Consider the following 40680-nt stretch of genomic DNA (forward strand, 5'->3'; position numbering starts at 1 on the left):
GGCTTCATCACCAATACCCCCAGCGGCGGCAGGTTCAGCGCCAGCGACAATGGCTGGCCATGGCTGGCGACCTCATCGGCCACCACCGCCCCGAGATTGCCCACGTTCGACCCGGCATACAGCTCGGCGTCGCTGTTGAGCAGTTCCACCCAGTGCTCGCCAAACGGCACGCCGATGCGGTAGCCCTCCCGCGGCACCGGGGTGAAGTTGGCCACCACCAGCAGCGGCTCGCCCTGGCTGCTCCAGCGCAACCAGGCATACACGCTGTTGTGCGCATCGTCGCCGATCAGCCACTGGAAACCCTGGGGCTGGCAGTCCTGTTCGTGCAGCGCGGGCAGTTCGCGGTACAGGCGGTTGAGGTCGGCGACCAGCTTCTGCACGCCCTGGTGCTCGGAGTACTGCAGCAGGTACCAGTCCAGCTGCTGGTCGTGGTTCCACTCGCGCCACTGGCCGAACTCACACCCCATGAACAGCAGCTTCTTGCCCGGATGGGTCCACATGAACGCCAGGTAGGCGCGCAGGTTGGCGAACTTCTGCCAGCGATCGCCGGGCATCTTGTCGATAAGCGAATGCTTGCCGTGCACCACTTCGTCGTGGGAAATGGGCAGGATGAAATGCTCGGAATAGGCGTAGATCAGCCCGAAGCTCATCTCATTGTGATGATAAGTGCGGTGGATCGGGTCGTTCTGGATGTAGTGCAAGGTGTCGTGCATCCAGCCCATGTTCCACTTGTAGGCGAAGCCCAGGCCGCCCTGCTGCACCGGCTGGCTGACGCCGGGCCAGGCGGTGGATTCCTCGGCGATGATCAGCGCGCCCGGCGCTTCATGGGCGGCAACGCTGTTGAGGTGGCGGATGAAGTCGATGGCTTCGAGGTTCTCGCGCCCGCCGTGGCGGTTGGGCACCCATTCACCAGCCTTGCGCGAATAGTCGCGGTAGAGCATCGAGGCCACCGCGTCCACGCGCAGGCCATCGATGTGGAAGTGCTTGAGCCAGTGCAGCGCCGAGGCCAGCATGAATCCGCGCACCTCGTTGCGCCCGAGGTTGTAGATCAGCGTGTTCCAGTCCTGGTGAAAGCCTTCCAGCGGGTTCTCGTATTCGTACAGGGCAGTGCCGTCGAAACGCGCCAGGCCATGCTCGTCGGTGGGGAAATGCGCCGGCACCCAGTCCAGCAGCACGCCGATGCCGCCCTGGTGGCAGGCATCGACGAAGAAGGCGAAGTCCTCGGCGCTGCCATAGCGTGAGGTCGGCGCGAACAGCGACAGCGGCTGGTAGCCCCACGAGCCGCCGAAGGGGTGCTCCATGATCGGCATCAGCTCGATATGGGTGAAACCCAGCTCCTGCACATATGGCACCAGGCGCTCGGCCAGTTCGCGCCAGTTGTAGTAACGGGCGACTTCGCCGGCATCGTCCAGCTCGCAGCGCCAAGAACCGACGTGCAGCTCGTAGATCGACAGCGGCGCGCTGTAGGCGTGGCGCTGGGCCCTGTGTTCCAGCCACTGGCCATCGCGCCATTCATGGGCCAGGGCGCCGGCCACCTTGGAAGCGGTGCTCGGCGGCAGTTCGGTGGCGCGGGCCAGGGGGTCGGCCTTGAGGGGCAGCACGCCATCCTGGCCGAGCACTTCGAACTTGTAGGTCTCGCCCACGCCAAGGCGCGGCACGAACAGCTCCCACACCCCGGCGCCATGGCGCAGGCGCATGGGGTGGCGACGGCCATCCCAGTTGTTGAATTCGCCCACCACCGACACCCGCCGGGCATTCGGCGCCCATACCGAAAAGCACACGCCGGCGACCCCATCCACCTCGGTCGGCTGGGCGCCGAAACGCCCGGACAGGTCGCGGTGGTTGCCCTCGGCAAACAGGTACATGTCCATCTCGCCCAACTGCGGGCCGAAGCTGTAGGGGTCCTCGGTGACCTGCTCGCCACCGGCCCAGCCGATCTGCAGCAGGTAGGGGACCGCCTGGTCCAGGTGCGCGGTGTACAGACCGGGCACGCCGCCCTGGCGCATCTCGACGAGTACCCTGCCGTCGTCGCGGGCCAGCACGCGCACGCTCAGGGCACTGGGCAGGAAGGCCCGGATGAACTGGCCGCCCGCACCATCGGGGTGCGGGCCGAGTACGGCGAACGGGTCGGCGTGCTCGGCGCGGGCCAGGGCATCGAGGTCCCGTTGCCGAAGGCCGCCGTTGTCACGCGTGGTTGCATTCATCTCTCTGTCCCTTTCCAAGTGTTCAAGAAATGTTTCACCGCCTCATCGGCTTGTGGCTTGTAGGAGCGGGCTTGCCCCGCGATGGCGGCTATGGCCCTATCGCGGGGCAAGCCCGCTCCCACGAAGCCTGATTTCACGAAGACCGTTACAACAACCTCGCAAACCTTCAGCCCTCCCCCCAGGTGCTGATCAGCCCATGCAAACCATGCAAAGGCACGGCCAGCCAACTTGGCCGGTTCTCGGCTTCATAGGTAATTTCGTAGGCGGCCTTCTCCAGGCAGAACAGCTCCAGCGCGGCGCGCTCGCCCTCGGCCTGCTGCCAGGCGTGGGGCATGGCGGCGGTGGCCAACCCGTAGGCTTCGACGAAGGCATGGCGCGACTGGTGCAGGTACTGCCGGGCGACCCGCTGCCGGGCCTGGCGCGCCGCCTCGGAGAGGTCTACCGCCGAGGCGCTGCGCAGGATCATCGCAGCAGCATAGTCGAAGGATCGCAGCACACCGCTGACATCCTTGTACGGGCTGTGTTTGGCCCTGCGTTCATCCAGCGGTCGCGCCGGCTCGCCCTCGAAATCGATCAGGTAGGCGTCGCCCTGCACCACCAGCACCTGGCCCAGGTGCAGGTCGCCGTGCACCCGCATCAGCAGCCCGCCCTGGGCCTGGTGTGCGAGATTGTCGACATGCTGCTGCAGGCCTTCGCGCTGTTGCTGCAGGTCGTCGACCAGGGCCTGGCTGTCACTGTCCAGGGTGTCACGGTGCTGGGCGAGCAAGTCGAGGGCATGGCTCAGTTCGGCACTGATCTGGCGGCTCCAACGCTCGCTGTCGCGGGCGTCGCTCGGGCGTGAGCGGAACGCTTCGTCGTCGCTCGGCGCGGCCAGCAACAGGTGCATCTCGCCCAGGCGCTGGCCAAGCAAGGCGGCAAAGCCGGTCAGCTCGGCCAGGGCATCGGTGTGCGCCTCCTGCTCGACGCTGGTGGGCTCCATCTGGTCGCGGATCGCCCGTTCCAGGGTGTTCTGCGTCCAGTCCCAGGCATCGCCCTGATTGCTCAGGTAGCCCTGGGCGATCATCAGCAGATGCGGCTGCTCGCTGTCGTCCTCGCGGCTGACCCAGGCCAGCAGCGGCGAGATGTTGGCAAAGCCAGCGGCGGTCAGGTAGGCGCTCATCTCTAGCTCCGGGTGGATGCCCGGATTGACCCGGCGGATCAACTTGAGCACCAGGCTGCCGCCGACCACCACCGAGCTGTTGGACTGCTCGGCGCTCAGGTAGCGCACCTCGCTGTGCTCATCGAGCTGCAACGCAGCCAACTGTTCGGTGCGGTGGAAGCGCAACTCGCCCAAGCCCTCGCCACAGGCCAGCCGCAGGCCGTCCTGGCAGCCCTGGAGCACGGCGCGAATAAAGGGCTCGAGCACGAAAGCATCGGTGATCAACCCCACCTGACGGCCACGGCGCACCCGCGACAGCGCCAGCTGCTGGGGCAGCGCGGCATTGATCTGCTCCTCCGGCAACAATCCGAAGGGCAGCTGGTAGTGGGTGACCACGCCCTCGCTGTACACCTCCAGCTCGCCAAGCAGCACCGGCAACGCCGGGGTGGCCATGCGCACACCGTAGCGCAGGCGGACCTCGTCGATCGGCCCTTCCTTGCCGGCGAACCAGCGGCGCTTGGGCAGGTACTGCGGCAGGATCGCTGCCTGCAACGTCTCGCGGGCCGGTGATTCGAGCAGCTCCTCCATGCGCTTGCGCAACACCAGGGTGGTCAGCTCGGGCAGGCCCTCGCTGGGCTGGATATGCCAGCTGGGCATGCGGTCGTGGCTGGCCAGCAGGAACCAGTAGAAGCCGTAAGGTGGCAACGTCAGCAGGAACGGCAGCTGGCCGATGGGCGGGAAGGCGCTGCCGCCGAGCATCTCCACCGGCACCTTGTCAGCGTACTGCGACAATTCCAGCTCGGCGGCCTGGGCGGCCCGCGAGACGTTGGCCACGCACAGCACGATCTCGACATTGCCCTCGGCATCGGTGTACTCGCGGATATAGGCCAGCACCCGCCGGTTGCTCGGCGTGAGCATCTTCAGGCTGCCGCGGCCGAAAGCCTTCTGCTGCTTGCGCACCGCCAGCAGCCGGCGGTTCCAGTTGAGCAGCGAATGCGGGTCGTGGGCCTGGGCCTCGACGTTGATCGTCTGGTAGCCGTACAGCGGATCCATGATCGGCGGCAGCACCAGACGCTGCGGGTCGGCCCGCGAGAAGCCGCCGTTGCGATCCGGCGACCATTGCATGGGGGTGCGCACGCCATCGCGGTCACCCAGGTAGATGTTGTCGCCCATGCCCAGTTCGTCACCGTAGTACAGCGTCGGCGTGCCGGGCATCGACAGCAGCAGGCTGGTGAGCAGCTCGATACGCCGCCGGTCGCGTTGCAGCAACGGCGCCAGGCGCCGGCGAATCCCCAGGTTGATGCGGGCGCGGCGGTCCTCGGCGTAGTAGTTCCACAGATAGTCGCGCTCGCGGTCGGTGACCATCTCCAGGGTCAGCTCATCGTGGTTGCGCAGGAAGATCGCCCACTGGCAGTTGGCCGGGATCTCCGGGGTCTGGCGCAGGATGTCGGTGATCGGGAAGCGGTCTTCCATGGCCAGGGCCATGTACATGCGCGGCATCAACGGGAAGTGGAAGGCCATGTGGCATTCGTCGCCGTCGCCCTCGCCGAAGTACGGGCGGGTGTCCTCGGGCCACTGGTTGGCCTCGGCCAGGAGCATGCGGTCGGGGTAGTTGGCGTCGATTTCGGCGCGGATCGCCTTGAGCACCACATGGGTCTCGGGGAGGTTCTCGTTGTTGGTGCCGTCGCGCTCGATCAGGTAGGGGATGGCGTCCAGGCGCAGGCCGTCGACGCCGATGTCGAGCCAGAAGCGCATCACCCCGATCACTGCCTTGAGCACCTGCGGGTTGTCGAAGTTGAGGTCCGGCTGGTGCGAGTAGAAGCGGTGCCAGAAGTACTGGCCTGCCACCGGGTCCCAGGTCCAGTTGGACTTCTCGGTGTCGAGGAAGATGATGCGCGTGCCGTCGTACTTCTGGTCATCGTCCGACCACACGTAGAAGTCCCGGGCCTTGCTGCCGCGCTTGGCATGCCGGGCGCGCTGGAACCAGGGGTGCTGGTCGGAGGTGTGGTTGATGACCAGCTCGGTGATCACCCGCAGGCCGCGCTTGTGCGCCTCGGCAATGAAGCGCCTGGCGTCGGCCATGCTGCCGTAGTCCGGGTGCACGGCCTTGTACTCGGCAATGTCGTAGCCATCGTCGCGCCGTGGCGAGGGGTAGAACGGCAGCAGCCAGAGGGTGTTGACGCCAAGTTCCGCGATGTAGTCGAGCTTGCCGATCAGGCCTGCGAAATCGCCGATGCCGTCGTTGTTCGCATCGAAGAACGATTTCACGTGCAGTTGGTAGATCACCGCGTCCTTGTACCACAGCGGATCGTCGATGAAGGCTGCCGGGCGGGAACGCTTGGCCATTGGGGACTCCTTTGTGTCCGAGGGTTCAGCTTGAAGCCCATCGCGGGCTAGCGCGATTTCTCGATGCGCCAGATACCGAACGGCTGATGCCAAGGTTCGATGCGCATCCACTGGGTCTTGCCATGCCAGGTCCAGCGCTGGCCATTCATCAGGTCTTCCCCTTGGGTGTCGGCGCTGTCGTCCAGCCCCAGCTCCCACAGTGGCAACTCGAAGCTGGCCTCCTGGGCGTTGTGCGGGTCGAGGCTGATGGCCACGAGGATGAAGTTGTCGCGCTCGGGGGTGCGCTTGGCGAAGTAGAGAATGTTGTCGTTCCAGCAGTTGAGGAACACCACCCCAAGGTGGGTCTGCAGGGCGCGGTTGTGCCGGCGGATGCGGTTGAGCTGGGCGATCTCGGCGACGATGTTGCCAGGCTGGGTGAAGTCCCGGGGGCGGATCTCGTATTTCTCCGAGTCCAGGTACTCCTCCTTGCCCGGCAGCGGCGTGCCCTCGCACAGTTCGAAGCCCGAGTACATGCCCCACAATCCCGAACCCGTGGTCGCCAGCGCCGCACGGATCAGAAAGCCCGCCCTTCCGGAGGTCTGCAGGAAGAAGGGGTTGATGTCCGGGGTGTTGACGAAGAAATTGGGTCGGTAGCACTGGCTCCACGGCGGCTGGTTGAGCTCCTCGAAGTAGTCGCGCAGCTCCTGCTTGGTATTGCGCCAGGTGAAGTACGTGTAGCTCTGCGCGTAGCCGACCTTGCCCAGGCGCGCCATCATCGCCGGGCGGGTGAACGCTTCGGCGAGGAAGATCACCTCGGGGTGCTGGCTGCGCACATTGCCGATCAGCCATTGCCAGAACGGCAGCGGCTTGGTGTGCGGGTTGTCGACGCGGAAGGTCTTCACCCCCTCCTCGACCCAGCCGACCAGCACGTCGCGCAGCGCCAGCCACAGGCTCGGCACCGCCTCGGGGGCGTAGAAGTCGACGTTGACGATGTCCTGGTATTTCTTCGGCGGGTTTTCCGCGTAGCGGATACTGCCGTCGGGGCGCCAGCTGAACCAGCCGGGGTGCTCCTGCAGCCAGGGGTGGTCCTGGGAGCACTGGATGGCGAAGTCCAGGGCGATCTCCAGGCCATGCTCGGCGGCGGCGGCGACCAGTCGGCGGAAGTCCTCACGGCTGCCCAGCTGCGGGTGGATGGCATCGTGCCCGCCCTCGGGGCTGCCGATGGCATAAGGGCTGCCGGGGTCGCCGGGCTCGGCCTGCAAGGCGTTGTTGCGGCCTTTGCGGTGCTTCATGCCGATGGGGTGGATCGGCGGGAAGTACAGCACGTCGAAGCCCATGTCGCGGATCATCGGCAGGCGCTGGTGCACGTCATCGAAGGTGCCGTGGCGTTCGGGGTCGTCGGTCACCGAGCGCGGGAACAGCTCATACCAGCTGGCAAACTGGGCCGCCTCGCGGTCCACGTCCAGCGGGAATTCGCGGCTGCGGGTGAGGTAGCTGCGGTGCTCGGCCTCCCCCATCAAACGGGCGGCCTCAGGGTGCAGCAACGTCTTCACCTGTTCTTCCACCGGCAATCCCGGCAAGCGCTGCTGCAGCTGCGCCAGTTGCTCGCGCAGCAGCCCGTCGCTGCGTTCGATGCCCTTGCCCAGCAGCAAGCGGCCCTCCTCCAGCTCCAGCTTCACCTCCACGCCGGCGGCGTACTTCTTCTCCAGGTCGTGGCAATAGGTGGCCCAGGGGTCGATCCAGGCCTCGATGCTGAACAGATGCAGGCCCAGCTCGGCAGGCGTGAATTCGGCCAGCCACAGGTCGTTGCCCGGCGAATGCATGGCCACGCAGTGCCAGCGCCGGCTGTGGGCCTGGCGCCAGTGCAGGGTCACGGCCAGGCGGTCATGACCGTCGGTGTAGACCTTGGCGCCCACTTCGACCTTGTGACCGCGCACGGCCTTGGCGGCGAAGGTGCCGCCGTCGAGCACCGGGCTTGCGTCCTCGATCACGATGCGCGGCGCCAGCAGGGCCTGGGACAGGCTGATGGCCTGGTCCGGGTGATCACCTGCCATCGGCACGCTTTCGAACGGCTCGTTACCAGACATCGACCTTGCTCCCCTGGGCTGGTGGCGGTAAGGGTTCAGAGCCGTGCGCAAGCGCGAGGGTTCAAAAAAAATGAGCGCAGGGCGCAGGCTTGGGTCAAAGCCTGCGACACCTCTTCATTCATCCCGCGAGGCCAGGCCCATGAACATTCCCATTCCACCGGAGACACCCGACCCGAACATCGACGACCCGACCTTGCCGCCGCCGGTGCCCGAGGAGGACCCGGACGAGCTGCCGATCAAGCCGACCGTGCCGCCGACCGTGGGCGACCCGCCGAGCCAGGAGCCGCCGGTGAAAGCTTGAGGATAGACAAGGCTGCGCAAATCTGACCGCCTTGGCCGGCCTCGTCGCGGGGCCGGCATTCACAGCACAAACCTGGCTCAACCGCACCTGGCATTTCTACCAGTAGCACCTGCCCGCAAAGCCACGTACAGAGAAGCCTCACTCTCTGACGATCCTTCCGGCATGCACTCACGCCTCTACATCGCCTTCCACCTGCAATGGATCCTCGCAAGCTTCCTGGAGCAGAGCCTGCACCAGATCCGCCCCGACATCTCCCTGGACGAACTGGGCGCCGACAGCTTCGACCTGATGGAGCTGCAGGCGATCATGGAGGAAACCTTCGGCATCTTCATCGCCGAGCCCCTGCGTACCTACACCACCTTCGCCGAACTGGTCGAGCTGGTCTACACGACCATGGCTAACCCCCCAGCTCCTCCACACTGATCTCGCGCATGCGAAACTTCTGCACCTTCCCCGTCACCGTCATCGGAAACTCTTCGACGAAGCGGAAATGCCGCGGTGTCTTGAAATGCGCCAATCGCGCCTTGCACCACTGCTGCAATTCCTCGGCCGTGGCATGGTGCCCAGGGTGCAGGCGAATCCACGCCACCACCTCCTCGCCGTACTTGCTGCACGGAATCCCCACCACCTGCGCCTCGGCCACGGCCGGGTGGGTATGGAAGAACTCCTCCAGCTCGCGCGGATAGATGTTCTCGCCGCCGCGAATGATCATGTCCTTGTTGCGCCCGACAATGCGCACATAACCCTCGTCGTCCATCACCGCCAGGTCGCCGCTGTGCATCCAGCCGGCCGGGTCGATGGCGTCATGGGTGGCCTGCAGGTTGTCCCAGTAACCAAGCATCACGCTGTAACCACGAGTGCACAGCTCGCCGATCTCACCCTGGGCAACGATGCGCCCGTCGGCGTCCACCAGCTTGGTCTCCAGGTGCGGCTGGGTACGGCCCACGGTGGTCACGCGCAGCTCAAGGCCATCGTCGGGACCGGTCTGCAGCGACACCGGGCTGGTCTCGGTCATGCCGTAGGCGATCTGCACCTCGGCCATGTGCAACTGGTCGATCACCTTGCGCATTACCTCGATCGGGCAGGTGGCACCGGCCATGATGCCGCTGCGCAGGGTGGACAGGTCCAGTTGCGTGCGTGCGGGGTGGTCGAGCATGGCGATGAACATGGTCGGCACCCCATATAGGATGCTGGCGCGCTCCTCGGCCACGGCGCGCAGGGTGAACTCCGGGTCGAAGGCATCGTTGGGGTAGATCATGGTGCTGCCGTGGGTGATGCAGCCGAGGTTGGCCATGACCATGCCGAAGCAGTGGTACAGCGGCACCGGGATCACCATGCGGTCGCGCTCGCTCAGGCCCAGGCTCTGGCCGACCATGTAGCCGTTGTTGAGAATGTTGTAGTGGCTCAGGGTCGCGCCCTTGGGCGCGCCGGTGGTGCCGGAGGTGTACTGGATGTTCACCGGCTGGTCGAACTGCAGGCCCTGTTGCCGCGCCTGGTAGGACTCAACCTCGACCGCCCCTGCCCGCCCGGCCAGCGCGGCCCAGGGCAGGAAACCCGAGGGCGGCTCGGCGGCCAGGCTGATCACGCCACGCAGGTCGGGCAGGCGTTCGCTGGCCAGTTCGCCCAATGCGTGGGTCGCCAGCTCCGGCACCAGCGCCTGCACCATCGCGTGGTAGTCGGAAGTCTTGAAGGCATCGGCGCACACCAGCCAGCGGCAGCCGGACTGGCGCAGCACGTACTCCAGCTCGCCCACCCGGTAGGCCGGGTTGATGTTGACCAGGATCGCGCCGACCTTGGCCGTGGCCAGTTGCAGGATGCACCACTGGGCGCAGTTGGGCGCCCAGATGCCAACCCGCTCGCCCACCTCCACCCCCAGCGCCATCAAGGCCTGGGCCTGCACATCGACCTCGGCGGCGAGCTCGCGCCAGCTGTAGCGCAGCCCCTGGTGGCGCACCACCAGCGCCTCGCGCTCGCCGTGGCGGGCGACGGTGGCATCGAAGGCCTGGCCGATGGTCAGGGTCAGCAAGGGGTGGTCTTGACGGCCGCGGGTATAGCTTGGTTGAGGCATGGTGATCCCTTCTTGTGGTTGTTCTGGGCATGACTGAAGCAGGCGGCGAATACTCTGGCGCAGATTTACGTTTACGTAAAGGTGATGATCCGATTGACAGCCCCGGAAGGCAGGTTTACGTTAACGTCAACCACGCATCACGACGACCGGACGGGAGCGCGGTTGTGGGAGCGGGCTTGCCCCGCGATGAGGCCGGACCAGGCAACACAGCTGGCCGTTCTGACGGGCATCGCGGGGCAAGCCCGCTCCCACAACCCCGTTTCCGCAAGGTCGCCGTGGTACCCAAATTTCAAGAACAAGAAGGTGCCCACATGCATTACCCCAGCCTGAACTTCGCCCTGGGCGAGACCATCGACATGCTCCGCGACCAGGTGCGCACCTTCGTCGCCGCCGAGCTGGCGCCGCGCGCCGCGCAGATCGACCACGACAACCTGTTCCCCGCCGACATGTGGCGCAAATTCGGCGACATGGGCCTGCTGGGCATCACCGTGCCCGAAGAATACGGCGGCGCCGGCCTGGGCTACCTGGCCCACGTGGTGTCGATGGAAGAGATCAGCCGGGGCTCGGCGTCAGTGGCCCTGTCCTACGGCGCCCACTCCAACCTGTGCGTCAACCAGATCAACCGCAACGGCAGCCACGAGCAGAAGCTCAAGTACCTGCCCAAGCTGATCAGCGGCGAGCACATCGGCGCCCTGGCCATGAGCGAGCCCAACGCCGGCTCCGACGTGGTGTCGATGAAACTGCGCGCCGAAAAACGCGGCGACCGCTACGTGCTCAACGGCAGCAAGACCTGGATCACCAACGGCCCCGACGCCAACACCTACGTGATCTACGCCAAGACCGACCTGGACAAGGGCCCCCACGGCATCACCGCGTTCATCGTCGAGCGCGACTGGAAAGGCTTCAGCCGCAGCAACAAGTTCGACAAGCTCGGCATGCGCGGCTCCAACACCTGCGAGCTATTCTTCGACGGCGTCGAAGTGCCGGAAGAAAACATCCTCGGCCAGCTCAACGGCGGCGTGCGCGTGCTGATGAGCGGCCTGGACTACGAGCGCGTGGTGCTGTCCGGCGGCCCGACCGGCATCATGCAGAGCTGCATGGACCTGGTGGTGCCGTACATCCACGACCGCAAGCAGTTCGGCCAGAGCATCGGCGAGTTCCAGCTGATCCAGGGCAAGATCGCCGACATGTACACCCAGCTCAACGCCAGCCGCGCCTACCTGTACGCCGTGGCCCAGGCCTGCGACCGCGCCGAGACCACCCGCAAGGACGCCGCCGGGGTCATCCTCTACACCGCCGAACGCGCCACGCAGATGGCCCTGGAAGCGATCCAGATCCTCGGCGGCAACGGCTACATCAATGAATTCCCGGCTGGCCGCCTGTTGCGCGACGCCAAGCTGTACGAGATTGGCGCCGGCACCAGCGAAATCCGCCGGATGCTGATCGGCCGCGAACTGTTCAACGAAACCCGCTGAGCACAAGGAACGGGCGCACATGGCTACCCTGCATACCCAGATCAACCCGCGCTCGGCGGAGTTCGCCGCCAACAGCGCGGCCATGCTCGAACAGGTCCAGGCCCTGCGCGGCCTGCTCGCCCAGGTCAGTCAGGGCGGCGGGCCGAAGGCCCAGGAGCGGCATACCTCGCGGGGCAAGCTGCTGCCGCGCGAGCGCATCGACCGCCTGCTCGACCCGGGCTCGGCGTTCCTCGAGATCGGCCAGCTGGCCGCCCATGAGGTGTACGGCGAAGACGTGCCGGCTGCGGGCGTGATCGCCGGCATCGGCCGCGTCGAAGGCGTGGAGTGCATGATCGTGGCCAACGACGCCACGGTCAAAGGCGGCTCCTACTACCCGCTGACGGTGAAGAAGCACCTGCGCGCCCAGACCATCGCCCTGCAGAACCGCCTGCCATGCATCTACCTGGTGGACTCCGGCGGCGCCAACCTGCCACGCCAGGACGAGGTGTTCCCTGACCGCGAGCACTTCGGGCGGATCTTCTTCAACCAGGCCAACATGAGCGCCCTGGGGATACCGCAGATCGCCGTGGTGATGGGCTCGTGCACCGCCGGTGGCGCCTACGTGCCAGCCATGGCCGACGAAGCGATCATGGTGCGCCAGCAGGCGACCATCTTCCTCGCAGGCCCCCCTTTGGTAAAAGCCGCGACCGGCGAGGTAGTCAGTGCCGAGGACCTCGGCGGCGCCGACGTGCACTGCCGCACCAGCGGCGTGGCCGACCACTATGCCGACAACGACGAGCACGCCCTGGCCATCGCCCGGCGCAGCGTCGCCAATCTCAACTGGCACAAGCAGGGCAAGCTGCAATGCCAGGCACCGATCGCGCCGCTGTACAACGCCGAAGAGCTGTACGGCGTGGTCCCGGCCGACGCCAAGCAGCCGTTCGATGTGCGCGAGGTGATTGCGCGGCTGGTCGATGGTTCGGTGTTCGATGAATTCAAGGCGCTGTTCGGCACCACCCTGGTGTGCGGCTTCGCTCACCTGCACGGCTACCCGGTGGCGATCCTGGCCAACAACGGCATCCTCTTCGCCGAGGCCGCGCAAAAAGGCGCGCACTTCATCGAACTGGCCTGCCAGCGCGGCATCCCGCTGCTGTTCCTGCAGAACATCACCGGTTTCATGGTCGGAAAAAAATACGAGGAAGGCGGCATCGCCAAGCACGGCGCCAAGCTGGTGACGGCAGTGGCCTGCGCCCAGGTACCGAAGTTCACGGTGATCATCGGCGGCAGCTTCGGCGCCGGCAACTACGGCATGTGCGGCCGCGCCTACGACCCGCGCTTCCTGTGGATGTGGCCCAACGCCCGCATCGGCGTGATGGGCGCCGAACAGGCGGCCGGCGTGCTGGCCCAGGTCAAGCGCGAGCAGAGCGAGCGCAGCGGCGAGGTGTTCAGCGCCGATGACGAGAAGAAGCTCAAGCAGCCGATCCTCGACCAGTATGAGCGCCAGGGCCACCCCTACTACTCAAGCGCCCGGCTGTGGGACGACGGTGTCATCGACCCGGCGCAGACCCGCGACGTGCTCGGCCTGGCGCTGTCCGCCGCGCTGAACGCCCCGATCGAACAGAGCCGCTTCGGCATATTCCGGATGTGACCCATGAGCGAATTCGCCACCCTTGAACTGGTCAAGGACCCTCGCGGTTTCGCCACCCTGTGGCTGAGCCGGGAAGACAAGAACAACGCCTTCAACGCGCAGATGATCCGCGAACTGATCGTCGCCCTCGACCAGCTGGGCGAGGATAGCGGCCTGCGCTTCGTGGTGCTGCGCGGCCGTGGCCGGCACTTCAGCGCCGGCGCCGACCTGGCGTGGATGCAGCAGTCGGCGCAACTGGACTTCAACACCAACCTGGACGACGCCCATGAGCTGGGCGAGCTGATGTACGCCCTGCACCGGCTCAAGGCGCCGACCCTGGCCGTGGTGCAAGGCGCGGCCTTCGGCGGCGCGCTGGGGCTGATCAGTTGCTGCGACATGGCCATCGGCGCCGAGGACGCCCAACTGTGCCTGTCGGAGGTGCGCATCGGCCTGGCTCCGGCGGTGATCAGCCCGTTCGTGGTCAAGGCCATCGGCGAGCGCGCCGCGCGCCGCTACGCCCTCACCGCCGAGCGCTTCAGCGGCGTGCGCGCCCGCGACCTGGGCCTGCTGGCCGAGGTGTACCCGGCCGCCGAACTGGACGCCCAGGTCGAGGCCTGGGTCGACAACCTGCTGCAGAACAGCCCGCAGGCGCTGCGCGCCACCAAGGACCTACTGCGCGAAGTGGATGACGGTGAGCTGAGCCCGGCCCTGCGCCGCTACTGCGAGAACACCATCGCCCGCATCCGCGTCAGCGCCGAAGGCCAGGAGGGCCTGCGCGCCTTCCTGGAAAAACGCCGCCCTGCCTGGCAAGACAACAAGGAACCGCGCCCATGAGCCGACCCACGCTGACCACCCTGCTGGTCGCCAACCGCGGCGAAATCGCCTGCCGGGTGATGCGCACCGCCAAGGCCATGGGCCTGACCACCGTGGCCGTGCACAGCGCCACCGACCGCGACGCGCGGCACAGCCGCGAGGCCGACATCCGTGTCGACCTCGGTGGCAGCAAGGCCGCCGACAGCTACCTGGTGATCGACAAGCTGCTCGCCGCCGCCAAGGCCAGCGGCGCCCAAGCCATCCACCCAGGCTATGGCTTCCTCTCGGAGAACGCCGGTTTTGCCCGCGCCATCGAACAGGCCGGGCTGATCTTCCTTGGCCCACCGGCCAGCGCCATCGATGCGATGGGCAGCAAGTCGGCGGCCAAGGCGCTGATGGAGGCCGCCGGCGTGCCGCTGGTGCCGGGCTACCACGGCGAGGCCCAAGACCTGGAGACCTTCCGCGCCGCCGCCGAGCGCATCGGCTACCCGGTGCTGCTCAAGGCCAGCGCCGGGGGCGGCGGCAAGGGCATGAAGGTGGTCGAGGAGGAAAGCCAGCTGGCCGACGCCCTGGCCTCGGCGCAACGTGAAGCGCAGTCGTCGTTCGGCGATGCGCGGATGCTGGTCGAGAAGTACGTGCTCAAGCCGCGCCATGTGGAGATCCAGGTGTTCGCCGACCAGCACGGCCACTGCCTGTACCTCAACGAGCGCGACTGCTCAATCCAGCGCCGCCACCAGAAGGTGGTCGAGGAAGCCCCGGCACCGGGCCTCTCCCCCGAGCTGCGCAAGGCCATGGGCGAGGCCGCGGTGCGCGCCGCCCAGGCCATCGGCTACGTGGGGGCCGGCACTGTCGAGTTCCTGCTCGATGCCCGTGGCGAGTTCTTCTTCATGGAAATGAACACCCGCCTGCAGGTGGAGCATCCGGTCACAGAGGCCATCACCGGGCTCGACCTGGTGGCCTGGCAGATCCGCGTGGCCTGCGGCGAGCCGCTGCCTTTGACTCAAGAGCAGGTGCCGCTGATCGGCCACGCCATCGAGGTACGGCTATACGCGGAGGATCCGGCCAACGAATTCCTCCCGGCCACCGGCACCCTGGCGCTGTACCGCGAGTCGGCGCCGGGCGAAGGCCGCCGGGTGGACAGCGGCGTCAGCGAGGGCGATGTGGTATCGCCGTTCTACGACCCGATGCTGGGCAAGCTGATCGCCTGGGGCCAGGACCGCGAACAGGCGCGCCTGCGACTGCTGGCGATGCTCGATGAGTTCGCCATTGGCGGGCTGAAAACCAACATTGCCTTCCTGCGCCGCATCCTGGCACACCCAGCGTTTGCCGAGGCGGAGCTGGACACCGGGTTCATTCCGCGTCATCAGGATGTGCTGCTACCCCCACCACAAGCGCTGCCGGCGCAATTCTGGGAGGCCGCCGCCGAAGCCTGGCTGCAAAGTGAGCCGGCGCAACTGCGCCAGGACGACCCCGCCTCGCCCTGGACCTTGCGCGATGGCCTGCGCCTGGGGCTGCCGGCACGCAGCAGCCTGCACCTGCAATGCGACGGACATGAGCAGGCAGTGGCTTTGGAGCGTAGTGCGCCTTCGACTTATCGCCTGGAGGGGGAGCAGCTGTGTCATGACCAGGATGGTCTGCGCCATCGCCACCTGGCGGTGCGTCGGGGTGGCACGCTGTACCTGCAGTGGCAGGGTGAGCTGCATGCCGTCAGCGTTCATGACCCGATCGCTGCGGCCGAGGCCAGCCACAGCCACCAGGGCGGGCTGGGTGCGCCGATGAACGGCAGTATCGTGCGGGTGCTGGTGGAGCCGGGGCAGGCTGTGGAGGCCGGTACTGCGCTGGTGGTGCTTGAGGCGATGAAGATGGAGCACAGCATCCGGGCGCCCCATGATGGGACGGTGAAGGCGCTGTTCTGTCAGGAGGGGGATATGGTCAGCGAGGGGACAGTGTTGGTGGAGTTGGAGGAGGCGTAACGGCGGCAATGTGTTCGTCGAAAGGGTTGTTTCGCCTCTGAGATCGAGCGCCGCCCACGCGGCGCATCGCTGGCAAGCCAGCTCCCACATCTGTTTCGGGCCAATCAATCCTGTAAGGTTATCACTGTCCGCCTTGGCGCTTGTCTTGAGACAGGTGGGGCGCCAGTGGCGCCCAAGCTGAAACCGCGTCGTACCCACAAGGCGTACAGCCGCCGCGGCGCAGACATAACTGGCCCGAAACAGATGTGGGAGCTGGCTTGCCAGCGATGCGCCGCGCGGGCGGCGCTCGATCTAGAGAGCGCTGCAAGCCCCCCGCCTGGCACCTCGCAGCCCCAACACGGTCTGCGCGCGAACCTAGAGCACCCCGTGCATCCGCACCACAACGCCAAGGAACTCGCACCCTTCCTCGCACAGCACCGTCGGATACAAGGTATTGAGCGGCCTGAGCATGCGCTGCCCGCCCTCCTCGATCAACTCACGCAGCACGGCCGACTTACCGGGCTGCCGAGCCACCACCAGCCTGCCCGGCGTCACCTCGATCCCCGCATCCACCAGCACCCGCATGCCCAGCGGCACGCTCCTACCGCTGGCGGCATTCATCGAATCGTTCTCGACCGGCAACCAGAACGCATTGCCCGCAGGCATGTAATCGGTCAGCTCATGAACTTCACAGGATTGCGGCAAAGGCCCGTCCAGGTCGGTCCAGCTCAGCACTGGAAAGCGGAAACTGGCATGGCGCAAGGCATTGACCGAAAGCGGCCGCTCCACGGCGTAGGCTCCCCTGGTCTCGCGAACCGTAACGTCACGCTCGACCACCATCACCCGCGCTTCGAGGTACACCAGCCCGAGCTTTTCCAGCTTCTCGTTGACTGTCACCAGGGTGGGCCTGCGCGTGCCACGCAGCCAATGGCCGACACCGCCTTGGGTCATGCCCAGGCGTTCGGCCAGTTGGTGCTGCTTGAGGTTGTGCTCGCGCTGATAGCGCGACAGAAATTCGATCCAGTTTTCCATGGCAGTGAACGATACGGACTGGATGAACGGCATCAATACACATTCTGAATTATCTCAGAACTCAAAAATAATACAAATTGACCTAACATCAACGCTCATTGTCCTCGAAGGGATTTCACAGGAGCAGTCATGAGCAATTCGACAAAAGAAGAAACAGATCTCGACGAAGAAGCAGCCCGCCGCGCCCTCGATTTCTACCTCAACCCCACCCCCACGCCCCGCGACCTGGAGCGTTCACTGTGGACCCTGCGCGAAGGCGTCAGCGACGCCCAGGCCAGCGAGCACGCCATGGCCCTGCTGCGCTGCGCCTCGGCCACGGCACAGGAAACCGGCAACCATCTGCAGGGCACGACGCGGGAAGTGGTGTTTGCGCTGATGCACATGATCAATATGGCCCGCGCCCTGCTGGAGCAGTGCCACGCCACGGAAAAGGCATCGAGCTGAAGGGAGAACGTGATAGCCGACGAACGGCAAAAGCCCCGATTGCCGGGGACGAGGAGTGCGTCAGGAATATTTTTTTAGCCGATCGCTGAAAAATCATTTGACTGGCAAATGATAACGATTATTATTGCAATCAGCAGGTCGCGAGACCCGCTGGATAACCTGCAACGTCCTCAGGTCGGACGCTCAGATTATCTCCTCATCAGGCTAATCACGGTTTTTGACCCGGCTTTTTGCCGGGTCATTTTTTTTGGCTCTTCAGGCTAATGAAGATCGTTTAATGGCCGCGATGATAGCAAAAGTGTGTCAGCACGTGAATGCTCATTACAAATCTTTGCGGAATCAGCACTTGAGAATCAATCTCGTTTAGCCTAAGCTGGTTCGGCATCAAGGAAGATGCCCCCACCCTTTCCTTATGAGCAAGGAGCTGTCCATGACCCGCCTGCTGCTGCCTCTCGAGCACGACCCGCACCCTGCCGAAATGCACGCTGAAGACGCACTGCTGCATGCACTCAAGCGCCTGCCGCGCCGGGTCCAGCAAGTCTTCCTGCTCAACCGCATCGACCAGCTGAGCTTCGCCGCCATTGCCGAGCACCTGGACCTGCCACTGATCAGCATCGAACGCCACATGAACCAGGCCCTACAGACTGCCCGTGCCCCCGGCGACGCGCTGGCCAGCATTGCCGGCCAATGGTACGTGCGCCTGCAGAGCCCGCAGGTGACCGCCAGCGAACGCATCGACTTCCGCCGCTGGCTGGATGCCGACCCCGACCACCTGCGCGCCTTCCACGAAACCGAACTGCGCTGGCGCAGCCTGCTCGCCCCCGCGCGGCAATTGGGCCATGACGGCTGGTACCGGCAAGGGCGCGCGGCGCTTTCGCTAGGTGGCTGTTCGATTGCCGTCGGGCTTGGTGTTGCTGCGCTTGTGGCACTGGGGCTGCTGGCCTGATTCGCAGGCGCGGGCTTATCCACGACTGCGTCAATTAACCTGCGCACCCGCGCCACCAGGCGGTGTAGAGTACGGTCACAACAACGCCAACAGGAGGCTGGCAATGACCGTGACGCTCTCCCCGCTGCACATCGACTGCGATTTCGACTCCGGCAACATCCTGGTCCTGGACGCCAGCGACCCTGCGCACGTCCACCTGAACATCCGCAAGGACAGCCACAGCGACCACTTCCAGTGGTTCCACTTCAAGGCCAGCGGCCTGACCCCGGGCCAGGTTCATCGCTTCAGCCTGGATAACGCCCACCAGTCCTCCTACAAGAACGCCTGGACCGGCTACCACGCCGTGGCCTCCTACGACCAGCAGACCTGGTTCCGCGTGCCCAGCCAGTTCGACGGCAAGGCCCTGAGCTTCGACTTCAAGGCCGAACAGCCACAAGCCTGGTTCGCCTACTTCGAGCCCTACCCCCGCGCTCGCCACAACCAGCTGATCGAGCGCGCCAAGCAGATCCCCGGCGTCGAGCTGCTGGCCAGCGGGCGCAGCGTGCAAGGTCGGGATATCCCGCTGCTGCGCGCAGGCAACGGCGCGGTCGGCAAGCGCAAGCTGTGGCTCATCGCCCAGCAGCACCCGGGCGAGCACATGGCCGAGTGGTTCATGGAAGGTGTGATCGACGCCCTCGAAGCCAACACCCCGGTCATCCAGCAACTGCTGGCCAAGGCCGACCTGTACCTGATCCCCAACATGAACCCGGATGGCGCCTTCCTCGGCCACCTGCGCACCAACTTCAAGGGCAAGGACCTCAACCGCGCCTGGCAGGACGCCAGCGTCGAACTGAGCCCCGAGGTGTTCTTCGCCCAGAGCCAGATGAAGCTACATGGCGTGGACGCGTTCATCGATGCCCATGGCGACGAGGAGATCCCCCATGTGTTCACCGCGGCCTGCGAGGGCAACCCCGGCTATACGCCACGCATCGCCAAGCTGGAAGAGCAGTTCCGCAGTACCCTGTGCAGCCTGACCCCAGACTTCCAGGTGAAGTATGGCTATACCCGCGACGAACCAGGCCAGGCCAACATGACCCTGGCATGCAATGCCGTGGGGCAGACCCATGACTGTCTGTCGCTGACCCTGGAGATGCCATTCAAGGACCACGACGATGCGCCGAACCCGCGCACCGGCTGGTCGGGTGAGCGCTCCAAGGCGCTGGCCGGAGCGGTGCTTGAGACGTTGCTGAAGATGGTCGGCGACCTGCGCTGAGCAACGCCGTCACTCAAAACTGCACATCCAGGATCACGCTGTCGGTATAGGTCGCCGCCGGCGGCGTGGCCTGGTCGGTGTACACCTTGGCGTTGTAGTTGAACACCTGGCTGCCCGTGCCGGTCCCCGCCCCGGGGTTCACCTCGGCATCGCTGCTCGAACGCCGCGCCGCGCCCACCGAGCCCCAGCGCACCACGCCTGCGCTCTTGAAGATGTCGTAGGCCAGGTAGTTGTTGGCACTGGATTTCATCCGCCGCCGTCCGCCCGAGACGTTCTGCCCGTCGTCCAGCCCGACCGTGTAGTTGCTGCCCTTGGTGCACGACACGCTCAGGCTCTGGTTCACCGTGCCGAACCCGGCCACCACCGGTGCGCTGGCGAAGCTGATGTTGGGCGTGGTGATCTGGCAGTCGTTGCTTACCGTCAGGCTGACGTTCAGGGTCTTGCTGCCACTGCCGATGTCGCGCCCCAGGCAGATATTGCCGATGCCGATGCCCGAGCAGTAGTTCCAGCTCCAGGCAACGGTCAGCGTCTCCTGGTACAGGCCCGCGGCGACATTGCTGCCGATCTGTGTACGCAGATAAATCGGTACCGCCTTGGGCGTCGGACCATTGAGCAGGCCCAGCAAGTCGATGATGCCATTGCGGGCAAAGTCGAAGGCAACGCCCCGGGTGATCGGGTAGTTGACGCTGTTGTCGGCGTACAGGGTGTAGTTGATGACATCGCCGGTCGGGCCGACCAGGCCACCGGAGGCGGGCGTGATGGTTGCGTAGAAGTGGTCATTGCTGGACAGCAGGCTGAGCAGCGAGCCGGTGCACTGCAAGCCGGAATTGGTGCTCGAGGCGGTCTGCACGGTAGTACGTACCAGCGTCGAATTGACGGTGCCGAACGCCGCTGGCGTGGTAGCCACCGACGAACACAGTGCCCAGGCCGGGCATGGCGCCAGCAACAGGCCGAACAGCAGGCCGTGCCGTCGAACATTCACTGGCACACCAGCGGACCGATCAACGGGATCGGCCCCTCCCCTTCAGGCAGGTCGAACGCCACCTGGCACTGCCCGCCGTCGGCCTTGTCCACCTGCAGGCGGTTGTGCGGCGCCAGGTTTTCCAGGTAGACCAGCCCATCCCAGCCCACCACCGCCTCGGCGCCGCTTTCCTGGTGGCGCACCCGGCTGCCCAGCTTGAGCTCCTGCTGATTGCCGTCGACCAACACCAGGCTTGCCGCCAGCACACGCTGGAGCGGGAACTCCAGCAGGTAGCCGCTGCCACGGCGCACCGCCACTCGCTGTTCCACCTGCGGCGCCAGCACATCGGCGGGCAGGTCCATGGGGTCGATCTCGTATTTGCCGCGGTAATAGCCACTGCTGTAGGGCACCAGCAAGTGGCCATTGCGGTCGGTGCGACCGATCTGCTGGTTCTCGTAGCGCACCGGCACATCGGCGTAGCCGCTGGTGCTGACCACCACAAAGGCGTCGTCGATGCGGTTGGCGGCGAACAGCCCCGCATCCATCAGCACCAGCGAACCGCTGACGTCGGCCCAGCGGGTCATCTCGCCGCTGCTGCCGTAGGCGCCCACCTGCAACTGCACCGATTGCAGGCGCCAGGTCAGGTCGGCCTGGCGGTAGTCGTCGCGGTTGCCGCCGGTGGCGTAGCCCAAGTTATAGCCCACACCACCGCCCACCGGTACCGCCTGGCTGTAGTTGACCCGCTGCAGGTCCTGGCCGTCCTTGCTGCGCTCGGCGCTGAAGGCCAGGGTGCCGCGCAGGTCGAAGGGGATCACCAGTTGCGCCTGCACCGCCCACTGGCTGTCACCAACCTCGCGGTTGGCCGACAGGTACAGGCTGCTGTTGCGCCACAGCGGCTTGCTCCAGCTGAGGTTGATCAGCCGCGTGCGCGTGCCGTCACCGGCGCGCACATCGAAGTAACCGGCGCCGAGGCTGCCGTAGCTGTCCAGGTTCAGGCTCAGAGTCGCCTGCTCGCTGCGCTGGCTCAGGCGCGTGTAGGGGCTGTCGACCCGCGACAGGTCGGCGTAGTCGCCATGGCGCTGCACGCGCTGGTAGTTGAAGCCGATCCGCCGGCTGTTGTACTGGTAGCCCAGCGCCAGCTGCTGGCCTGTATCGCTTTCAAAGCGGCTCTGGGTCACTGCCGCATTGAGCACGCCGAAGGTGCCCAGGCGCAGGTTGCCGCCCAGGCCGCCGAGCATCAGCGACTCGGCGCTCTCGGCATGGGTTTCCACGGTGAAGTAGTCGGATACACCGTGGCGCAGGGTCGCCGAGGCCACACCCGGACCATAGGCGAAATCGCGCACGGCGTAGTCGCGGCGCAGGCTGCCGGCGGCCACCGAGAAGTCCGACAGGCCCTTGGCCAGCAGGCTGCTGGTGACATAGAACGGCAAGGTGGTCGACACCTGCCGGCCCAGGGCATCGGTGGTGACCACCACCGCTTCGCCGGCGCCGTTGATGAACGGCACGTTGGTCAGGGTGTAGGGGCCAGGCTGCAACTCGGTACTGCTGCTCTTGTAGCCGTTGATGAACAGGTCCAGCGAGGTCGGCACAGCGGCTTCGCCAGCAAAGGCCGGCAACGGATAGGTGACCAGGTCGGGACGGGCGCCGAAGTCGCGGGACAGTTGCAGCCCGCCCACGCGCACCGAGGTGGTCCAGGGCAGCGCGCCGGTCACCAGGTCGCCGGCCTCATAAGTGAGCAGGCGCTGCTCGTCGGTGTAGCGGAAGGTGGTGTCGTAGCGCAGGAAGCCCTGGCGGCCCTGGGCCTGGGCACCATTGAACGACTGGCGCCATTGCCCGGTGGTGGAAAAGGTGCCCCAGTCGTCGAACAGGCGCAGCTCGTTCCAGGCGGCCAGGTAGCTGCCGCCCTCATCGGTGTCGTTGAGGTAGGCGTCGTAGTTGAGCAAGGCGCCGAAGCTGCTGCGCGCGTCGCTGGCCGGGTACAGGTTGCGCTCACCGACCTGCTGGTCGGGTAGCCAGGCCGGCGGCACCTGCAGCAGCAGGCGCTGGTTCTGGCTGTCGTAGTCGCTGTGCAGGCCGGAGATGTCGTCCAGGGCCACCTCGCCCTGAGGCTTTCCCGGCAGCCTGACGCCCGCCTCGCGCAGCACCTCGCTGGCCAGGTACAGGCGCCCGGCGCGCTGCTGCACCGGCACCAGCTCAGCCTTGGCCACCTGGTTCACCAGCAGGTCGAGGTACAGCGTGGCGTCGGCGATGGCGGCATGCTCCGAGGGCGGCGGCGGCAGCTCGTCGGCCACGCCCAGGCCGGGCCCCAGCACCGCCAGGCCCAGCCACAACCGGTGCGTTGCCACCCGCACCCAGCTCACACACGATTTCCAACCATTGCCGGGTCCTCCCTGGCCCCTGTGATCCGTTCAAGCGCGGCTCATTGCCCCTGTTTGATGGCTTGTGCCACCTCCTGGCCGTTGACTCGCCCTTTCAGCACGCTGGCGGCGCCCGGCGTGGCCGGTGCCGGCCAGCGCATGCTGGCGCCAGGCAACACATAACCGAGCAGCCCTTCGACCAATGGCCTGTCCTGACCGGCTTGCTGCAGCACCACGTCGGTCAGCCGCGCATGCACAGGCCCCGTGTTGCGCAGCTCGACATAGGGTTTGCCTTGTACCGTCACCGCGTGCCAGCTCAACTGCGGCTTGCCCACGCCTTCGGCGCTGCGCTTGCCCGCAGGGTCGGGTTTGCCCCACAGCCCCTCGCCGTAGACGAACAGCGGCACCGAGTAGCGCATCTGCAAACGGATCGCTGCCTTCGGCCCTTCACTGGCGGCATCGGTCGGCAGCGGCGACGGGATCTCATCGATGATGATGCGGTATGCCTGTTCCTGACCTGCGGGCGAACCGCCGGTGCGGGTCAGGCGGATCAGTTGTTTCTGCCCCGGCGCAATGTTGGCCACCGGCGGGCTGCCGATGATCTCGCGCTGGGCCTGGAACTGCTCCTGGTACTCGCCCTGGCGCCAGGCGAACACCCGCACCTGCAGGCTGGTCGGCGCCGAGCCACGGTTTTCCAGCCACAGCGCGCCGGCCTTCTGGTCGGCCTCCAGCACTGGGTCGATCGGCCAGATCAGCACCGAGGTGGCCGCGAAGGCCGGTGCGCTGGCCAACAGCAGCACCCCGATGATTCCTCGCGCCCATTTCGCGCCTGCCCCCATGCCCCTCTCCTTTTCTGTTATCCGCGGTGGCCTTTCACCAGGTCACCGTCACTTGCACGACATCGGTGTAGGTCCCCGCCGGCAAGGTGCCGGTCAGGGTGGTACGGCCATAGACCGGCAGCTTGATCGCGGTCGGGTCGCTGTAGCTCACCGCCACGCTGCTGCCGATGCCCAGGCTCTGGCTGAAACCAGCGTCGCGGTAAAGCTGGTAGGCCAGCAATTGCGTACCGCCCGAACGCTTGAGGTTGCGCGTGCCGCTGGCGCTGTTCTGGCCGCCGTCCAGGCTCATGCTCAGGGCCACGCCGGGGGTGCACTGGAACGTCACCGTGCTGCCGCCGAGCGAGGTGCTCAGGGTGGCCGTGGACAGTGCCGAGCTGGTGCCGTAGTCGAGCACGCCATAGGCCGTCACGCCGCCCACAACCAGGCAGCCCGCGACGATCTGCGCCGTCACCTGGAAGGTGCTGGTGGTGACCGCGTGGGCACCCGGGGTCAACGTCAGGCACACGCCGACCGCCAGCAGCCGCGCAGTGCCTGGCATGGCTCAGAAACTCAGCTCGACCGCCACCGTGTCGGTGTACACCCCGGCCGGCAGGCCGGCTTTACCCCGGGCCTGGCCATACAGGTTGACGGTCTGCGCCACGCCGGTACTGGTCGGCAGGGTAATGGTGCCGTCGATCGCCAGCAGCTGGGTGTGTCCGGCGTCGGTGTAGAAGTCGTAGGGCACGAAATTGCCCGCGCCATCGGCCAAGGCCCGGGTCCCCCCGGCGGATTGCGAGTCATGGGCGCCGGCACGCACCTTGATCGTCGGCACCGTGCCTGCCGAGCAGAGAATACTCATGGCCCCGCCTCCGCCGCCGAGCACCTGGCCATTGGCGGTGGTGAACAGCGAATCCTGGGTGCCAAAGTTGAGGCTGCCGAAATTCAGCCCCGAGGTGCCGCCGCTGCCATTGACCTGACAGGCGGCGGTCAGGGTCAGGGTCGAGCTGATGGTGCCGGTCACGGTAGCGGCCTGGGCCTGGGCCGCCAGGGCGAGGCCAAGGCCGGCGAGCATGCAGCGGGTGAGGTGCTTGGGCATCGGAATCTCCTTGCGTGTTACCAGTCCAGGGTCACCCTGAGGGTGTCGCGATACAGCCCGGCAGGCAGCGCGCGCGGTTGCGCGACCACTACGCCGTAGATGGGCACGGGCACTTGCTGGGTACTGCTGATGGTGAAGGTACGGGCCTGGCCGATGCCGTAGCGGCTGTTGCCGCCCGGGTCGATGGCCAGTTGGTAGGGAATGAGCTCGCGGCCATTGCTCAGGCGGCGCACGCCGTCGCTGCCGTTCTGGCCACCGTTGATGCGCACGCTGAAAGCGCGCACCTGGGGCGAACAGCTGATCTGCAGGCTGCCCTCGCCGCCGGCCTCGTCGACCCGGCTGGTCAAAGGCTGGTCCCAGGTCGGCCCCCGCGCACCGAAGTCCATCAACCCCGGGTTGCCCAGGGTGGCCGGTTGCGGGTCGCTGCTGATCTGACAGGCGGCGCTGATCACCAGGCGCGCCTGGATGAAGCCGGTGGTGGTGCCGTGGGCCGCGCCAGTGGGCAACAGCAGCGGGCCGAGGGTCAGCAGCAGGATCGATCCACGGTGCAACACTTCCATGAGCATGAAGCCTCCCTACCAGGTGACCGTGACTTTGAGCAGGTCGGTATACAGGCCGGCGCGGGGTACCCAGGCCAGCTTGTCGATCCGTGCGTAGAGGGGAAGCTGCGCCGAACCGCTGTCCGGCACCCGCGCCGATTGCGCAGCGTCCACCGTCAACGGCTGGCGCCAGGCGGCGTCGCGGTAGAGACGATAGGGAATCGGCCGGGCCTGGACATCGCGGCTCGCCAGGTAGCGCAGTTCGCCGATGCCGCCGTGCTGGCCGCCATCGACACGTACCTGGTACGGGGTATCGGGGTTGCACTCCAACCGCGGCGGGCGCTGGGCCAGCAGAGCGCCACTCAACGGCGCACCAGGGCCATCCAGGCGCGCCGCGCTGCCCAGGTCGATGCGCCCCAGCGCCTGCGGGCCGGCATCGCGCTGCTGGTTGACCAGCATGCACCCGCGCTGCACGCGCACCTGCACTTCAACGAGAAAATCCGCTGCCATGGCGTTGCCACTCAACCACAGGCCCAACAGCATGGCCACAAAGCGCTCCGTCACCTGACAATCCTTCCTGTATAGGTTGAACTTGAGCGTAGCAGCGCGATTGGATCCGGGCCGGGCAAGCCCTACCCCTCTTTGGCATTAATGAAAATGGCGGGGCTGGGGCTGTGCAGTTCATTGCGGGCCTGACAAACGTGACACGATTGAATTTTCTCGCCTGATAACGAAACCCCAGCGCCTGGCGCCTTTCAAAACAATCAGATCCCGGCAAAGCGGCCGGCATTCTGATACCGTTCACCAACAACATCCTGTGCAATACGCATGCGCCATGCGTGGACGGACCCTACAGGAGAGTCCCGTGACGACCGAACCGACCTCGCTCGAGCAGGCCATCGAGCGCTGTGCCCAGGAACCGATCCAGGTTCCGGGCAGCATTCAGCCTCAGGGTTTCCTGTTGGTGCTGGACGAGACCGACCTGCGTATTCTCCAGGCCAGCGAGAATACCGAGCGTTGGCTGGGCGTACCTGCCCGCGCGCTGGCGGGCCAAGCCTTCGCCGAGCTGGTCAGCACCAGCTTCGACCTGCGCACCCGCCTGGCCAACCTGCCCGACGACGAAATCTTCCCGTTTCACATCGGCGATACACACCTGCACCATGGTGCGCCCTGGCAAGCGCCGCTGCGGGTCCTGGCACACCGTCACGACCAGGTGCTGATCCTCGAACTGGAACCCCACCGCAGTGCTGCGCAGGGTGGCGAAAAGGACAACTACTACCCGCTGGTCCGCGCCTTCGTCAGCACCCTGCACCAGGTCAGCAGCATCGACGAGTTGCTGCTGCAATCAGTACGCCAGATCAAACGCATCACCGGCTTCGGCCGGGTCATGGCCTACCGCTTCGACAGCGAGGGCACCGGCACGGTCCTGGCCGAGGATGCCGACCCCGGCTACCCGAGCTACCAGGGGCTGTGCTTCCCCGCTTCGGACATCCCGCGCCAGGCTCGCGAGCTGTACCGGATCAACCGCATCCGGGTGATCGAAGACGCCAACTACCAACCCTCGCCCCTGGTGCCGGCCAGCAATCCGCGTACCGGCAAGGCTCTGGACATGAGCTTCGCCTCGCTGCGCAGTGTGTCGCCGGTGCACCTGCAGTACATGCGCAACATGGGCACACTGGCGTCGATGTCGTTGTCCATCGTGGTCGATGACCAGCTATGGGGCCTGGTGTCCTGCCACCATGACCAGCCTAGGCCGGTGGATTTCCAGACCCGCACCGCCTGCGAACTGCTGGCCAATGTGCTGTCGTTGCAGATCGAGGCCATCGAGTCCCACGACAGCACACGCCAGCTGCTCGACTTGCGCCAGCGCATCGTGCGCATGCTCGGCTCGATGGCCGACCATGACAGTGTCAGCGATGGCCTGCTCGCCCAGCCCGAGGTGATGCTGCAGTTCGCCGGAGCCTCGGGGGCGGCGATCATCAGCGCCGAGCGCTGCGACCTGATCGGCGCCACCCCGCCAGCGTCGCTGGTCAATGCCCTGGCGCACTGGCTGGCGCGGCGTGACGGCCAGGCGGTGTTCCACACCGACAACGTACAGCGTGACATCGATGAACTGCCTGAATTGGCCCGGCATGCCGCCGGGGTGCTGGCAGTCGCGATCTCGCAAATTCATTCGCACTATCTTGTATGGTTCCGGCCCGAGCAGGCCCATACGGTGAACTGGGCGGGCCAACCGGAGAAGTCTGTCGGTCCGCAGGGCAATCTCAACCCACGGCACAGCTTCGAGCGCTGGCAGCAGGAAGTGCGCGGCTTCAGCGCGCCTTGGCACCCGCTGATCATCGAAGGCGTGATGGAGTTGCGCGGCGCGGTGCTCGGCATCGTCTTGCGCAAGGCCGAGGAACTGGCACAGCTGGCCGGCGAGCTGAAGCGCTCGAACAAGGAACTCGAAGCGTTTTCCTACAGCGTGTCCCACGACCTGCGTGCTCCGCTGCGGCACATCGCCGGCTACAGTGAACTGCTCGGCGAAATAGAGGGAGAGCAGCTCTCCGAACGCGGCAAGCGCTTCCTCAGCCATATCGAGGATGCCGCGCAATTCGCCGGTACCCTGGTGGACAACCTGCTCAACTTCTCGCAGATGGGCCGTTCGGCGCTGCGCCTGTCCGACGTCGACCTCAATACCCTGGCCGACACCATCCGCTCGGAGCTGGCGCCGGACTACGCGGGGCGTGACATCGTCTGGGAAATCGCCGACCTGCCCAAGGTGATCGCCGACCCGGCCTTCATCAACATGGTCCTGCACAACCTGATCGCCAATGCCATCAAGTACACCCGCGGCCGCGCCCCCGCGCGCATCGAGATCGGCTCGGTGCGTCACCGGCACGAACTCGAGTTCTATGTGCGCGACAATGGTGTGGGCTTCGACATGGCCTATGTCGACAAGCTGTTCGGCGTGTTCCAGCGCCTGCACCGTATGGAAGAGTTCGAAGGCACCGGGATCGGCCTGGCCAGCGTGCGCCGCATTATCGAGCGCCACGATGGGCGGGTGTGGGCCGAGGGCCGCATCAACCAGGGCGCCAGCTTCCACTTCACCCTGCCACTAAACCCAAAGTCTGCCTGAGGCCGGACATCATGCTCAAACCTATCCTGCTGGTCGAAGACAACCCCAGAGACCTCGAACTGACCCTGCTCGCCCTTGAGCGCAGCCAGCTGGCCAACGAGGTGGTCGTCGTGCGCGACGGCGCCGATGCGCTGGACTACCTGCTGCGGCGCAACGCCTTTGCCGGACGCGACGGCGGCAATCCGGCGGTGATGCTGCTGGACCTGAAGCTGCCCAAGGTCGATGGCCTGGAAGTCCTCAAGGTAGTGCGCGAAACCGCCGAGTTGCGCAGCATCCCCATCGTCATGCTGACGTCCTCGCGCGAGGGGCCGGACCTGAGCCGGGCCTATGAGCTCGGGGTCAATGCCTATGTGGTCAAGCCTGTGGAGTTCAAGGAGTTCGTCACCGCCATCTCCGACCTGGGCATGTTCTGGGCGGTGCTCAACGAACCACCACCCGGTTCGCTGCGCCTGAACCGACGCGGCAGCAACTGAGGCGGACACGATGCAGCTTACTCCACTGAAACTGCTGATGGTCGAAGACAGCGCCATGGATGCCGAGCTGATCCTGGTGCGCCTTGAGCGCAGCGGGTTTCAGGTGCAATCACGGCTGGTGTTCGACCATGTCGGTGCCGAGCATGCCCTGGGCGAGGCTTCGTACGACCTGATCCTGTGCGATTGCGTGCTGCCGAGTTCCTCTGGCGCCGACGTGCTGGCCATCGCCCAACGCCTGGCGCCTCACATACCGTTCATCTTCCTCTCCGGCATCTACGGCGAAGAACACGCGGTGGAGATGATCCGCCTCGGCGCCACCGACTACGTCCTGAAGAAGAACCTGCCGCTGCTGCCCAAGGCCGTGCGCCGGGCGCTGACCGAAGTGCAGGAACGCCAGCGCCGACGCCGCGCTGAAGAGGCCCTGGCCGAGGCGGAGGCGCGCGCCCGCATCGCCATCGATGCCGCCGGCATGGGCACTTGGGACTACCGCCCGCAGGACGGGCAGTTGGTCTGGGACGACCGCTGCAAGATGCTGTTCGGCCTGCCCAGCGACACTCGGATGACGATCGAGGTCTTCTACGCCGGCATCCACCCCGACGACCAATCCCGTGTGCGCAACGCCGTCGAGCAGGCCATGCGCCCTGACAGCGATGGCCATTACCGGGCCGAGTTCCGTATCGCTCAACCCGGCGCACTGGAGCCGCGCTGGCTGCTCTCCACCGGCCAGACCCAACTCATCGACGGCCTGTGCGTGCGCTTTTCCGGGGTGCTGCAGGACATCCACCAGCAGCGCCAGGCCACCCGGGCGCTGGAGCAGCTAAACGAGATGCTCGGCGAGCGGGTCGAGCGCCGCACCCGCGAACGCGACCGTGCCTGGGAACTGTCCCAGGACCTGCTGGCGGTACTCAACAAGGACCTGACCCCGGTAGCCCTCAACCCGGCCTGGGAAGCAGCGCTGGGCTTTCCCCGTGAGCGGTTGGCGCAGATTTCGCTGCTGCAGCTGCTACCGGAAGCCGACCAGGAAACCTTCCTCACCGAGCTGGCCGCGCTCTCTCAGGGACGCACCAGCGCCCGCTTCGTCGGCCGCATCCTGCATGCCGAAGGCCAGCAGCGCTGGCTGTCTTGGGTGGTGGTGCCGGACGACAACCTGCTGCATGTGGTCGCCCGCGACATCTCCAGCGAACGCGAAGCGGTGCTGGACCTGGCCGAGGCCAACGAGCGCCTGCGCGAACAGATCGCCGAGCGCGAACGCATCGAGGCCGCGCTGCAGCAGATGCAGCGCCTGGAAGCGGTCGGCCAGCTCACGGCCGGCGTTGCGCACGATTTCAACAACCTGCTGACAGTGATCCTCACCGGTGCCAGCTTCCTGCAGAACGACTTGGACAAAGGCCTGCTGGACAAGGCACACAAGCGCCTGCAGCACATTCGCGAGGCGGGTGAGCGCGGGGCCAAGCTGACCTCCCAGTTGCTGGCGTTTTCGCGCAAGCAACGGTTGGAGCCGGTGCCGCTGAACCTCAACCGCACGTTGGCAGGGCTGGAAGAACTGCTGCGCCGCACCCTGGGTGGCAGCGTCGCAGTGCGCCTGGAGCTCGATGCTGGGCTATGGCAAGCCCTGACCGACCCGACCCAGACCGAAATGATCATCCTCAACCTGGCGATCAACGCCCGCGACGCCATGCCCGAGGGCGGCCAACTTACCCTGGCCACGCGCAACACCCGAATCAATACCCGTCCACAACGCCCGGAGGACCCGGAACCCGGTGAGTACGTGGTGCTGAGTATCCGCGACAGCGGCTGCGGCATGAGCGAGGAAGTACTGGCCAAAGCCTTCGAACCGTTCTTCACCACCAAGGATATCGGCAAGGGCTCAGGCCTGGGGCTGGCGCAGGTGTTCGGCTTCGCCAAACAGATCGGCGGTGGCGTGCGCATCGATACAACGCCAGGCCGCGGCACCCTGGTCAGTGTCTACCTGCCAGCGGTAAAAGCCCGTGCCGATTCACTCACTACGGGCGAGGACGATGTGCGCCCGCCTTTCGCCCAAGGGGCCGAGCGTCACATCCTGCTGGTGGACGACGACCATCTGGTGCGCGAAATGATTGGCGACCTGCTGCAGCGCCAGGGCTACGAGGTACACCAGGCGCACAATGGTGCCCAGGCCATGGCCCTGCTCGATGAACGCATAGACCTGCTGCTTACCGACTTCGCCATGCCAGAGTTCAATGGTGCCCAACTGGCCCTGGCGGCCCGCGAGCGCTTTCCGCGCCTGCCCGTGGTGTTCCTCACCGGCTATGCACAGCTGCAAGGGCTGGAGCTGCAGGGGTGCCAGGTGGTGCAGAAACCGGTGCACGAACACATCCTCGCCCAGGTGCTGGCCGAGTCGCTGGAAAACAGGTAGGCAGAAACGAAAAAATCGCCGAAAGGCGATTGGGGAGAGGATACAACTTTAAAATGGCAGGGGCGGCTGGATTCGAACCAACGCATGGCAGGATCAAAACCTGCTGCCTTACCGCTTGGCGACGCCCCTGTATCGGATCTGGCGAATGACTGATCACCGCCTCACTGACAACTCCCTGACAGCTCCGTGTGTTGCTGCTCGGGAATGGCCGGCACTTTAACAACCTTTTTTCGAAGTGGGAAGCTTTTTTTTGAAAAAAACGCAGGAAAACAGCAAGTTAGTTATAGCAGCTACCTTCCGAGAGGGTTCTCGCGGCGCCTACGACAACCGCTCGTCGCAATTCCACCGCCTCGCCTCAACACAATCGCATTCCTCCATTCCAATCAGATAGAGCCCATCGGCGCATTACAAGGAGGACGCCATGCCCGTTTCCCATGACCTCTATCAGGACCTGCACTACCCACGCGAAATCGTCCAGCAGCGCCGCCAGCAGGACCCGCAGCTCGACCGCCTGCTGGACGAGTACATGGACATCGACAACCAGGTGCTGGCTGCCGAGTCGATCTCGGCAGGCAACTTTGTAGACGAAGACCTGCGCCATCTCAAGGAGCGTCGCCTGGCGGTGAAGTACATGATCGAGCGCCAGCTCGAGCACAAGACCTGAAGTATCGTATTTCACGATCATTGCCCGGCACATTCTCGATTGGTCAAAATGCCCGGCATCGCGCAAGCTGCGCCCTGCCCCAGACTCGGCCCGAGGAGCCTGCCACTTGCCCACCTGGATTCCCCCGTCCTTGCGCCAGATTGGCCAGCGCCTGCGCAGTGCCCCGGCCAAGGTTCCCACCTTGTTGGGCCACTTCCAGACAATGGCAACCGAGCGTGGCTATGCCCTGAGCGATGGGCAGCTTCAGGTGATAGAGGCGATGGCCATGCTGTTGGGCAGCCTCGACGCGGGTCCGACGCGCAGCCTGTACCTGCACGGCGCGGTCGGACGCGGCAAGAGCTGGTTGCTCGATGGCTTCTTCCAGGCCGTGCCGACGGCGGCCAAGAGTCGCCTGCATTTTCACGATTTCTTCGCCCGCCTGCACCAAGGCATGCATCACCACCGGGCGCAGGACGATGCCCTGGGGGCGACCCTCGACGCGCTGCTTGGCCACTGCCAAGTGCTGTGCTTCGACGAGTTCCACGTCCATGACATCGGCGATGCCATGCTCCTCACCCGGCTGTTCGATGCCCTGTTCGCACGAGGCGTTTCCCTGCTGGTCACGTCCAACTACGCGCCTGAGGGGTTGCTGCCCAACCCGCTGTATCACGCGCGCTTCCTGCCGGTGATCCGCCTGATCAACAGCCGCATGCAGGTGCTTGAGGTAGGGGGAGAGACCGACTTTCGCAGCCTGCCAGCCAATCGCCAACACCAACGCTTCACCCGGGGTCGCTACGTCTGGCCAGGAGATGCAGGGCAGCGCCGGGCTCTGCAGGTGCCCGCGCCGCAGCCGGTAGGGCTGGAGGTCAACAAACGTTCCCTGAGGGCCCTGGCCAGCGAGGGGCGCCAGGTAATGTTCAGCTTCGACGATCTGTGCGAACAACCGACAGCAGTGATCGATTACCTGGCCCTGGCCGAGCGCTATGATCGCTGGATCATAGACGGCCTGGATGATCTGGCCGAGTGCTCGCTGGCGGCGCAGCAGCGCTTCGTCAACCTGGTGGATGTGCTGTACGACCAGGACCGGGAGGTGCTGGTGATCGGCAAGCAGGCCCTGGACAAGAGTCTGGACGGTGCCATCGCTGATCTTATGCGTACACGCAGCCGCCTGGGGCAGCTGCATCAGCAAGGGCCAGCCTGAGCGCCCTCGAAGGGGGTTGGTTTGGCGGCGATGAAGCTGCGTCCCCATGCCCTATGCCGGCACGGCCGGCTGTTGCTCCAGCAGCAACCACCCACCCTGCCCGTCCACTTCCAGGCGATGAGAATGGAACGCCGCCAGGGTGCTGCGGTGCCCGACACTGACCAGCAGCGTCGCCGGCAACGCCTCACGCAGCAGCGAATACAAGGCATGCTCCAACCCTTCGTCCATGGCCGAAGTCGACTCGTCGAGGAACACCACCTGCGGCCGATTGAACAGCACCCGGGAAAACGCCAGGCGCTGCTGTTCGCCCAGCGACAGGATGCGCGACCAGTCACGCGGCTCGTCCAGTCGCTCGGCCAAGTGGGCAAGATTGACCTGGCGCAGGGCCTGTTGCATGCGCGCATCGTCCCCAGGCTCACCCTGCGCCGGATAGGCGATGGCAGTACGCAGGTCACCCAATGGCAGGTACGGACGTTGCGAGAGGAACAGCGCCTGCGTCCCCAACGGCCGCCTGACCTCACCGTCGGCATGCGGCCACAGGCCCGCCAGGGCGCGCAGCAAGGTGGTCTTGCCGCTGCCCGATGGTCCCTTGATCAGCAGCGCCTGGCCGCTGTGCAGGTTCAGGTCGAGATCGGTGATCAGCGCGTGGCCGTCGGGCCGACGCACCTGCAAGCCATGAATGCCCAGCGCATGCGCCAGGTCCACAGTGGTCACCCGTGGCAACTCACTGGCCTGCTGATTGGCATCGAGAAACCCGGTCAGACGGTCGAGGGTGGCACGATACTGGGCGAAGGTGTCGTAGGACTCACGGAAGAACGACAGTGAATCCTGCACCTGGCCGAAGGCCTGGGCGGTCTGCATCACGTCGCCGAGCTTGATCGCACCACTGAAAAAGCGCGGCGCCTGGAGGATGAACGGGAACACCACCGCCACTTGGCTGACGCCCAGGTTGAACCCGCTGAACTTGAGGTTCCGGAATACCAGGGCCCAGGCGTTGCCGATCAAGGCGAAGAAACGCCCAAGCAAGGTGCCGCGCTCCACCTGCGCGCCCTGGTAGAAGGCGATGTTCTCGGCGTTCTCGCGCAAGCGCATGAGCGCGTAGCGGAAGTTGGCGGTAAGTTTTTCGTTGAGGAAATTCAGGCGGATCAGCGGCTGGCCGAGGCGAAAGGCGATCCAGGTGGCGATCAGCACATAGATGTAGACAGCAAACACCATCGCCCGGGGGATTTCGACGCCGGCCACGGCCAGTGGCGCCGACAGGCCCCAGAGAATGCCGGTGAACGCCACCAACGACACCACCGCGCCAACCGCCCCCAACGCCAGGGAAACGGAACCTGTGACAAAGTTGTTCACGTCCAGCTCGATACGCTGGTCGGGGTTATCCACGGGCTCTGCGAGAAACTGCCCACGGTAGTAGGCATCGCCGTGCATCCAGTCGGCGGTCAGGCGCTCGGTGAGCCACACCCGCCAGCGGATGTTAAACGCCTGGGTCACATAGAAGGTGAACAGCGAACGCAGTACATGGATGGTCGCCAGCACCGCGAACACCCCGAGCATGTACCAGAACGCCGTCTGGTCCAGGGCCTGCAAGGCACTGTAGAAGCCGTTGTACCAGAACGAGAACAGCACGTTCAGGCGCACCGCGAACAACGTCAGCACCAGCAGCAGGGCGAAGGCCAGCAGCGGTCGCCAGCTGCGGCGCCAACTGAAATAAGGTCCGGCCAGGTGCCAGAACTGAGCACCCCAGCGGGTGCAGCGCACCGCCAGGAAGGCGGCGACGATGAAGCAGCCAAAGGTGACCAACGAGGCGATCGCCAGCCAGCTCAGGCTCGCTTGCAGGGCCTGGTGCCAGTTCATATCCATGGTGGGCTTCCGTCAGGGTGTTCTTGCGAGCGTAGCACCGGCTATTCGTTAACCCTGCGAACATGACGGACATTTCATCCAGGCCATGCGCTGCGCCAACATTCTATTGCTGGCGATCGGATCAGGGCGGGAGCCCGCCGGCGGTCACAGGGCACCGCTGACGCGGCGCATCGCCGGCAAGCCGGCTCCCACAACGACCGCATCAGCCTCAAGCCATGCGCCATCCTGCTGGAGCAGGCGTGCTACGCCAGTGCCTCCCGTACCTTGGGGTCGAGCCCCTCCCCCGCGTGCGCCTCGTTCCACTCCAGTAACTGCCGGCGCATGGCCGGCGTCCAGAAGCTCTGCAGATGCTGCCTCACCCCCTGCACCGCCTTGGCATGATCCGGCTCACTGTCGAAGTAATGAGCGATCTGGTTGGCCATCTTGACCAGGTTGTCGCTGCTCATGGGCGCACCTTCGCCTTTTCCGACTGACGCCGCTCCTTGAGCAAGCGCCGCTGCTCGTCACTGAAACTCTGATAGCGCTTCTGCCATTCCGACGGCTGGAACACCTTCACCACCTCCACTGCGGTGACCTTGTATTCCGGGCAGTTGGTGGCCCAGTCGGAGTTGTCGGTGGTGATCACGTTGGCCCCGGACTCGGGGAAGTGGAACGTTGTGTACACCACCCCCGGCGCCACCCGGCTGCTGACCCTGGCGCGCAGCACGCTCTGCCCGGAGCGGCTCCCCACGCCCACCCAATCGCCGTCGGCGATGCCGCGGCTCTCGGCGTCGCTGGGGTGGATCTCCAGCCGGTCCTCGTCGTGCCAGGCGACATTGCTGGTACGCCGGGTCTGCGCGCCGACGTTGTACTGGCTGAGGATGCGCCCGGTGGTCAGCAGCAGCGGGTAGCGGCTGTTGACCTTCTCGTCGGTGGGCACATAACCGGTGAGCATGAAGCGCCCCTTGCCGCGCACGAACTGCTCGATGTGCATGGTCGGAGTGCCGTCGGGAGCGGCGTCGTTACATGGCCACTGCAGGCTGCCGTGGCGGTCGAGTTCGGCATAGCTGACCCGGCGGAACGTCGGGGTCAGGCGGGCGATCTCGTCCATGATCTGCGATGGATGCTGGTAGTCCATGTGATAGCCCAGGGCATCGGCCAAGGCCAGGGTCGCCTCCCAGTCGGCCTTGCCGGCCAGCGGTTCCATGACCTTGCGCACCCGCGAGATACGCCGCTCGGCATTGGTGAAGGTGCCGTCCTTCTCGAGGAACGAGCTGCCGGGCAGGAACACATGGGCGAACTTGGCCGTCTCGTTGAGGAAAATGTCCTGTACCACCACGCACTCCATCGCCAACAGCGCGGCGGTGACGTGTTGGGTATTGGGGTCGCTCTGGGCGATATCCTCGCCCTGGCAGTACAGCGCCTTGAAGCTGCCATCCAGCGCGGCCTCGAACATGTTGGGTATGCGCAGGCCCGGGTCGGGCTGCAGGGTCACGCCCCAGGCCTGCTCGAACTCGGCGCGCACGCTTTCGTTGGAGATGTGCCGGTAGCCGGGCAACTCGTGGGGGAACGAACCCATGTCGCACGAGCCCTGCACGTTGTTCTGCCCGCGCAGCGGGTTCACCCCCACCCCTTCGCGGCCGATGTTGCCGGTGGCCATGGCCAGGTTGGCGATGCCCATCACCGCAGTGCTGCCCTGGCTGTGCTCGGTCACGCCCAGGCCATAGTAGATCGCAGCATTGCCGCCAGTAGCGTACAGCCGGGCGGCGGCGCGGATCTGCTCGGCGGGCACGCCGCACACCGGGCCGAGCACTTCAGGGGCATTGTCGGGCTGGGCGACAAAATCGCGCCAGCGCGCAAAATCCTCGGTTTCGCAGCGGGCATCGATGAAGCGCTGGTCGAGCAGGCCCTCGCTGACGATCACATGAGCCAGGGCGTTGAGCATGGCCACGTTGGTACCCGGACGCAGTTGCAGGTGCAGTTCGGCGCGGGCATGGGGTGAATCGACCAGATCGATGCGCCGTGGGTCGATGACGATCAGCCGCGCGCCCTGGCGCAGGCGGCGCTTGAGCTGCGAGCCGAACACCGGGTGGGCGTCGGTGGGGTTGGCGCCGATCACCAGCACCACGTCGGCCTGCATCACCGAGTCGAAGCTCTGGGTACCGGCGGACTCGCCCAGGGTCTGCTTGAGGCCATAGCCGGTAGGTGAATGGCAAACCCGCGCGCACGTGTCGACGTTATTGTTGCCGAAGGCCGTGCGCACCATTTTCTGCACCAGGTACGCCTCTTCGTTGGTGCAGCGGCTGGAGGTGATCCCACCGATGGAATCACGCCCGTACTTGAGCTGGATGCGTCGCAACTCGCTGGCGGCATAAGTAACTGCCTCATCCCAGCTGACCTCTTGCCACGGATCCTCCAGGCGTTTGCGGATCATCGGCCTGGTGATGCGGTCCGGGTGCGTGGCATAGCCCCAGGCGAAGCGGCCCTTGACACAGGCATGGCCGTGGTTGGCACCGCCGTTCTTGTCCGGGACCATGCGCACCAGCTGGTCGCCCTTCATCTCGGCGCGGAACGAGCAGCCCACGCCGCAATAGGCACAGGTGGTGATCACCGCGCGCTCGGGCTGGCCGAGCTGGATCAGGCTTTTCTCGCTCAGGGTCGCCGTCGGGCAGGCCTGCACGCAGGCGCCGCAGGAAACGCATTCGGAGCTGAGGAAATCGTCACCGCCGGCCGCCGCCACCCGCGACTCGAAACCACGCCCGGTGATGGTCAGGGCGAAGGTGCCCTGGATGTCCTCGCAAGCGCGCACGCAGCGGCTGCAGACGATGCACTTGCTCGGCTCGTAGTCAAAGTACGGGTTGGACACGTCCTTGCCTTCGCCCAGGTGATTGGCGCCGTCATAGCCATAGCGCACCTCGCGCAGGCCGACCTGGCCGGCGACGGTCTGCAGCTCGCAGTTGCCGTTGGCCGAACAGGTCAGGCAGTCCAGCGGGTGGTCGGAGATATACAGTTCCATCACGTTGCGGCGCAGGTCGGCCAGGCGTGGCGTCTGCGTGCGCACCACCATGCCCTCGCCCACCGGGGTGGTGCAGGACGCCGGGTAACCGCGCATGCCGTCGATCTCGACCATGCACATGCGGCACGAGCCGAAGGCCTCGAGGCTGTCGGTAGCGCACAGTTTGGGGATGCTGGTGCCAAGCATGGCCGCGGCGCGCATCACCGAGGTGCCAGCGGGCACGCTGATCGAACGGCCGTCGATGACCAGGCTGACCTGCACCTCGCTGAGGCGTTGCGGGGTACCCAGGTCGAGGTCGCTGCTGGGGTCGAAGTAATTGATCATTGCGCGGCCTCCAGACCGAAATCGGCGGGGAAATGCTTGAGGGCGCTGGCCACCGGGTACGGGGTCATCCCGCCCATGGCGCACAGCGAGCCGTACTGCATCGTGTCGCACAGGTCGCGCAGCAACCCCGCCTGGCTTTCGCGGTAGGCCGGGTCGGTGCTGGCGATCAGCCGGTCGACCACTTCCACGCCGCGGGTCGAACCGATCCGGCACGGCGTGCACTTGCCGCAGGATTCTTCGGCGCAGAACTGCAGGGCGAAGCGGGCCATGCCGGCCATGTTCAGGGTGTCGTCGGCCAGTACCACGCCGCCATGGCCGAGCATCGCGCCAATGGCAGCGAAGGCCTCGTAGTCCAACGGCGTGTCGAACTGTTCAGGCGGCACCCAGGCACCCAGCGGGCCGCCGACCTGCGCTGCCTTGATCGGCCGGCCACTGGCGGTGCCGCCACCGTAGCCATCCACCAGCTCGCGCAGGGTCAGGCCGAAAGCGCGCTCCACCAGCCCGCCATGGCGGATATTGCCGGCCAGCTGGAACGGCAGGGTGCCGAGCGAGCGGCCCATGCCGAAATCGCGGTAATAGGCCGCGCCCTTGGCCAGGATGATCGGTACCGAGGCCAGGGTGAGCACGTTGTGCACCAGCGTCGGTTGACCGAACAGGCCCTCCAGCGCCGGCAACGGGGGTTTTGCGCGGACGATGCCGCGCTTGCCCTCCAGGGATTCGAGCAGCGCGGTTTCCTCGCCACAGATATAGGCTCCCGCGCCGACCCGCACCTTCAGGTCGAAGGCCACGCCGCTGCCGGCGACATCCAGGTAACCGGCCTCGCGGGCCAGCAGGATCGCCTCGTTGAGCGCGCGCACGGCATCGGGGTACTCCGAGCGCACATAGATGTAGCCCTTGCTCGCCCCCACGGCGAGGCCGGCGATGATCATGCCCTCGATCAGCAGGAACGGGTCGCCCTCCATCAGCATGCGGTCGGCGAAGGTACCGGAGTCACCCTCGTCGGCGTTGCACACCACGTACTTCTGCGCGGCCGGCGCCTGGCGCACGGTGCGCCACTTGATGCCCGCCGGGAAGGCCGCGCCACCTCGGCCACGCAGGCCCGAATCGAGCACTGCCGCGACCACTTCGTCGCCGTCCAGCAGGGTGGCCTGGCGCAGCCCCTCGAAGCCACCGTTGGCGTGATAGTCATCCAGCGACAGCGGCCGGGTGATGCCGGCGCGGGCGAACAACAGGCGCTGCTGGGTTTTCAGGTAGGGAATGTCCTCGACCGGCCCCAGCGCCAGCGCATGGCCGGCGTGGTCGCCCGCCAGGGCATCGAGCAAACCGGGGACATCCTCGGGCGCTACCGGCCCGAAGCCCAGCCGGCCTTGCGCGGTGTCCAGTTCCACCAGCGGCTCCAGCCAATACAGGCCACGGGAGCTGGTGCGCTTGATGCGTATCGGCAGGTTGCGCTGCCCCGCCTCGCGGGCCACCGCATCGGCCACTTGGTCGGCACCGACTGCACGGGCCAGCGAATCACAGGAGATGCACAGGTTCAACATGCCTTCACCTCCTCTCGGCAGCTCGCCACCAGCGCCCGCAGGCGCTCCGGGGTAACGCGGGCGTGGAGCTGGCCATCGAGCTCCAACGCCGGCGAGCAGGCACAGGCACCCAGGCAGTACACCGGGCGCAGGTCGAGCGCACCGTCTTCGCTGCGGCCGTGATCATCCAGCCCGAGCTGCTCGCGCAATTGCGCGGCCAGCGCCTCGGCGCCACGGCTCTGGCAGGACTCGGCGCGGCACAGGCGCAGGGTATGGCGGGCCGGCGGCGTGGTACGGAAATCGTGGTAGAAGCTGAGCACCCCGCGCACCTCGGCCTGGCTGAGGTTGAGGGCATGGGCGATCTCGGCGACGGCGATGTCAGGGATGTAGCCGGCGCCGGTCTGGATGGCGTGGAGAATCGGCAACAAGGCGCCGGGGGTGTCCTTTTCACGGGCCAGGACACGCTGGATCAACGGCAGGTGGTTCAACTCATCAGGCATACAGCAGACCTCGGCAACCCGGCCCGACCCTGATCGCGGGCCAGTGTCCGGCGGTGTTCAGCTGTGGTGCGCCGGCCGCGTCACGGTGGCGGCAGGCCAGGCACCCTCCTTGCCTGTGGCCATGCGTCTTGCTGCGCGCGGTCCACGGGCATCCTCAGAGCATGGCAGCTATTGCGCGAAGAGGTTGTGCGCGGGCGACCCGGCGCGTCCTGAAACCGACCATTGAAGGGGCCG

The 40680-nt window shown here is 65.9% G+C and carries 31 protein-coding genes and 1 tRNA gene; 14 read left to right on the top strand and 18 right to left on the bottom strand.

Annotated elements, in window-relative coordinates; all coding sequences use genetic code 11:
- From glgB to ACQ4OD_RS21295, 3 genes are all read right to left on the bottom strand, one after another.
- On the bottom strand, positions 1-2204 hold a 2204-nt coding region (gene glgB / locus ACQ4OD_RS21285), incomplete at its 3' end, for a 1,4-alpha-glucan branching protein GlgB (RefSeq protein ID WP_430944876.1).
- Positions 2205-2370: 166 nt separating this feature from the next.
- Entirely contained in the window at positions 2371-5688 is a 3318-nt protein-coding gene (treS, locus tag ACQ4OD_RS21290; RefSeq protein ID WP_430944877.1) for a maltose alpha-D-glucosyltransferase, read from the bottom strand.
- Between the two features lie 47 nt (positions 5689-5735).
- Positions 5736-7754: an alpha-1,4-glucan--maltose-1-phosphate maltosyltransferase gene (locus ACQ4OD_RS21295; protein WP_430944878.1), complete on the bottom strand. Its 2019-nt coding sequence runs from the start codon at positions 7752-7754 to the stop codon at positions 5736-5738.
- 139 nt (positions 7755-7893) lie between these two features.
- On the opposite strand from ACQ4OD_RS21295, the gene ACQ4OD_RS21300 reads away from it, so the two are divergent.
- Complete coding sequence (locus ACQ4OD_RS21300) at positions 7894-8055, top strand: hypothetical protein (RefSeq protein WP_167388392.1); 162 nt, start codon at positions 7894-7896, stop codon at positions 8053-8055.
- A 162-nt stretch (positions 8056-8217) separates the two neighbouring features.
- A complete protein-coding gene (locus ACQ4OD_RS21305; protein WP_102684454.1) occupies positions 8218-8478 on the top strand; it encodes an acyl carrier protein in 261 nt (86 codons plus the stop codon).
- Here the strand turns inward: ACQ4OD_RS21305 and ACQ4OD_RS21310 are convergent.
- A complete protein-coding gene (locus tag ACQ4OD_RS21310) occupies positions 8453-10123 on the bottom strand; it encodes an AMP-binding protein (protein WP_198755735.1) in 1671 nt (556 codons plus the stop codon). The genes ACQ4OD_RS21305 and ACQ4OD_RS21310 overlap by 26 nt on opposite strands.
- Positions 10124-10434: 311 nt before the next feature.
- Here ACQ4OD_RS21310 and ACQ4OD_RS21315 point away from each other — a divergent pair, with 311 nt between their 5' ends.
- From ACQ4OD_RS21315 to ACQ4OD_RS21330, 4 genes are read left to right on the top strand one after another with little or no spacing between them, the layout of a single operon-like run.
- The gene (locus tag ACQ4OD_RS21315) at positions 10435-11598 is read left to right on the top strand and encodes an isovaleryl-CoA dehydrogenase (protein ID WP_102684456.1); all 1164 of its coding nucleotides are present in this window, start codon (positions 10435-10437) and stop codon (positions 11596-11598) included.
- A gap of 19 nt (positions 11599-11617) precedes the next feature.
- The gene (locus ACQ4OD_RS21320) at positions 11618-13225 is read left to right on the top strand and encodes a carboxyl transferase domain-containing protein (protein WP_102684457.1); all 1608 of its coding nucleotides are present in this window, start codon (positions 11618-11620) and stop codon (positions 13223-13225) included.
- Between the two features lie 3 nt (positions 13226-13228).
- A complete protein-coding gene (locus ACQ4OD_RS21325) occupies positions 13229-14038 on the top strand; it encodes a gamma-carboxygeranoyl-CoA hydratase (protein ID WP_102684458.1) in 810 nt (269 codons plus the stop codon).
- Entirely contained in the window at positions 14035-15990 is a 1956-nt protein-coding gene (locus ACQ4OD_RS21330; protein WP_430944879.1) for a biotin carboxylase N-terminal domain-containing protein, read from the top strand. The genes ACQ4OD_RS21325 and ACQ4OD_RS21330 overlap by 4 nt, the downstream gene beginning before the upstream one ends.
- A 354-nt stretch (positions 15991-16344) precedes the next feature.
- On the opposite strand, the gene ACQ4OD_RS21335 is transcribed toward ACQ4OD_RS21330, so the two are convergent.
- A complete protein-coding gene (locus tag ACQ4OD_RS21335; RefSeq protein ID WP_102684462.1) occupies positions 16345-17001 on the bottom strand; it encodes a LexA family protein in 657 nt (218 codons plus the stop codon).
- Positions 17002-17130: 129 nt separating this feature from the next.
- Between ACQ4OD_RS21335 and ACQ4OD_RS21340 the strand changes: the two genes are divergently transcribed.
- From ACQ4OD_RS21340 to ACQ4OD_RS21350, 3 genes are all read left to right on the top strand, one after another.
- Complete coding sequence (locus tag ACQ4OD_RS21340; protein WP_102690657.1) at positions 17131-17445, top strand: DUF6124 family protein; 315 nt, start codon at positions 17131-17133, stop codon at positions 17443-17445.
- Between the two features lie 430 nt (positions 17446-17875).
- Positions 17876-18391 (top strand): DUF4880 domain-containing protein, encoded by a 516-nt coding sequence (locus ACQ4OD_RS21345; protein WP_430944880.1) that lies wholly within the window; start codon positions 17876-17878, stop codon positions 18389-18391.
- Between the two features lie 103 nt (positions 18392-18494).
- Positions 18495-19643 (top strand): M14 family metallopeptidase, encoded by a 1149-nt coding sequence (locus ACQ4OD_RS21350; RefSeq protein WP_430944881.1) that lies wholly within the window; start codon positions 18495-18497, stop codon positions 19641-19643.
- 13 nt (positions 19644-19656) lie between these two features.
- Here the strand turns inward: ACQ4OD_RS21350 and ACQ4OD_RS21355 are convergent, their stop codons facing one another.
- The 7 genes from ACQ4OD_RS21355 to ACQ4OD_RS21385 form a co-directional block, all read right to left on the bottom strand.
- Positions 19657-20625: a Csu type fimbrial protein gene (locus ACQ4OD_RS21355; protein WP_139672151.1), complete on the bottom strand. Its 969-nt coding sequence runs from the start codon at positions 20623-20625 to the stop codon at positions 19657-19659.
- Complete coding sequence (locus tag ACQ4OD_RS21360; protein WP_430944886.1) at positions 20622-22955, bottom strand: fimbria/pilus outer membrane usher protein; 2334 nt, start codon at positions 22953-22955, stop codon at positions 20622-20624. The genes ACQ4OD_RS21355 and ACQ4OD_RS21360 overlap by 4 nt, the downstream gene beginning before the upstream one ends.
- Before the next feature lie 68 nt (positions 22956-23023).
- Positions 23024-23800: a fimbrial biogenesis chaperone gene (locus ACQ4OD_RS21365; protein WP_139672157.1), complete on the bottom strand. Its 777-nt coding sequence runs from the start codon at positions 23798-23800 to the stop codon at positions 23024-23026.
- A gap of 34 nt (positions 23801-23834) precedes the next feature.
- The gene (locus ACQ4OD_RS21370; RefSeq protein ID WP_111532995.1) at positions 23835-24338 is read right to left on the bottom strand and encodes a Csu type fimbrial protein; all 504 of its coding nucleotides are present in this window, start codon (positions 24336-24338) and stop codon (positions 23835-23837) included.
- A 3-nt stretch (positions 24339-24341) separates the two neighbouring features.
- Positions 24342-24875, bottom strand: coding sequence for a Csu type fimbrial protein (locus ACQ4OD_RS21375; RefSeq protein ID WP_111532996.1), 534 nt, complete (start codon positions 24873-24875; stop codon positions 24342-24344).
- Positions 24876-24892: 17 nt separating this feature from the next.
- The gene (locus ACQ4OD_RS21380) at positions 24893-25426 is read right to left on the bottom strand and encodes a Csu type fimbrial protein (RefSeq protein WP_102684541.1); all 534 of its coding nucleotides are present in this window, start codon (positions 25424-25426) and stop codon (positions 24893-24895) included.
- A 24-nt stretch (positions 25427-25450) separates the two neighbouring features.
- A complete protein-coding gene (locus ACQ4OD_RS21385) occupies positions 25451-25978 on the bottom strand; it encodes a Csu type fimbrial protein (RefSeq protein ID WP_198753888.1) in 528 nt (175 codons plus the stop codon).
- A gap of 271 nt (positions 25979-26249) precedes the next feature.
- Between ACQ4OD_RS21385 and ACQ4OD_RS21390 the strand changes: the two genes are divergently transcribed.
- From ACQ4OD_RS21390 to ACQ4OD_RS21400, 3 genes are read left to right on the top strand one after another with little or no spacing between them, the layout of a single operon-like run.
- Positions 26250-28532, top strand: coding sequence for an ATP-binding protein (locus ACQ4OD_RS21390; RefSeq protein ID WP_198753887.1), 2283 nt, complete (start codon positions 26250-26252; stop codon positions 28530-28532).
- 11 nt (positions 28533-28543) lie between these two features.
- Positions 28544-29005, top strand: coding sequence for a response regulator (locus ACQ4OD_RS21395; protein WP_102684529.1), 462 nt, complete (start codon positions 28544-28546; stop codon positions 29003-29005).
- 10 nt (positions 29006-29015) lie between these two features.
- Positions 29016-31400 carry a response regulator gene (locus ACQ4OD_RS21400; RefSeq protein ID WP_139672168.1) on the top strand — a complete coding sequence of 795 codons (2385 nt, stop codon included), beginning with the start codon at positions 29016-29018 and terminating at the stop codon, positions 31398-31400.
- A 54-nt stretch (positions 31401-31454) separates the two neighbouring features.
- On the opposite strand, the gene ACQ4OD_RS21405 is transcribed toward ACQ4OD_RS21400, so the two are convergent.
- Positions 31455-31529 (bottom strand) — tRNA-Gln (locus ACQ4OD_RS21405).
- A gap of 292 nt (positions 31530-31821) precedes the next feature.
- On the opposite strand from ACQ4OD_RS21405, the gene ACQ4OD_RS21410 reads away from it, so the two are divergent.
- Complete coding sequence (locus tag ACQ4OD_RS21410; protein WP_102684527.1) at positions 31822-32064, top strand: hypothetical protein; 243 nt, start codon at positions 31822-31824, stop codon at positions 32062-32064.
- A 106-nt stretch (positions 32065-32170) separates the two neighbouring features.
- Positions 32171-33244, top strand: a complete 1074-nt coding sequence (gene zapE, locus ACQ4OD_RS21415; RefSeq protein ID WP_430944882.1) for a cell division protein ZapE — start codon at positions 32171-32173, stop codon at positions 33242-33244.
- A gap of 51 nt (positions 33245-33295) precedes the next feature.
- Here zapE and ACQ4OD_RS21420 read toward each other — a convergent pair whose 3' ends face one another.
- From ACQ4OD_RS21420 to ACQ4OD_RS21440, 5 genes are all read right to left on the bottom strand, one after another.
- On the bottom strand, positions 33296-35107 hold the full coding sequence (locus tag ACQ4OD_RS21420; protein WP_430944883.1) for an ABC transporter ATP-binding protein/permease: 1812 nt from the start codon (positions 35105-35107) through the stop codon (positions 33296-33298).
- Positions 35108-35349: 242 nt separating this feature from the next.
- A complete protein-coding gene (locus ACQ4OD_RS21425) occupies positions 35350-35553 on the bottom strand; it encodes a formate dehydrogenase subunit delta (RefSeq protein WP_110698669.1) in 204 nt (67 codons plus the stop codon).
- Complete coding sequence (fdhF, locus tag ACQ4OD_RS21430; RefSeq protein ID WP_430944884.1) at positions 35550-38426, bottom strand: formate dehydrogenase subunit alpha; 2877 nt, start codon at positions 38424-38426, stop codon at positions 35550-35552. Before fdhF ends, ACQ4OD_RS21425 begins: the two co-directional genes overlap by 4 nt.
- Positions 38423-39967: a formate dehydrogenase beta subunit gene (locus ACQ4OD_RS21435; protein ID WP_430944885.1), complete on the bottom strand. Its 1545-nt coding sequence runs from the start codon at positions 39965-39967 to the stop codon at positions 38423-38425. The genes fdhF and ACQ4OD_RS21435 overlap by 4 nt, the downstream gene beginning before the upstream one ends.
- Complete coding sequence (locus ACQ4OD_RS21440; RefSeq protein ID WP_214501306.1) at positions 39961-40446, bottom strand: formate dehydrogenase subunit gamma; 486 nt, start codon at positions 40444-40446, stop codon at positions 39961-39963. Before ACQ4OD_RS21440 ends, ACQ4OD_RS21435 begins: the two co-directional genes overlap by 7 nt.
- Positions 40447-40680: the final 234 nt, after the last annotated feature.

It is taken from the genome of Pseudomonas sp. WC1 (assembly GCF_050586565.1).
Taxonomy (GTDB): Bacteria; Pseudomonadota; Gammaproteobacteria; order Pseudomonadales; family Pseudomonadaceae; genus Aquipseudomonas.

Bases quoted from the DNA above. Each gene is read 5' to 3' on its own strand.
- ACQ4OD_RS21295 (WP_430944878.1), bottom strand. From the start codon at position 7,754: ATGTCTGGTAACGAGCCGTTCGAAAGCGTGCCGATGGCAGGTGATCAC.
- ACQ4OD_RS21410 (WP_102684527.1), top strand. From the start codon at position 31,822: ATGCCCGTTTCCCATGACCTCTATCAGGACCTGCACTACCCACGCGAA.
- ACQ4OD_RS21340 (WP_102690657.1), top strand. From the start codon at position 17,131: ATGAGCAATTCGACAAAAGAAGAAACAGATCTCGACGAAGAAGCAGCC.
- ACQ4OD_RS21370 (WP_111532995.1), bottom strand. From the start codon at position 24,338: ATGCCAGGCACTGCGCGGCTGCTGGCGGTCGGCGTGTGCCTGACGTTG.
- ACQ4OD_RS21315 (WP_102684456.1), top strand. From the start codon at position 10,435: ATGCATTACCCCAGCCTGAACTTCGCCCTGGGCGAGACCATCGACATG.
- ACQ4OD_RS21440 (WP_214501306.1), bottom strand. From the start codon at position 40,446: ATGCCTGATGAGTTGAACCACCTGCCGTTGATCCAGCGTGTCCTGGCC.
- ACQ4OD_RS21335 (WP_102684462.1), bottom strand. From the start codon at position 17,001: ATGGAAAACTGGATCGAATTTCTGTCGCGCTATCAGCGCGAGCACAAC.
- ACQ4OD_RS21300 (WP_167388392.1), top strand. From the start codon at position 7,894: ATGAACATTCCCATTCCACCGGAGACACCCGACCCGAACATCGACGAC.
- ACQ4OD_RS21365 (WP_139672157.1), bottom strand. From the start codon at position 23,800: ATGGGGGCAGGCGCGAAATGGGCGCGAGGAATCATCGGGGTGCTGCTG.
- ACQ4OD_RS21310 (WP_198755735.1), bottom strand. From the start codon at position 10,123: ATGCCTCAACCAAGCTATACCCGCGGCCGTCAAGACCACCCCTTGCTG.
- ACQ4OD_RS21305 (WP_102684454.1), top strand. From the start codon at position 8,218: ATGCACTCACGCCTCTACATCGCCTTCCACCTGCAATGGATCCTCGCA.
- ACQ4OD_RS21320 (WP_102684457.1), top strand. From the start codon at position 11,618: ATGGCTACCCTGCATACCCAGATCAACCCGCGCTCGGCGGAGTTCGCC.
- fdhF (WP_430944884.1), bottom strand. From the start codon at position 38,426: ATGATCAATTACTTCGACCCCAGCAGCGACCTCGACCTGGGTACCCCG.
- ACQ4OD_RS21325 (WP_102684458.1), top strand. From the start codon at position 13,229: ATGAGCGAATTCGCCACCCTTGAACTGGTCAAGGACCCTCGCGGTTTC.
- ACQ4OD_RS21395 (WP_102684529.1), top strand. From the start codon at position 28,544: ATGCTCAAACCTATCCTGCTGGTCGAAGACAACCCCAGAGACCTCGAA.
- ACQ4OD_RS21375 (WP_111532996.1), bottom strand. From the start codon at position 24,875: ATGCCCAAGCACCTCACCCGCTGCATGCTCGCCGGCCTTGGCCTCGCC.
- ACQ4OD_RS21390 (WP_198753887.1), top strand. From the start codon at position 26,250: ATGCGTGGACGGACCCTACAGGAGAGTCCCGTGACGACCGAACCGACC.
- ACQ4OD_RS21425 (WP_110698669.1), bottom strand. From the start codon at position 35,553: ATGAGCAGCGACAACCTGGTCAAGATGGCCAACCAGATCGCTCATTAC.
- ACQ4OD_RS21420 (WP_430944883.1), bottom strand. From the start codon at position 35,107: ATGGATATGAACTGGCACCAGGCCCTGCAAGCGAGCCTGAGCTGGCTG.
- ACQ4OD_RS21435 (WP_430944885.1), bottom strand. From the start codon at position 39,967: ATGTTGAACCTGTGCATCTCCTGTGATTCGCTGGCCCGTGCAGTCGGT.
- ACQ4OD_RS21350 (WP_430944881.1), top strand. From the start codon at position 18,495: ATGACCGTGACGCTCTCCCCGCTGCACATCGACTGCGATTTCGACTCC.
- ACQ4OD_RS21330 (WP_430944879.1), top strand. From the start codon at position 14,035: ATGAGCCGACCCACGCTGACCACCCTGCTGGTCGCCAACCGCGGCGAA.
- treS (WP_430944877.1), bottom strand. From the start codon at position 5,688: ATGGCCAAGCGTTCCCGCCCGGCAGCCTTCATCGACGATCCGCTGTGG.
- ACQ4OD_RS21345 (WP_430944880.1), top strand. From the start codon at position 17,876: ATGACCCGCCTGCTGCTGCCTCTCGAGCACGACCCGCACCCTGCCGAA.
- ACQ4OD_RS21400 (WP_139672168.1), top strand. From the start codon at position 29,016: ATGCAGCTTACTCCACTGAAACTGCTGATGGTCGAAGACAGCGCCATG.